At 59.9% G+C, this 57,671-nt stretch carries 40 protein-coding genes, 2 tRNA genes, 4 rRNA genes and 1 pseudogene (2 of these 47 only partly in view); 16 read left to right on the top strand and 31 right to left on the bottom strand.

The window, feature by feature from the left end:
* The 7 genes and pseudogenes from DNK50_RS04145 to DNK50_RS04115 all read right to left on the bottom strand — a co-directional run.
* A pseudogene (locus DNK50_RS04145) lies at window positions 1-520 on the bottom strand (Fic family protein) (it extends 807 nt beyond the left edge of the window).
* Window positions 521-610: 90 nt separating this feature from the next.
* On the bottom strand, window positions 611-856 hold the full coding sequence (locus DNK50_RS04140; RefSeq protein WP_112192892.1) for a DUF2789 domain-containing protein: 246 nt from the start codon (window positions 854-856) through the stop codon (window positions 611-613).
* A gap of 9 nt (window positions 857-865) precedes the next feature.
* Window positions 866-1,477, bottom strand: coding sequence for an adenylyl-sulfate kinase (cysC, locus tag DNK50_RS04135; RefSeq protein WP_371929462.1), 612 nt, complete (start codon window positions 1,475-1,477; stop codon window positions 866-868).
* Complete coding sequence (locus DNK50_RS04130) at window positions 1,461-2,975, bottom strand: TolC family protein (RefSeq protein WP_099584326.1); 1,515 nt, start codon at window positions 2,973-2,975, stop codon at window positions 1,461-1,463. Before DNK50_RS04130 ends, cysC begins: the two co-directional genes overlap by 17 nt.
* Window positions 2,976-3,015: 40 nt before the next feature.
* Window positions 3,016-9,330, bottom strand: a complete 6,315-nt coding sequence (locus DNK50_RS04125) for an Ig-like domain-containing protein (RefSeq protein WP_112192891.1) — start codon at window positions 9,328-9,330, stop codon at window positions 3,016-3,018.
* Between the two features lie 53 nt (window positions 9,331-9,383).
* Complete coding sequence (locus DNK50_RS04120) at window positions 9,384-10,217, bottom strand: sulfotransferase (RefSeq protein ID WP_099584324.1); 834 nt, start codon at window positions 10,215-10,217, stop codon at window positions 9,384-9,386.
* Window positions 10,218-10,335: 118 nt separating this feature from the next.
* Complete coding sequence (locus DNK50_RS04115; RefSeq protein WP_099584323.1) at window positions 10,336-11,940, bottom strand: glycosyltransferase family 39 protein; 1,605 nt, start codon at window positions 11,938-11,940, stop codon at window positions 10,336-10,338.
* 197 nt (window positions 11,941-12,137) lie between these two features.
* Here DNK50_RS04115 and DNK50_RS04110 point away from each other — a divergent pair, with 197 nt between their 5' ends.
* Both DNK50_RS04110 and DNK50_RS04105 read left to right on the top strand, forming a co-directional pair.
* Window positions 12,138-12,725: a phage tail protein gene (locus tag DNK50_RS04110; RefSeq protein WP_099584322.1), complete on the top strand. Its 588-nt coding sequence runs from the start codon at window positions 12,138-12,140 to the stop codon at window positions 12,723-12,725.
* Window positions 12,726-12,782: 57 nt separating this feature from the next.
* Window positions 12,783-13,091: a hypothetical protein gene (locus DNK50_RS04105; protein ID WP_099584321.1), complete on the top strand. Its 309-nt coding sequence runs from the start codon at window positions 12,783-12,785 to the stop codon at window positions 13,089-13,091.
* On the opposite strand, the gene DNK50_RS04100 is transcribed toward DNK50_RS04105, so the two are convergent.
* From DNK50_RS04100 to DNK50_RS04085, 4 genes are read right to left on the bottom strand one after another with little or no spacing between them, the layout of a single operon-like run.
* Complete coding sequence (locus tag DNK50_RS04100; RefSeq protein WP_112192890.1) at window positions 13,067-13,582, bottom strand: GNAT family N-acetyltransferase; 516 nt, start codon at window positions 13,580-13,582, stop codon at window positions 13,067-13,069. The two genes, DNK50_RS04105 and DNK50_RS04100, sit on opposite strands and share 25 nt — an antisense overlap.
* 15 nt (window positions 13,583-13,597) lie before the next feature.
* The gene (locus DNK50_RS04095) at window positions 13,598-15,694 is read right to left on the bottom strand and encodes a biotin/lipoyl-binding protein (RefSeq protein ID WP_112192889.1); all 2,097 of its coding nucleotides are present in this window, start codon (window positions 15,692-15,694) and stop codon (window positions 13,598-13,600) included.
* Entirely contained in the window at window positions 15,694-17,013 is a 1,320-nt protein-coding gene (locus DNK50_RS04090; protein WP_099584318.1) for an efflux RND transporter periplasmic adaptor subunit, read from the bottom strand. Before DNK50_RS04090 ends, DNK50_RS04095 begins: the two co-directional genes overlap by 1 nt.
* Complete coding sequence (locus tag DNK50_RS04085) at window positions 17,010-17,741, bottom strand: efflux RND transporter periplasmic adaptor subunit (protein WP_371929513.1); 732 nt, start codon at window positions 17,739-17,741, stop codon at window positions 17,010-17,012. Before DNK50_RS04085 ends, DNK50_RS04090 begins: the two co-directional genes overlap by 4 nt.
* A 202-nt stretch (window positions 17,742-17,943) precedes the next feature.
* Between DNK50_RS04085 and DNK50_RS04080 the strand changes: the two genes are divergently transcribed.
* The 5 genes from DNK50_RS04080 (at window position 17,944) to DNK50_RS04060 (ending at window position 22,949) form a co-directional block, all read left to right on the top strand.
* Window positions 17,944-20,103, top strand: a complete 2,160-nt coding sequence (locus DNK50_RS04080; RefSeq protein WP_112192888.1) for an outer membrane assembly lipoprotein YfiO — start codon at window positions 17,944-17,946, stop codon at window positions 20,101-20,103.
* On the top strand, window positions 20,100-20,804 hold the full coding sequence (locus DNK50_RS04075) for a DUF3142 domain-containing protein (protein ID WP_112192887.1): 705 nt from the start codon (window positions 20,100-20,102) through the stop codon (window positions 20,802-20,804). Before DNK50_RS04080 ends, DNK50_RS04075 begins: the two co-directional genes overlap by 4 nt.
* A gap of 80 nt (window positions 20,805-20,884) precedes the next feature.
* Window positions 20,885-21,580 carry a hypothetical protein gene (locus tag DNK50_RS04070; protein WP_099584314.1) on the top strand — a complete coding sequence of 232 codons (696 nt, stop codon included), beginning with the start codon at window positions 20,885-20,887 and terminating at the stop codon, window positions 21,578-21,580.
* 14 nt (window positions 21,581-21,594) lie between these two features.
* Window positions 21,595-22,281, top strand: coding sequence for a hypothetical protein (locus tag DNK50_RS04065; protein WP_099584445.1), 687 nt, complete (start codon window positions 21,595-21,597; stop codon window positions 22,279-22,281).
* Window positions 22,278-22,949 (top strand): protein phosphatase 2C domain-containing protein, encoded by a 672-nt coding sequence (locus tag DNK50_RS04060; protein WP_112192886.1) that lies wholly within the window; start codon window positions 22,278-22,280, stop codon window positions 22,947-22,949. Before DNK50_RS04065 ends, DNK50_RS04060 begins: the two co-directional genes overlap by 4 nt.
* Before the next feature lie 5 nt (window positions 22,950-22,954).
* On the opposite strand, the gene DNK50_RS04055 is transcribed toward DNK50_RS04060, so the two are convergent.
* The 11 genes from DNK50_RS04055 to DNK50_RS04005 all read right to left on the bottom strand — a co-directional run bounded on the left by DNK50_RS04055 (window position 22,955) and on the right by DNK50_RS04005 (window position 35,861).
* Window positions 22,955-25,408, bottom strand: coding sequence for a TonB-dependent siderophore receptor (locus DNK50_RS04055; RefSeq protein WP_112192885.1), 2,454 nt, complete (start codon window positions 25,406-25,408; stop codon window positions 22,955-22,957).
* A 92-nt stretch (window positions 25,409-25,500) separates the two neighbouring features.
* Window positions 25,501-26,451 (bottom strand): FecR domain-containing protein, encoded by a 951-nt coding sequence (locus tag DNK50_RS04050; protein ID WP_099584311.1) that lies wholly within the window; start codon window positions 26,449-26,451, stop codon window positions 25,501-25,503.
* Entirely contained in the window at window positions 26,448-26,957 is a 510-nt protein-coding gene (locus DNK50_RS04045; protein ID WP_099584310.1) for a sigma-70 family RNA polymerase sigma factor, read from the bottom strand. Before DNK50_RS04045 ends, DNK50_RS04050 begins: the two co-directional genes overlap by 4 nt.
* A 73-nt stretch (window positions 26,958-27,030) precedes the next feature.
* A complete protein-coding gene (locus tag DNK50_RS04040) occupies window positions 27,031-28,476 on the bottom strand; it encodes an efflux transporter outer membrane subunit (RefSeq protein WP_112192884.1) in 1,446 nt (481 codons plus the stop codon).
* On the bottom strand, window positions 28,473-29,531 hold the full coding sequence (locus tag DNK50_RS04035) for an HlyD family secretion protein (protein WP_112192883.1): 1,059 nt from the start codon (window positions 29,529-29,531) through the stop codon (window positions 28,473-28,475). Before DNK50_RS04035 ends, DNK50_RS04040 begins: the two co-directional genes overlap by 4 nt.
* Window positions 29,532-29,546: 15 nt before the next feature.
* Window positions 29,547-31,082 carry an MFS transporter gene (locus DNK50_RS04030; RefSeq protein ID WP_099584444.1) on the bottom strand — a complete coding sequence of 512 codons (1,536 nt, stop codon included), beginning with the start codon at window positions 31,080-31,082 and terminating at the stop codon, window positions 29,547-29,549.
* A gap of 151 nt (window positions 31,083-31,233) precedes the next feature.
* The gene (locus DNK50_RS04025; protein ID WP_099584307.1) at window positions 31,234-32,154 is read right to left on the bottom strand and encodes a LysR family transcriptional regulator; all 921 of its coding nucleotides are present in this window, start codon (window positions 32,152-32,154) and stop codon (window positions 31,234-31,236) included.
* A gap of 60 nt (window positions 32,155-32,214) precedes the next feature.
* Entirely contained in the window at window positions 32,215-33,063 is an 849-nt protein-coding gene (locus DNK50_RS04020) for an ABC transporter permease (protein WP_099584306.1), read from the bottom strand.
* An 11-nt stretch (window positions 33,064-33,074) separates the two neighbouring features.
* Complete coding sequence (locus DNK50_RS04015; RefSeq protein ID WP_099584305.1) at window positions 33,075-33,926, bottom strand: ABC transporter ATP-binding protein; 852 nt, start codon at window positions 33,924-33,926, stop codon at window positions 33,075-33,077.
* 1 nt (window position 33,927) lies between these two features.
* The gene (locus tag DNK50_RS04010; protein WP_112192882.1) at window positions 33,928-34,953 is read right to left on the bottom strand and encodes an ABC transporter substrate-binding protein; all 1,026 of its coding nucleotides are present in this window, start codon (window positions 34,951-34,953) and stop codon (window positions 33,928-33,930) included.
* 14 nt (window positions 34,954-34,967) lie between these two features.
* The gene (locus DNK50_RS04005; protein WP_112192881.1) at window positions 34,968-35,861 is read right to left on the bottom strand and encodes a TauD/TfdA family dioxygenase; all 894 of its coding nucleotides are present in this window, start codon (window positions 35,859-35,861) and stop codon (window positions 34,968-34,970) included.
* A gap of 266 nt (window positions 35,862-36,127) precedes the next feature.
* Between DNK50_RS04005 and DNK50_RS04000 the strand changes: the two genes are divergently transcribed.
* The 5 genes from DNK50_RS04000 to DNK50_RS03980 all read left to right on the top strand — a co-directional run bounded on the left by DNK50_RS04000 (window position 36,128) and on the right by DNK50_RS03980 (window position 42,724).
* Entirely contained in the window at window positions 36,128-36,826 is a 699-nt protein-coding gene (locus DNK50_RS04000) for a GntR family transcriptional regulator (protein ID WP_099584302.1), read from the top strand.
* Window positions 36,827-37,163: 337 nt separating this feature from the next.
* A complete protein-coding gene (locus DNK50_RS03995) occupies window positions 37,164-37,922 on the top strand; it encodes a DUF3050 domain-containing protein (protein ID WP_112192880.1) in 759 nt (252 codons plus the stop codon).
* A complete protein-coding gene (locus DNK50_RS03990) occupies window positions 37,919-38,866 on the top strand; it encodes a diiron oxygenase (protein ID WP_112192879.1) in 948 nt (315 codons plus the stop codon). The genes DNK50_RS03995 and DNK50_RS03990 overlap by 4 nt, the downstream gene beginning before the upstream one ends.
* Window positions 38,863-42,240: an amino acid adenylation domain-containing protein gene (locus tag DNK50_RS03985; protein WP_112192878.1), complete on the top strand. Its 3,378-nt coding sequence runs from the start codon at window positions 38,863-38,865 to the stop codon at window positions 42,238-42,240. The genes DNK50_RS03990 and DNK50_RS03985 overlap by 4 nt, the downstream gene beginning before the upstream one ends.
* A gap of 19 nt (window positions 42,241-42,259) precedes the next feature.
* Window positions 42,260-42,724, top strand: coding sequence for an SRPBCC family protein (locus tag DNK50_RS03980; protein ID WP_112192877.1), 465 nt, complete (start codon window positions 42,260-42,262; stop codon window positions 42,722-42,724).
* A 37-nt stretch (window positions 42,725-42,761) separates the two neighbouring features.
* Here the strand turns inward: DNK50_RS03980 and DNK50_RS03975 are convergent, their stop codons facing one another.
* The gene (locus DNK50_RS03975; protein ID WP_099584297.1) at window positions 42,762-44,642 is read right to left on the bottom strand and encodes a methyl-accepting chemotaxis protein; all 1,881 of its coding nucleotides are present in this window, start codon (window positions 44,640-44,642) and stop codon (window positions 42,762-42,764) included.
* A 280-nt stretch (window positions 44,643-44,922) separates the two neighbouring features.
* On the opposite strand from DNK50_RS03975, the gene DNK50_RS03970 reads away from it, so the two are divergent.
* The 3 genes from DNK50_RS03970 (at window position 44,923) to DNK50_RS03960 (ending at window position 49,001) form a co-directional block, all read left to right on the top strand.
* The gene (locus DNK50_RS03970; protein ID WP_099584296.1) at window positions 44,923-45,447 is read left to right on the top strand and encodes a sigma-70 family RNA polymerase sigma factor; all 525 of its coding nucleotides are present in this window, start codon (window positions 44,923-44,925) and stop codon (window positions 45,445-45,447) included.
* Window positions 45,431-46,414 carry a FecR domain-containing protein gene (locus tag DNK50_RS03965; protein WP_112192876.1) on the top strand — a complete coding sequence of 328 codons (984 nt, stop codon included), beginning with the start codon at window positions 45,431-45,433 and terminating at the stop codon, window positions 46,412-46,414. Before DNK50_RS03970 ends, DNK50_RS03965 begins: the two co-directional genes overlap by 17 nt.
* A gap of 91 nt (window positions 46,415-46,505) precedes the next feature.
* Window positions 46,506-49,001 (top strand): TonB-dependent siderophore receptor, encoded by a 2,496-nt coding sequence (locus DNK50_RS03960; RefSeq protein WP_099584294.1) that lies wholly within the window; start codon window positions 46,506-46,508, stop codon window positions 48,999-49,001.
* Between the two features lie 83 nt (window positions 49,002-49,084).
* On the opposite strand, the gene rrf (DNK50_RS03955) is transcribed toward DNK50_RS03960, so the two are convergent.
* From rrf (DNK50_RS03955) to DNK50_RS03915, 8 genes are all read right to left on the bottom strand, one after another.
* A 5S ribosomal RNA gene (rrf, locus tag DNK50_RS03955) occupies window positions 49,085-49,200 on the bottom strand.
* Between the two features lie 108 nt (window positions 49,201-49,308).
* Window positions 49,309-49,424: ribosomal RNA gene (gene rrf / locus DNK50_RS03950) — 5S ribosomal RNA — on the bottom strand.
* A gap of 151 nt (window positions 49,425-49,575) precedes the next feature.
* Window positions 49,576-52,467 (bottom strand): 23S ribosomal RNA (locus DNK50_RS03945).
* Window positions 52,468-52,714: 247 nt separating this feature from the next.
* Window positions 52,715-52,790 (bottom strand) — tRNA-Ala (locus DNK50_RS03940).
* A gap of 30 nt (window positions 52,791-52,820) precedes the next feature.
* Window positions 52,821-52,897 (bottom strand) — tRNA-Ile (locus tag DNK50_RS03935).
* 83 nt (window positions 52,898-52,980) lie between these two features.
* Window positions 52,981-54,517 (bottom strand): 16S ribosomal RNA (locus DNK50_RS03930).
* The 16S, 23S and 5S rRNA genes sit together here with 2 tRNA genes alongside, the layout of an rRNA operon.
* Before the next feature lie 563 nt (window positions 54,518-55,080).
* Window positions 55,081-56,301 (bottom strand): CaiB/BaiF CoA-transferase family protein, encoded by a 1,221-nt coding sequence (locus DNK50_RS03920; RefSeq protein WP_112192875.1) that lies wholly within the window; start codon window positions 56,299-56,301, stop codon window positions 55,081-55,083.
* Window positions 56,302-56,313: 12 nt separating this feature from the next.
* On the bottom strand, window positions 56,314-57,495 hold the full coding sequence (locus DNK50_RS03915) for an acyl-CoA dehydrogenase (RefSeq protein WP_099586233.1): 1,182 nt from the start codon (window positions 57,493-57,495) through the stop codon (window positions 56,314-56,316).
* A gap of 157 nt (window positions 57,496-57,652) precedes the next feature.
* On the opposite strand from DNK50_RS03915, the gene DNK50_RS03910 reads away from it, so the two are divergent.
* Window positions 57,653-57,671 carry the 5' end (the start) of a LysR family transcriptional regulator gene (locus tag DNK50_RS03910; protein WP_112192874.1) on the top strand. Its footprint extends 881 nt past the window's final position, so 19 of the gene's 900 nt are visible here — the first part of the coding sequence; the start codon lies at window positions 57,653-57,655; its stop codon lies beyond the right edge, outside the window.

Genomic DNA, 57,671 nt, shown 5'->3' with positions numbered 1-57,671 from the left:
GAGGATATCGAAGCTCAGAAGCGCTTCTATCTCTGGTGTTCGCTCCACGGTCGCGCAATAAGCCAAAGAACCCAAGCCATTGAAGTCGATGCGCCAACGGGAGTTACGCGTAGACGGCCCCGTCACGTAACACTGCGGGTCAAACAGAGGAGAAACCCGGCTGTTGATCGGTTTGTTGTAATCCAAGCGTTGACGGGGTCAAGCCCTCCCATAGGTAGCAAACCTTTCGGATAAAAAGACCGTTGGGCGCTTTTTCCAGCTCACGTAGCAGTGAGTCAGCGCTAACGACTTCAAGGGCCTGGGCCAGAATGCCGAGGTTGATGCCTTCATGCTTGAGAGCGAAAAGAATGTGCTCAAGCACCGAGTCAACAGCGAGGGCGACGGCGTGAGGAACGGCCTGGCAATCACCAATCATCGAAATGCGTGTGACGGGCTTGATCATGGCAGCACGGGCAGGCGCAATGGCTTTCAACCCGAGGGACTGATGGAGATGGGCATATCCATCAAAGTCATCGCACAGACTCAGAAAAAATTCACTGACGCGATTAAAGCTTAGATTTTTTCAACCAGCCTCGTTTTTTTTCAAGTGATCAACCTTTTGCTAGGTTTTTTACACACCTCGCCCATCCCGCAACATCAGATTCAACTCATCCACCACCACCGCCCAATCCGCGTCATCCAAAATTTCCTCACGCAACAAAGCGCTCTGGCTGTCGGTCCAGAAAAACGCATCCGCCAATTTCAGATCCGGTTTGAGCGGTGAATGACTGGCCAAGAATTGATCAATGCTCTTCGGGTCATCCGGCAAACCCAACTGTTTGAACAATGACGGCAAGCTATGCACTGGCGATTCCATGGCGGGCTCCTAAGAAGGTGATTCTCCAGAGTCTAGTCCAGGCGCCAGCCAGGCCAGCAAACCTTCGACGCACTGCTGCGCCGGTAACACGCCGGTATCCAGCACCAACGCAGTATCCCTCGGCGGCTCATAGGGTGAACCCACGCCGGTAAATCCTGGCAATTCGCCCCGTCGCGCCCGGGCGTAGTGCCCTTTGGGATCGCGCCCTTCGCACACCGCCAAGGATGCGCTGCACCACACTTCCAGGTAATCCGCGCCCAGGCGTCCGGCAAACACCGCCCGCAATTCGGTCAGCGGCGCGATCATCGCGAGGATCACGATCTGCCCGTTGTCCACCAGCAGCGCCGCCAGTTCGCTGGCACGGCGGATGTTTTCCTCGCGGTCGCCGTCGGCAAAACCCAAGTCTTTATTAAGGCCGCCGCGCAAGGCATCGCCGTCGAGCACGATGCTTTGCCGACCCTGTTCGAAAAGCGCAGCTTGCAGCCCCTGGGCCAGGGTCGACTTGCCCGATGCGGGCAAACCGGTGAGCAGGATCGCCATACCGCGATGCCCATTACGCGCCTCGCGCTGACGGCGCGTGATGCTCGCCGTCGGCGCCACCAGGTTACTGGGCAACAGCACGCGGCACCGGTGCAGCGATGTTGCCGGCAGCCCAGGCCGATTCACGGCTGGCCAGCGCGGTGGCGATGGTCTGCACGCGGTCAGAGTCCAATTGCTCGGGCAACGGGTCGAGTCCGGCGCTGGCGAAGATCTGGCCGTAGGCATTACGCAGGTCGGCATAGGCCAGGTCACGGCGCAGGTCGGCTTGCAGGGTGTTGAGTTCGCCCTGGATCAGGTCCAGTTCGCCCAAGCCGGCTGCTTCATGCCGGTTGCGCAGTTGGGTGAGGATTTGCCCGTCGATGTTCGCCAGTTGTTCGTTGGTCTTGAACTGGCGCACGGCGTCCTGGTAATTGGCGTTGGCCACATAGACTTGTGCCAGCACCGCGATCGACATGGCCTGGCGCCGTGCGGTGGCAACTTCTTCGCCAGCCTTGGCCACGTCGATGGCCGCCGGGGCGGAGATCACGTTGAACAGGTTCCAGGTGATCTTGGCGCCATAGTCAGCCCAACGATTGTCTACCAGGAACGAGTTGCTGTCGTAGTGCCCGCCAGCGGAAAACTCCAGGCCCGGCAGCAGGCGCAGCATGGCTTTGCGGGTTTCCGCAGCGCTGATGCGGGTCTGGTAATCCTGCTCACGCAGTTCCGGGCGATTGGCCAGGGCTTCCTGTTCCAGGCTGCTCAGATTGACCTTGAGTTGAGGCACCGTGTACTCGTCCGGCGTGGCCAGCTTCAGGTCGGTGCCCATGGGCAGGTTGATCAGGGTGGCCAGTTCAGTCTTGGCCAGGGACAGGGCGCGGCGCTGCTCCTGCAATTGGCGTGTGGCTTCGATCAGCGAACGCTGGTAACCGAGGGCCTGGACCGGGTCGCCGATGCGCTGCTCGCTCATGTTTTGGCTGTTGGCCTGTGCTTGATCGACCCGTGCCATCAGGCTGTCGATCTGGGTCAGCAGACGCTCGGCGGCCACCGCGCGCCAGTAGGCAGAGCGCACGTCCTGAACGATGGTGTTGATCACCTTGCGTCGACGTTCCTGGATGATCAGGCGCTGGTCGCCCTGCTGCTTGGCGCTGATGTAGCTGACGCCGAAGTCGAGCACGTTCCACACCATGGTCAGGTCCGCCACACGGCGGTCGCGATCCTGGGAGGTGGACGGCTCCAGGGACTGCGTACCGGTGAGCACGCTCTGGCTGCTGGAGGCGTTGGTGTTATTGCGCCCGGCGTAGCCTGCGGACAGGGCCATGCGCGGCAGCATGTCGAAACTGGACAGGTCCGATTGGCGCTTGGCCAAGGCTTCTTCCATCACCTTCAAGCGACCTTCGAGGTTGTATTTCACCGCACGGGCCATGGCCTGGTGCAGGGTCAAGGGGCCGCTGAGGGGCTCTTGATCCTTGTACATGCCGTGTAGATCGCTGCGGGCTCGCTGCTCACTGACACTGCGCTCAATCGGTTCGCTGGTGACCGCGCAACCGCTGATCGCCAGCACCAGCAGGCTGGCGCCGAACAACTTTTGACCTGTCTTCATCCCTGTACTGCCCCTGTTCCTGCGCAAAATTGGAGTGTGTTCAAGCCTGCATTTCGCTGATGCCGACCTGTTGCAGCGCGGCCGCCAGGTCCATCACCTGACGATGCTCGGTGTCGTTGATCTGTTGCAGTTGCTGGCCAAGAGTCGGCGCGCCAAATACGCCACGCAGGCCCTGGGCCGCGTCGCCGCTGCCCTTGATCGACTTGTTGTCGAACGCCTTGAAGCCACTGTCGTCGCCGCTGTTCTCGCGGTTGAACAGCCCCGAGAGGGTGCTTGAACCAAACACCCCGCCATCGCCGCCACCAAACCCGAGGAAGCCCTGGCCACTGCCGTCCCCACTGCTATCGGTGCTGAACACCTGGGCGATGAAACTGGGCGACGAAGCGCCGTTGTTGATGAAAATACTGCCGATGGGCGGCAAGCCCCCGCCCATTTCACGTTGCTCGAACAGCGGCGGGAAGCCGATAGGCGAACCCAGCTCGCCCCCCGGCCGGCCGAAGATGATCGGCTGCAACGGCTGGTTCGGTGCGTCCACAGGCGCCGTCGGCGTGGTAACACGGAACAGGGGGTCGCCCGTCAGCGCGATGGTGTTGATCGCAAAGTTGTTGGAGTTGGCAAAACCGCTGCCGGCGTTGCCCGCGAGGTCCGCCACCAGGCTGGAATCCAGCGTGATGAAGTTGCTCGGGTCGTTGATATTGGCCGTCGGTGTCAGGGTCGCGGTCCAGGTCTTGCCGCCGTCGTTGGTGGCCAGGTTGGACAAGGTGCCATTGGCCACGCTGAGGTCATCCAGCTCGAAACCGCTGACCTTCTCGCTGAAGGTGAAGGTCACCGTGGTGGTCTGCCCGACCGTCAGGTTGGAGTTGGCCACGCTGATGGTCGCGGTAGGCCGCTCACCATCAATGGCAAAGTTGTTGGAAATCACGATGCCGCTGCCGACGTTACCCGCCGCATCATTCACCAGACCGGTGTCCAGTACGATCAGGTTGGTGGCATCGCTGATCGCCGCCGTCGGCGTCAAGGTAGCCGTCCAGGTCTTGCCGCCATCGCTGCTGGCCAGGTTGGACAGCACACCGTTGGCCACGCTCAGGTCCGACAAATCGAAACCGCTGACCGCTTCGCTGAAGCCGATGGTCACTGTGGTGGTCTGGCCGATGCCCAGGTTGTTGTCCGCCACGGAGATCGTCGCCGTAGGACGCTGGGTGTCGACCGCGTAGTTGTTGGAGTCGGTGGTGCCCACGCCGGCATTGCCCGCGCCGTTGATCAGGCCAGTATTGTCCAGGGTGATGACGTTGCTGGTATCGGCAATGCTCGCGCTCGGCGTGAACGTGGCCGTCCAGGTGACGCCACCGTCGGTGGACGACAGATTACTCAGCGTGCCATTGCTGACGCTCAGGTCGCTGTTGTCAAAACCGCTCACCGCCTCGTTGAACGTGATGGTCACCAACGAGGTTTCACCGATGTTCAGCGCCGTATCGGCGACCACGATGGTGGCCGTCGGCACCTGGGTATCGATGCTGTAGTTGGCCGAGTTGCTGGTACCCGTTCCGCTGTTGCCCGCCGCGTCACTCACGCCGGTGTTGTCCAGGACGATCAGGTTGGTCGTGTCGCGCACGCCGAGGGCCGGGGTGAAGACGGCGGTCCAGGTCAGGCCGCCGTCGCTGCTGCTCACCGCGCTCAGGGTGCCGTTGGCGACGCTCAGGTCATCATTGCTGAACCCGGTGACGGCCTCGCTGAAGGTGATGGTCACCAACGAGGTTTCGCCGACACTGAGGCTGGAATCAGCCAGCACAATCGTTGCGGTTGGACGCTCGGTGTCCAGCGCATAGTTGTTGGAGTCGGTGCTGCCGACATTGGCGTTGCCGGCCAGGTCGACGACGCCGCCACTGTTGAGTGTGATGAGGTTGCTGCTGTCCGTGACCCCGTTGGTCGGCGTGAGCGTCGCGGTCCAGGTGATGCCGCCGTCGCTGCTGCTCAACCCCGAGAGTAGGCCGTTGGCCACCGTCAGGTCGGCGCTGGTGAACGCCGTCACGGCCTCGCCGAAGGTGATGGTCACCAGTGAGGTCTCGCCGGCGGCAATGGCGGTGTCCGCCACAACGATGCTCGCGGTGGGGCGCACTGTGTCGACCGCGTAGTTGTTGGAGTCGGTGGTGCCCACGCCGGCATTGCCCGCGCCGTTGATCAGGCCAGTATTGTCCAGGGTGATGACGTTGCTGGTATCGGCAATGCTGGCGCTCGGCGTGAACGTGGCCGTCCAGGTGACGCCACCGTCGGTGCTGCTCATGGTGCTGAGTGTGCCGTTGCTGACGGTCAGGTCCGAATTGTCGAACCCGCTGACCGCCGAGTTGAAGGTCACGGTGACCAACGAGGTCTCGCCGATACTCAATGTGGTGTCGGCAATCACAATGGTCGCCGTCGGCACGTTGGTGTCGACCTGGTAGTTGTTGGAGTTGGTGGTGCCGGTACCGCTGTTGCCCGCCGCATCGCTGACGCCGGTGTTGTTCAGGATGATGAGGTTGGACGTGTCGCTGACCCCGAGGGCCGGCGTGAACGTGGCGATCCAGGTGATGCCGCCATCGCTGCTGCTGACCGCGCTCAATGTGCCGTTGGCCACGCTCAGGTCCGAATTGTCGAAACCACTGACCGCTTCCGAGAACGTAATGGTCACCAGCGAGGTTTCGCCGACGCTCAGCGCGGTATCGGCGACAACGATGGTGGCGGTCGGGCGCAGTGTGTCGACGGCATAGTTGTTGGAATCGGTGGTGCCGCTGCCGGTATTACCTGCCCCGTCGACAATCCCGGTGTTATTGAGGGTGATCAGGTTGGTGGTATCGCTGACGCCCGCCGATGGCGTGAAGGTTGCGGTGTAGATGATGTTGTCGCTGGTGCTCAGGCCGCTCAGGCTGCCATTGGTGACACTCAGGTCAGCCAGGGTGAAACCGGTCACCGCCTCGCTGAAGGTGATTGTCACCACGGAGGTTTCGCCAATAGCAACGGCCGTGTCGGCGACCACGAGGGTGGCGGTGGGGCGCTGGGTATCGATGGCGTAGTTGTTGGAGTCGGTGGTGCCGCTGCCGGCGTTGCCCGCCGCGTCAGTCACACCGGTGTTGTCCAGGGTGATGAGGTTGCTGGTGTCGCTGAGACTGGCGCCGGGGGTGAATGTCCCGGTCCAGGTAATACCGCCGTCGCCACTGCTCAGGCCGGTGACAGTGCCGTTGGCGACCGTCAGATCGGCGGCGGTAAAACCTGTTACCGCTTCGCTGAACGTGATGGTGACCAGCGATGTTTCGCCGACGCTCAACGCGGTGTCGGCCACCACGATGCTGGCGGTGGGACGTTGAGTGTCAACCGCAAAGTTGTTGGAGCTGGTGGTGCCGCTGCCCGCGTTACCGGCCGCGTCCGTCACGCCGGTGTTGGCCAGGACGATCAGGTTGGTGGCATCGGTGGTGCTGGCGCTCGGCGTGAGCGTGGCGGTCCAGGTAATACCGCCGTCACCGCTGCTCAGCCCGCTCAAGGCGCCGTTGGCGACGGTCATATCGGCCAGGGTGAAATCAGTGACGGCCTCGCTGAAGGTGATGGTGACCAGCGACGTCTCACCGATGTTCAGTGCGCTATCGGCCACCACGATGCTGGCGGTCGGACGCAGGGTATCGACGGCATAGTTGTTCGAGTCGGTGGTGCCGCTGCCGACGTTGCCGGCCAGGTCGGCAATACCGCTGTTGGTCAGGGTGATCAGGTTGGTGGTGTCACTGATGCTGGCCGTCGGGGTGAGCGTTGCAGTCCAGGTGATACCCCCGTCGCTGCTGCTCAGTACGCTCAAGCTGCCATTGGCAGCGCTCAGGTCGGCCAGGGTGAAACCACTCACGGCCTCGGTGAATGTAATGGTCACCACGGAGGTTTCGCCGATACGCAACGCGGTGTCGGCCACCACGATGGTGGCGGTTGGGCGTTGCGTATCGATCGCGTAGTTGTTCGAGTTGGTGGTGCCCACGCCAGCGTTGCCGTTGAGATCCGCCACGCCGCTGTTGTTCAGGACAATCAGATTGGAGGTGTCGGTGACCGTCGCATCCGGCGTCAGCGTGGCGGTCCAGGTGATGCCACCGTCACTGGTGCTCAGACCGCTGATCGAGCCGTTGGCGACGGTCAGGTCAGCGCTGGTGAAACCGCTCACTGCTTCGCTGAAGGTGATGGTCACTGCGCTCGTTTCGCCGATCCTGAGGGCGGTGTCGCTGACCACGATGGACGCCGTGGGCGCCACGGTATCGTTGACGATGTAGTTGTCGGAGTTGGTCGTGCCCACGCCGGCGTTGCCGGCCAGGTCGGCTACACCGGCGTTGTTCAGGGTGATGACGTTGGTGGTGTCGGTGATGTTGCTGGCCGCAGTCAACGTGCCGGTCCAGGTGATGCCGCCATCGCCACTGGTCAAGGTGCCGACGGTGCCGTTCTGCACCGTCAGGTCCGCCGCAGTGAGGCCCGTCACGGCTTCGGAGAAGGTGATGGTCACCGTCGAGGTGCCGCCGGAGTTCAGGTTGGTATTGGCCACCACGACGGTCGCGGTGGGCGGCGTCTCGTCCGGCACATAGTTGGTGTTGATGGTGCCGCCATCGCCGTAGACGTTGGCCACCGAGGACGGCGAAACACCCGCGGTACCCGCGCTGGTCCCTCCCACGCCACTGCCGCCAACGTTGCCGGCCAGTGCCGCGAAGTTGGCGGCGGTGATCAGGATCGAGCCTTTGTTCCAGATGGCGCCGACCCCGACACCGCCCGCGCCGCCTGCCTGGAGATAGCTGCCGCCGGCGCCACCACCGCCACCGCCACCGCCCGCGCCGACGTTGTTGGAGAGGGTCGAGTTACCGATGATCCGCAGGGTCGCGCCGGTGTCGTTGTAGATCCCGCCCACCGCGCCGCCACCGTCGCCACCGAAGTTGTCGTACCCGTCACCGCCGCCGCCACCGCCGATGGACAATCCGCCGCTGCTGGCCGTACCACCGGCCGAGCCGGTGCTATAACCCGGATACGCCGCACCGCCGGCGCCACCTGTGGTGGAGCCGCCACGCCCGCCGATGTTGAAGAAACCGCCGCCCGCGCCGCCCTGCCCCGCGGTGCCATTGCTGCCCGTGGCGTTGAGGCTGTCGCCGCCCTTGCCACCGGTACCCCCGCTGATCGCGCCGCCGCCACCACCGCCACCACCGGCGTATATCGGCGTTACACCGCCGCCGCCGCCGCCACCGGAAGCGGCGTTGGCGGTCACGGTGACGTTCTTCAGGGTCAAGGTACCGGCGTTGTAGATACCACCGCCCTGAGACACCAACGCATCGTCACCGCCATTACCACCATTGCCGGCCGTCATGCCCCGAGTAATCACCAGGCCATCGAGGGTAGCCGTGGTGCCGGATGTCACTTGCAGGATCTGGGTGCGGTACTGGCCGTCGAGCGTCACGTCGGCCACGTTGTCGTTATTGAGGTCACCGTCGATGGTGACGTTTTTGTTGACCAACAGCACCTGGGTCAGGGCAACGGTCATGGAGCTACTGAACGTGACAATGTCGCCGTTCTGCGCGGACGACAGCGCCGCACGCAAGGAACCGACGCCGGAGTTGAGGTTGTTGGTGGCGGTCCAGGTGGCCAGGCCCCATTGGTATTCACTCATGGCGCTGGCGGACAGCACGTTGGCGCTTTCGATGTTGCCGGTAGCGATTTCCAGGTCCCAGTCGCCGCCCAGGCCGGTGCGGTCGTTGGATGCGGCCACGTCGCGGCCGGTCAATTGCGCCAATGAATCGACCAGACTCAGGCCACGCTCGCCTTCGGCGGTGTAGCAGCCATAAATCAGGATATCGCCGCCCACGTTCATGTCCTGGCCGATCTGCGCCAATATCTCGCTGCGGGCCTGGACGTTATCCGCCGACAGGTAACTGTTACCCAGCCACAGATCGCCGGCATTGCCGTGGGCGATGATCTGCACCGAACTCACGCCCTGGTGGCTGTCGAGGTAATCGGCGATCTGCTGCAAACCGTCCTTGTTCGCCTCCAGTTGCACCACCTGGGTACCGGGCGCCACACCTTCGAGCAGGCTCGCGGAATCCTTGACCCGGGAATCGACGAACAACACGCTCTTGCCCGGCACCGCCGCCTGGGTCGCATCGACCTGGCCCTGGGGCGCGTGCGTGTCTGCCGGCTGGTCGGCGGTGGAAGGCTTGGCCGCCTCGGCCGTGGGATGGGCATCCGGCTGCGCGGCATCGGCCACGGTGGCCGCCACCGCGCCGTCGAACAGCATTCGCGGCTCCAGGCACATAATCATTGGCGATGCCAGGGCTTGCGCGCCCTCGGTTACCCGCGATTTGCCTTTGCTCCACCACATGACGATCACCCGGACTCGAACGACTTGAATACGCAAAAAAGGAAAAGCCGCAATCAACTGATCGCGGCGTCGGTTTTCATACGAATGACATTGGCCGCACTGGCAGACCCATCGCGCCAGAACGACAACGCGGCATACTTCTCAAACAAGTCCGGCGGCAACAGCGTGCGCCGTGCCTGTGGCGCGACCTTGGGCTTGACCTTGTGCAGGCCGGCCAGTCCCAGGGCCTGGTCGAAGAGCGGCGCGTCGTAGGTCAGGTGGTTGAAGTCATGTTCGAACCAGGGCTCGCCGATGAAGTCGTACACCAGCCGCATCACCCGCTCCGGGGCCTGGCTCAACAAGTCGTAATCGACGACCAGCAACGATTCGGCGTTCTCGCCGTAATACGCCTCTTTGAGCGCGGTCCAGGCAAAGCCCACCAGGCGATTGCGCTGGGCCAGGGTTTCGCAGCGGCTGTAGACGGTGTTGCGCTCGTCATCGTCGTTGAACAGTTTGGTGTTCTCGAACGGGTTGGCGCGGTACAGGCGTTCAAGGCTGTCCAGCACCCAGGCCACGTTGCGCACACAGGCGATCACTTTGGCCTGGGGGAACAGGTCATGCAGCGCGGGCATGCGCGCGCACCATTGGCGGTTGGTATCGAACACCACGGGGGTGGAGGCCTTGTCGGCGTAATAGGCATCGAACAACCCGCGCAGCAGACGGCGGCGGGTGCCGGCGTCGATCACCGAGCCGAACTCGCTGCCCGCACTGCATTGCGCCAGCACCCCGTTGAACAAGGGGCTCACTGGGCTGCTCATGCCGGCGTGAAAACGCGGGTTCTGCAGGAGAATCGCAGAGAGCAGGGTCGAACCGGAACGCGGCAGTCCGGAGATAAAGTGATACTGCATCCATTCACCACTTTGTAGGACAAAAATCCGTTTTGTGGTGCAAGCGTAGCTGAGGATTGCAATCTCAACTAGTGGTCATTTGCCACTATTTTGCTAGGCCGTTAATGCCAAACGGATATTAGTCACAGCCCGCACGCTGCGATGCGTCTGGCCCGCGGCACAGCAGATAGAGACGCGCCCTCGCGCCGCCGCCGTCTTGCTGGCTGATCAAGCGCCAGCCGTCGGGCACGGGCGCAAATTCGTCCGGCCCATCGTTGCTGCTGATCAGCCAGACGCGCCGGGTATCGGCGGGTAATGCCGACAAACGGTCGAGGTAAATGCGCCCGCCGTCCTGGTCCACCAAGGTGCCGAAGCCATAGGCATTCGGTCGGGTCGGCGTGCCGTCGGGTTTGGACGGGGTATAGAGCTGCAGCTGCGCGTCGGTCTGGTCGTAATACACGTAGCTGAGGTACCACATCATGTCGCTGAGGACGATGCGGTCGTCTTCCTGGTAGTTGCGATTGACGAACTCCACCGGCACGTTGAACTGGTCGTGCTCATCCACTGCGAAATTATTCTTCAGCCCCACCAGTTCCACACCGACCAACAGCACGAACAACGCCGCCCCGAGCCACACCCGGCGCGAGGGCAGACGATCGATTGCCACCGCCACCAGCATCGGTAATGCCAGGGCGTATACGGTGAGGTAGCGCTCGATAAATACTGGCGAGATAAACGACACCCCATACACCAGCAACAGCGGCAGCAGAAAAAACAGCGCCAATAGCACTGCTGGGCGATCAGGCTCGCGGTCACGCCAGGCGGTAACGCCCACCATCGCTATCAACAGCAATGGGAACAGCCAGAACAGCGGCCGCCAGAGGTCCAGGCCTTCGTCCTGGAGCATAAACTGCCAGATCATCGACGGTACGGAGAACAGGTCGACCGGCGCTTCCCAGCCAATATCGCCGCCGACCTTGAGTTGATCGACATGCTGCACCAGGTCCAGCAGGTTCGGCAGCCAGGGCAGGTAAAGCAGCACGATGGCGACGTTAGCCAGCCACCAGCTGCGGCGTAAGATCAGGCGTTGGCCCGCTGGTTGCGACGTGCACAACACGCCCAGCCAGGCCCAGTGCACCAGTACGCACAGGGCGGTGAAGTAGTGGGTGTAGAAACCGGCAGTCATCAGCAACACATAGGCGACCAGATAACGCGCACGTTCCGGACGGCGCACCCAGTACACCAAGGCCAGGGTGGCACCGAGCAGCCATACACCGAGCAGGGCATACATGCGCACTTCCTGGCTGTAACGCACCGCCGTGGGCATCAATGCCAGCAATAGGCCTGCGAGGACGGCCGCACGTTGGGTCGACAGCTGCCGGGTGAGCCAAATACCCAGGCCCACGACCGCCACGCCAGGGATCGCGCTTATGCTGCGGATCGACCAGATGCCGTCGCCAAACAACTCGATCCAGCCGCGCAGCATGAAAAAATAAAGCGGTGGGTGAACATCGTGGGCGGCGTGAAACCACAGGTCGTCCAAGGCGTATTCGCTGAGCAATAAGCTGGAGCCCTCGTCGCCCCAGATCGCCGCAGCGGTCAGGCCGTAAAAGCGCAGGGCCATGGCCAGCCCCAGGATCGGCAACCACCACAAGCGGCTGAGCCAGCCGGCGCCCGTAAAGGCACCGTCGAACGCGGCAAAGGCGCCGATCTTCTCGTTTTGTCCTACCCACCTTCGCACCACAAATCCCTCAGTACTGCCCGTTTCCAGGGAAAAACATGCATGTGCATAAACCAGCACCACTGTAAGCCAAACGGCCCCTATTCGCTCACTGTTTCGAAAGCGTCGGGCAGCCGGCGAAACCTGCGTCTACGCTCTGCGATGACGCCCCTTCAAGGGTCGTCCCCCCCCTATAGAGCCTCTACAAGGATGAACGATCCATGGAAGTATTCATCGGCACTATCCAACCCTTTGCGTTTAATTTTGCTCCTCGGGAATGGGCCTTGTGCGCCGGTCAAACCCTCTCCCTCAGCCAAAACCAGGCGCTGTTCGCCCTGATCGGCGTCACCTACGGCGGCAACGGCTCGACGACTTTCATGCTGCCCAATCTGCAAGGTCGCCTGCCCGTCTGCCAAGGTAACGGCCCAGGCTTGACGCCGCGTGTTATCGGCGAAGTCTCCGGCACCGAGAGCATCACTGCCACACTGGCCAACCTGCCCGCCCACACCCATGGCAGCACAGCGCTCAAGGCCAGCACCTCGGTGCAACTGGCCAACGCTGCCAGCAACCCGGCCAACGCGCCCACCGCCACCAACTCGTTTATCGGCGCATCCGGTACCGGGCCAGGCAATGCCACCATTTACTCGGACCAACAGGGCGCCAACCCGGTGCCGCTCCAAGGCGTGAGCACCACCTTGACCGGCACCATTGACCCTGCCGGCCAAGGCCAGCCCATGGGGAGCATGAACCCCTTCCTGGTCATCAACTTCAGCATTGCCCTGAACGGCATCTTTCCGTCACGCGAGTGATGCCACCCCTTTGCCGAGGCTTGAATGCCTCGGCGCTTTTGAAGCGGAGCCATGCTTATGTTGAACCTGGTCACCTCTGAACATTTTCGCCCGTTGCTGGCGGGCAGCAGCACGCTTTACTTGCCGGACGGCTCGGCGCTGCCGATTCAGATCGAACGTGTACGCGAGACGCCCCAAGCGACCTTGCCGCACAACCCACGCGGGGCTTTCAGCGTGTTGTTCAGCAGCCTCGGCCCCACCGATTTCGTGGACGGTCTATGCTGCCTGCCGCTGCCGGACGTGTGCCTGGAACAGGTGTTTGTGTCCCGCGAGCCGGCCATGGGCCGAAATGCCGAACGCGGCTATTTCTGCATCGTGTTCAACTGAGACGGGTACCACACCAGCCGTTGCGCGGCGGGTGTCTCTTCCTCCACCCGAAACCCCAGCGCCAGGTAATGCTGGCGCGCGTGGGGGTTGCTCGCCCATACCACCGTGGTCACCGGGCAAAACACCTGGCTGGCGGCCTGCTGCACACCTTGCAACACCGCTCGGCCAAACCCCTGGCCGCGAGCGGCCGGAATAAACGCCAGGTACAGCACGCGGATCTCGTTAGGCCCGAAGTCGGCACTCAACGCGCCGATGGGCGTGCCCAGTTTCTCGACCACGTAATGCAGCGCGCCGGGAAAGTGCTCATCCATGCCCTTTTCCTGGATCTGGAACTGCTGGGCAATCACCTCCTCCACCAACGCCTGTTCGCCATCGATCCATTGCAGATCGGCCCGCGCCGAGCGGTAAAGCCCCTGTAGGAACGGCCCATCGGTACTGCGCGACGGGCGCACCACCAGGCCGTGCGCCAGAGCGCCATCCTTGTTCAGCATCGTGTTCAACTCCTGTCAAAAACCGCTTTCGCGCACGCCCAAGGCTGCCACTCGTCGCCAAGCCACACCCAGCACTGATTCGCTGCGCCCTTGCAACACCACCACCCCGCGCAACGGCTGATGGGGCGTAGGGATTGATTGCACCGTCGTGAACCGAGCGCCGTATTGCGCCTGGACCGGTGCCGGGCGCTGGTTTGCATCGCGGCGCACGGCGATCGGTCCGTGGTGATCGGAGGTCAGGGCTTCTTGATCGAGATAAGCCACGCCGTTGGCATCGATGTCCGTCAACGCCACGGCAATCGCCGCGTGCATCGGGTCATCGGCGATAAATCGCCCGGTGGCTCCCGGCTGCACGCGCCACAATTCAGCTTCCGCCAGGTAACCGCGCAGGCGCGCGCCGTCCTCGACCACTTGCGCCAGCGCGTCCTTGGGCGACAACCAGCGACCTGTGCTCAGTTGCGGCAGCACATCACGCACGGTCCCGGCATGGGGCGCGCGCAACAACAGGCGCTCGCGCTGGGCGGCCAAGCCTCGGTATTCGGCCAGGGCCTGGGACAATCGCTGGTCATTGATGCCGGCGTCCGCCGCCGTTTCGCTGCGCCCGGCCTGGCGACGCATCTGCAGCTGCAGGATCTCGACTTCGCGGCGCACGATGCTCTGCCGGGCGTCCAGGTCAGGGGACTCCAGTTCGACCAACACCTGGCCCTGGATCACCACTTGCCCGTCCGCCACGTTCAATGCCTTGACGCGTGCCGCCACCGGCGCATGCAACGCACTGGCGCGCCCCGCTTCGAGCATCGTCGGCAGCTCCACCGCACTGCGCCAGGGCACCACCAGCGCCAGCACTATCAGCAGCAACCCGAGGCCCGTCAGCACCACCCTCGGCGTATGGGCACGGCTGCGTCGGCTCCACCATTCGCGCCACTCCTTGAACACCGGCAGGAAGATGAACCACACCAACTCCACCAGCATCAGAAAGATCCCGAGCAGTTTGAAAAACAAGTGATACACCGCCAACGCGATCCCCAGGAACAGCGCCGCGCGCCACAGCCACGCCAGGTAACCCCACCACAGGAGACGTCGTTGCATTGTCGGCGACCAGGTTTCCGGCGCCGGTTCGCCATAGCCGAACAACCACTCGCGCAAGCGCCAGCGGCAGAGGGCGAAGGCACGGCCTTGCAGGTTATCCACGCCCCACAGATCGCTGATCAAAAAGTAACCATCAAAGCGCATGAACGGGTTCAGGTTGATCGCCAGGGTGGTCAACCACGTGGCGCTGGCCAGCATGAACGCCGCGGTACGTGCCGGGCCGTCCGGCAACAGCGACCAGGCCAGCAGCGCAACGCACGCGAGCAGCAGTTCAGCCATTACGCCGCCGGCGCCAATCATCAGCCGCGAGCGGCGGTCATTCACTCGCCAGGCGTCGCTGACATCGGTGTAGAACATTGGCAGCAACACCATGAACGCCACCCCCATGCTCTGCACCCGGCACCCGGCCCGCTTGGCCATAAAGGCATGACCGAACTCATGGCACAGCTTGGCGAAAAACAGCGCGACCCCGAACGCCAAGGCTCCCCCCAGGCTGAACAGATGTGGAAAGGTCGCCAAAAAACGCTGCCAGTCCCGCGCGACCAGAAACACCCCCAGGCCCAGAATCATGGGCAACCCGTAGCGCAACAAACCCGGCCCAAACCGCGCCAGCCATGGCCAGGCCCGGTTGAGGAAAGCATCTGGGCGCCACAGCGGAATGCGAAAGAACAGGTATTGGTGCAGCAGCACTTGCCATAGGCTTTGCTTCTGGGCGGCGGCTTTATACAGGTAGCTGGCCCGTTGTTCCGGGTCCAGCGCGGCAATCAGGTCGTGGGTGCGTAGAAAACTCAACAGCTCATCCACTTCGCTGTCGCCCAGCGGCAAGCCCGGCTCGCGGTTGGCAGCCTGCAGGACTTTTTGCGCATCGCCCAACGACCAGTGGCGCAACAGCCGAATGGCGGTGGCGCCAAGTTTGAAGTAACGCCCGCGCACCGGGTCGGCCAGGGTCCAGCGCGGCGAACCGTCCAGGGCGACACCGGCGCTGGAGAGTTGCAGGTCGTCGCGCAATCTGGGCAGGCCCATTAAAGCCCCACGCTCTGGCGCAGGCCCGCCAGCGGTCGACGCAACAGGTACAGCGCCAACGGTGCACGCTCGCCAAAGATCTTCGCAGTACCGCGCAGGCCGATACGCGGCGGCGCGTCATCGAACTGCGCGTCCAGGCGATAGGCCAATTGCCCCCCCGGCGTGGGTTGGGCCTCGTAGGCGGCGCGTTGCAGGGTGGCGAGGTGGCGTTGTAACGGGTCGCTGTCAAGAAAGAGTGCGACTTGGGCGTTCGGCTCCAGGGCAATCGCATCGCCCACCGCCAGTTCGATGCGCAGCTCAGCCTGGCCGGGGTCGGCGATCTGCAACAGGCGCTCGCCGGTCTGCACCGGTTTGCCGAGCCAGCGCTCGGGATCGGCGAAGACGGCGATACCGTCGCGTTCGGCGCGTACTTCGCTGCGCTTGAGCAGCTCACGGGCGTAATCGCGTTCGGCGCGTTTTTGCTCGACGCGCGCGGCCAGCAAGTCGATGCGCGAATTGGATTCGGCGTCGGCAAACGCCCGCTGGGCATTGGCCTTGAGCTCGGCTTCGGCCACGCCCAACGCGCGCCCAGCCACGTCGGCCTGGGCGGTGAGGGTGGTGCTTTCAAAGCGCAGCAGCACGTCACCGCGCTTGACGGGTTGGTTGGGTTTGACCAGAAACTGCGCAATCACGCCGTCCAACGGTGCCGCCACCACTTGCCCGGCCAGCGGCACCACCTCGGCAGGCGCCAGCACCGACTGGCGCACGGGGATCAACAGCAACAGCAGCAACGCGATCACCACCAGGGCCTGCCGCTTACGGGTCAGGCGCAACCGCCAAGGCTGGCGGGGTTGCAGCGCGAGCCAGGCATGACTGTAAGTGTCACCCAGTTGCGCCAGCAGCACCTGCTCTGCGGGGTTCCACGGAGTATCCCGTGCCAGCCACAAACCGCCGAATACTCGGCCTTGAGGGCCGATGAACGGCAACCAGAACACATGCCCGGCAGACAAACTCAGCCAGTCGGCCTGCACCTGTGCGCTCATTAGCTCGACAGGCACCACACGGGCGGTCTCGCCCAGCGCCTGCTTGTGCAGTTGCGCCACGGCCTGCTCGACGAACGCCACAAACGGCGCGTTCGGATCGACGCTGCTCACAGCGGTCACCGCCTGCACCTTGCCAGCAATCAACAGCGCCGCGTGGCGGTAGCCAAACAGCGGCTGACCATCATTGACCAGGCTGTAGGCCAGTTGCTCGGTGCTGCGCGCGGCGCGGGTCTGACGTTCAAGCTCGAGAAACTGGGCAAACACCCGCTCGGTACTGCCTGGCATCGGTGCGTTCATTGCAGTTGCGCGAAGTGGGCGGTGCCGCTCATGCCGGCCATCAGCCCGGTTGCGTTGGACACCGTGGCCACCAACAACAGCGTCTGGCTGCCCTCGTCAATGCGTGCGCCCAGGCGTTTGACGGTGGCGCTGAACGCTTGGCCGGTTTCATCGGGGGTGAAGTTGAACGTCTGCCCAGTCTTGAGCTTGCCCATCCAGCGCGACGGCACCAGCAAGTGGATCTCCAGGCTGCGGTTGTCGACGATTTCCAACAACGGCGAGCCGGCCGAGACACTTTCATAGCGTCGCACTTTGCGCTGCACCACTTGGCCGTCATACGGCGCCAGCACGCTGCAACGCTTGACCTGCACCTGATAGACCTGGGACTGGGCCTGGGTTTCGGTGAGTTTGGCTTCGGCGCGTGCCACTTCGAAGCGACCGACGGAATTGAGCGCCGCCAGTTGCTTATTGTGGGCCAGTTCTTCACCGGCGCCGCGACTGGCCGCCGACGCTGCATTGAGTTGGGCCTGATAGGCCGAACAGTCGAAACGCGCCAGTGTGTCGCCCTTCTTGAATGACTCACCCTCGCTGAACGGCAGATCGACAATGCGCCCGGACAACTCACTGGCCAGCATCGCCTGGTCGCGAGCGCGCAACACACCACGCGCCTCGCTGCCGGTGCTCACGGCAGCCGTAGCCGGAGGATCCAGTAACGGGTCATCCGCCATCACCATCGGCACTGAGCCCATCAGGCAGGAAAAACTCAATACCCATCCATGCAACGGCTTCATACAAATCTCTCCCTGATCATCAGCGCAGTCTAGGGCAGCGAGGTTAAATTGCCACCACCCAAAGCGGACAAATCTGTGATTTGTGTAGGCCTTCACCATAGCCAACATCGGATCAGGCTACTATTGGCGCCCTCCAAGGACTCAGGATCAAGGACACGTCATGCGCATCGGTTTTCTGTCACCCCTGGCACTGGCCCTGCTGGCCGGTATTTCCCTACCGGCCCAGGCCAGTTCCGATGACTCGTGCTACCCGGATTGGCGGGTGTCGCGTGACCGCCTCGACGCCTGCAGCAACCTTCCCTTTCTCAACCCAGGCAACGACAGTCGGGTCAACCTGCGCCTGTTGCTGGCTGACAAAAAAGCCGAACCGCTGACGCCGAAGGCTTTGACCGAAGACGATCTGAGCCAGGGTTTCGGCCCGGTGCCGTTTCCGGTGTATCGCCTCGCTGCCGCTTCCAGCGCAGAAACTGAAGCCGATTCGGACGACTCGCCCACCGCCGAGCTCGACACCCTGCTGACCTCTCTGGGCATTAAGCGAAACGAGTACACGACTGCCGGCGAGGCCTACCTCGAAGGCGAGGGCAGCCGCTGTCGCAGCAACGACGATGACAGCGCCACTGCGTTTATCAGCCAGGTGGTGCAAGCCGACATGCCAACCGCAGAACGCCAGCTGCTGGCGAAGGCCCGGTTGGAACTGCTCATCACCTGCACCTGGGACGGCCCGGTGATCGCCGAACCGATCGAGTCATCCAATGGCCGCATGCTGCGCACGTATCTGCAAGCGGCCGCCGACTTTTACAGCGGACGTTTCAGCGAGGCCGAGCGCGGTTTTGCCGCCGCCAGCGGCAGCGAACTGCCCTGGTTGAAGGAAACCGCGCAGTACATGAGCGCCCGCACCTTGCTGAACCAGGCGCAGGCCGAAGCATTCGACGAATACGGGATGCCGCAGCTTGCGCGTGTGGACAAGTCTGCACTGGGCCAGGCCAAAGATGGCTTTGTTGGCTATCTGGAGACTTATCCACAGGGTCGTTACGTTGCCTCCGCCCGAGGCCTGCTGCGCCGCGTGTACTGGCTGGCGGACGACAACATCCAGCTCGCCGACGCGTATGCCTGGGCGATGACACAGGCGTCGGATGCACAGCGCAATGTATCGGTGGATGAACTGATCGAAGAGGCCGACCTCAAGCTGTTGATGGTCAACAGCGAGACGGTCGCGACGCCGATGATCCAGTTGGTCAGCGACCTGATGGTGATGCGCGGCGAAGATCAGCCGGCGCTCTCCCGAACAGACCTGGAGAAACAGAAAGTCGCTTTTGCCAGCGCCCCAGAGCTGTACGACTACTTGCTGGCCGTGAGTGCCCTGTACATCGAGCATCAACCAGACACCGCCTTGAAGCACTTGCCTCAGGACATTCCGTCGAACCTGAATTACTTCGCCTTCAGCCAGCAGACCCTGCGCGGCTTGGCGCTGGAAGACAAACAGGACTGGAAAGGCGCCGAAGCCCTGTGGCTGAAACTGCTCGACCAGGCCAAATTGCCGCTGCAACGCGACCAACTGGAACTGGCCCTGGCGATGAACTACGAGCGCAGCGGCCAACTGGCCAAGGTGTTCGCCAGCGACTCGCCGATCAGCGCCAAGCCGGTGCGTTACATCCTGCTGCGCAACGTCGCCGGGCCTGAGTTGCTGCGCCAACAGATCGCCCAGGCCAGCGACCCGCTGGAGCGCCAGACCGCGCAGTTCGTGCTGCTTTATAAAGACCTGCTGCGCAGCCAGTACGCCACGTTCGCCGAGGACCTCAAGCAACTGCCGGCTTCGCCCCCGGAAGACAAATTGGGCACCAGCCTTGGCTACGTCTATAGCGGCGGCCAGAGCTTGAAGCTGTTCCAGTGGAACGGCGACAAGGCCGAATCCGGCTATGCCTGCCCGAGCATCGCGCAGACCGCTGCGACCTTGCAGACCGATGCGAAAAACCCACAAGCGCTGAACTGCTTCGGCGAATTCATCCTGCGTAACGGCCTGGACGGCATGCCGCTGGAACAGGCCCGCGCCGCCGGCAGCCTGGGCAGCACCGCGTCGGACTTCAAGGGCGAAACCTTCTCGCGCCTCGACGGTTACAAGCAGGTGATCGCCGATGCCAAGGCGCCAAAGAACGACAAGGCCTACGCGCTGTTCCGCGCCATCAACTGCTACGCGCCGGCCGGCTATAACAGCTGCGGCGGCCAGGACGTTGAACCGGCGGTGCGCAAAGCCTGGTTCCGCCAACTCAAGTCCGGCTTTGGCGACACCCAGTGGGGCAAATCCCTGCAGTACTACTGGTGAAATACCTGTGGCTAGGCTTGCTGCTGCTGGCAAGCCCGGCCTTCGCGGCCGTCGACGCTCGCGACTATGACGCCTTCTGGCTGTGGAGCGGCGTCACGCCCCAGCCGGTACTCAAACAGGCCAAGACCCTGTACATCCTCCAGGGCCAGATCAACTCAACCCGCCGCGCGCCCCAACGCGGCGTGCAATTTATCGCCCAGGGCATCAGCGTGCCGCGCATTACCCAAGGCGAAGTCTGGGTGGTCTACCGCGCCCACACCCTGCACTGGCCGGAACGCGTCTACACCCAACTGCTCGGCCAGGTGCAACGCTGGCGCGACGCGGGCAACCCGGTGGTCGGCATCCAGATCGACTTCGACGCCCGCACCCAATACCTGCACGAATACGCCGCCTTTCTGCGCGACCTGCGCCAGCGCCTGCCCGCCGACCTACGCCTGAGCATCACCGGCCTGATGGACTGGAGCAGCAACGCAGACCCAGCCGCCATCGCCCAGCTCAAGGGCGTGGTGGATGAAGTGGTGGTGCAAACGTATCAAGGCCGCCACAGCATCCCGGATTACGCGGCGTATTTGCCACGTATGAATCGGCTGGGGCTGCCGTTCAAGGTCGGATTGATCCAGGGTGGGGACTGGGAGGAACCGGGGTATTTGCCGGGGAGTGAATGGTTTCGGGGGTATGTGGTGTTTTTGCAGAATCGCTGATCATCCTTGACATCGGTATTGAAGCCGTGCAAGAAAGTGTCCTCTGTCCGCGGACAGAGGACACTTAAGTTTGGAGCCCCATGAAAAGTCAAGACGTACTTATCTTGTTCAAACTCATAAGCCTGGAATTGCAGGCCAGGGGGGAGCGCGTGAAAAAACGCGAGTTCTCCGTGATGCAAGATTCGGAAGGGGCGGTCATCTCGACCATCAAGCAATTTTTTGAAAATGAAAACGACATACAAGCCGTTCAGCTTTCTGATCTCGAAGACTGGCGCGGCTGGGACGAGAGCGAGCCTGCCGAACAGGACAATCAACAAAGCTACTCTGTAAGAGCCCTCGCATCGGCATTGGGGCTGAGCAAGACAGAGGTATCTTCATCTTTAAGCCGATGCCGCGAAATTGGGTTGGTGTTTACGGACAATAACGACGGTTCGCCTCTCGTCAGAAAAAAAGCACTGCTTGATCTCGTCACTTACAGCATTCGTTATATTTTTCCGGTGAAGCCAGGCCCCATCGTTCGGGGCATTCCGACCGCCTTCGCGGCCCCCATCCTGGCGGGAAAGGTCATCAGCGGCGGCGAATTCATCCCCGTTTGGCCGGACGCCTACGGCAAAAGCAAAGGCCAGGAAATCACGCCCTTGTACAAGACGGTGCCGGGAGCGGTAAAAAAGGATGAGCTTCTTTACCATTTCCTGGCCCTCGTTGATGCCATCCGCATAGGAGGCCCCCGCGAAGCCAAAGTAGCCGACGCCATGCTGAGGGAGTGGATTCTGTGAACTCCGCCCGGGAAATGATGCTGCAAATGCTTGAGGAAGTCGCCGACGCGCTGGGGGCCGAGCTGCGGCGGCAAGTGGCTTTTGTGGGTGGATGCACGACAGTCCTGCTGATCACCGACGAATACACTCAGGAGTCCATTCGTGGCACCGATGACGTGGACTTGGTCATCCACCTGACAAGCACCGCAGCCTGGTACCGACTGGAGGAAACTCTCAAGATCAAGGGATTCAAAAACACAGGCCAGGATACGGTTACATGCCGCTTGCGCTTGGGTGAACTGAAAGTCGACTTCATGCCCACCGATGAGAAAGTACTGGGTTTCTCTAATACTTGGTTTGTCGGTGGACTGGAACATGCCATTGATTACGCGTTGCCCAATGGCACCCGCATCAAAGTCTTTGCCGCCCCCTGGTTTCTCGCCGCAAAACTGCAGGCGTATCAAGGAAGAGGTAACGGCGACGTCCTGATGTCCAACGACATTGAAGACATCATTGCTTTACTGGACGGCCGGGAGGAACTGACAGCAGAAGTAAAACAAGCCCCTGTCGACCTGCGACGCTTCGTGAGCGATCAACTGTCGGCGCTGCTCAAGTTGACGGCGTTTCAAGACGTAATCCAAAGCACAGCCCAAGACCCCGATCGCGAGGCCTTGATTTACAGCCGTCTCGCTGCATTGATTGATGCAGGAGCGAGCGTTTGACCCTGCGCCTGAGACTTAGCCGCAAAGGTACTCATAGAGCAGAAAACCGTGACTTCAGCGGCTGGGCGCACAATGCTGGCGCCCAGCTCTATGTCATCGCCGATGGGACGTCTAAACCCGGAAGCGGTCAACTGGCGAAAGCCATGATTCAACATGTGCTCGGTGCGTTCGCCCACGCACAGCCAACTGAAGTACGTTCGCTCGATGAGGCGCTGAAGCTGACGCTCACTTCATTCAACGACGTGCACTCAAACCTGTGCCCCGACTTCCCATTCGCTTCCGCCAGCTACCTTGCCTTGCTGGTTCTTGGCCAAACCGCAATCACCATTCATGCTGGCGATTGCTGCCTGGGGCATCTGGAAAAAAATCAGCCCGTGAACTGGCTCAGTTCGCCACACTGCGGCCCCAACTGGAAAGGCGATCTGGGCCACGCGCTCATTGCCAACAGCCCGGCCCGTAAACAACTGCTCAACTGCATGAGTCATCGCAGGAGCCACGAGCCCCGCGTTCAATCGTTGCCAGTAACCCCGGATACATTATGGGTTCTGGCAACAGACGGTTTCTGGGCAGAGCTCTCACCCGAAAGCCAATTAGCCGTCATTGCGGCGCAATCTCTCCACGCCCACCCGACTGAAGACGATGTGACCTGTTTGCTGATACACACCTGAAAGGCTCACCAGTCGTAGGTCAAACTCGACACCACTGTGCGCCCTTCCCCGTAGTAACAATCCAAATCACTGGTGCATTGCGACACATAGGTCTTGTTGGTGAGGTTTTGCACGTTCATCGCCAGCTTCACGCCCTTGAGTTTCAGCGGCGAACTGCCCAGGTCGTAGCTCAGGCTGGCGTCATAGACACTGTAGGACGGCACGGTGAAAGCGCCTGCGTAATAGTCACCCAGGCTCTGACGGGCATAGCGCACGCCCAGGCCTGCGCCGAGGCCAGCCAAAGGGGTGTCGCCGAGCACGGTGTAGTTGACCCACATCGAGGCGGTGAGCGGTGAGATGCCGGCCGGGTGGCGACCTTCGCGGCCGTCGTTGTCCTTGGTGTATTTGACGTCGTTGCGCGAGGCCGAGGCCACCACGTCCCATGCATCGCTGAGGGAGGCCTTGGCTTCCAGCTCGACACCCCGCGAACGCATCGCGCCACTTTGGGTGCTGTAGGTGGTATCTACCGGGTTGGTGGTCAGCACGTTTTCCTGGTCCAGTTGGTAGACCGAGACCTGTACGAAACTCTTCTGGCCGGGCGGTTGGTACTTCACGCCCACTTCGAATTGGTTGCCGGTGGACGGCTCGAACGGTTTTTTATCGATACTGGTGCCGGCCAGCGGCAGGAACGATTCGGTGTAGCTGACGAAGGGCGCCACACCGTTATCGAACAGGTAAACCAACCCGGCACGACCGGTGAAGGCCTGGTCCTTGCTGGCGAAGCGGCTGTCCTGAATCGGTTCCTTGTTCACCACATTGGCCCAGTCGTAACGACCGCCGAGCACAAACGCCCATTTATCCAGTTTGATCTGGTCCTGCACGTACAGGCCGGTCTGGGTAATGGTGCGGTCCCAGCGATAGGGCTGGCCGAAGTTCATACGCTGACCGTAGACCGGCTTGAACAGGTCGATGATCGGCGGATTTCGGTCGTACAGGCCGAGGAACTGGGAGTTGGAGTGGTAGTAATCCAGGCCGACGATCAGGGTGTGGTCCAGCACGCCGGTAGCGAATTCGGCCTGGGCGATGCTGTCCACGCCGAACACTTTGTTGGTTTGCGACCAGTCCACGCCGAAGCGTTGCAGGTAGCGCTGATCCTGCACGCCGGTGGCCGGGTTGGCGACGAAGCGGTAGCCGTGCAGCGGCGCGGTGTAGCGATCGTCGACCTCGGCGTAGCGCGCATTTTGCTTGAGGGTCCAGGTGTCGTTGAGGCGATGGGAAAGCTCGTAGCCCAGCACGTACTGCTCGCGGTTGTACTGGTTGACGCCCGGCTCACCGATAAACAGATCGCGCTTGATCTTGCCGTTGGGGTTGGCCCAGAGGGTGCCGGACGCCGGCAGGCCTTGGGCTTCGGGCACGCCTTTGTCTTTCTGGTACTGGGCGAAGACGGTCAGGCGGGTGTCGTCGTTGGGCTGCCAGGTGAGGCTGGGGGCGATGAACTGGCGTTTGTTTTCGACGTAGTTGATTTCGTCCTGCCCATCATTGGCCAGGCCGGTCAGGCGGTAGAGAAATTGCCCCTGCTCATCCAACGGACCACTGAGGTCGATGGCGGCACTTTTGTGTTCGTACGTACCCGCTTCCAGCACCAACTGATGCACGGGGGTTTCGCTGGGCCGCTTGCTCACCATGTTGACGATACCGCCCGGCTGGTTCTGCCCGTACAGCACCGACGCCGGGCCCTTGAGCACTTCGATACGCTCCAGGGAGTAGGGTTCGATCTGCAATGCGCCGCCGGTGCTGCCGCCGCCGTAAGGCAGGTGCAAACCGTCGAGGTACAGCGGCGTGGGCGAGAAACCCCGCGAGGTGGGTTCGTCAAACAATTTGACCCGGTCAGCGAAGCCGCCGGCGCTCATGCCAGGGGTGTAGAGCAGCGCCTGGGTCACGCTCTGGGCGCCACGGGCCTTGATCTCTGTGGCAGTGATCACGTTGATCGTCTGCGGGATTTCCACCAGTGCCGAATCAGTCTTGCTGCCGGACGCACTGCGCTTGGCGACAATCCCGTCCACCGGGCCCCAGGCGCTTTCCTGCTCCTGCTGACCATTGATCTGCGTGGCGCCCAACTGCAACGGGCCGCCCGCAGAACTCGCCTGCAACGACCAACTGCCCTGGGATTGCACGGCGACCAAACCGCTGCCTGCCAGCAACTGCTCCAACCCCACCCCTACCGCATAACGGCCCTGCAGACCCGCCGTGCGCTTGCCTTCGGTGAGCGTGGCGTCGACCGACAGCAAAATGCCCGACGCGCTGGCAAAGCGATTCAGTGCCTGGTCGAGGCTACCCGCCGGAATGTTATAGGCGTGCTGCGCTTCGGCGCTTTCTTGCGCTTGAACAAAGCTCGGCGCCACAGGCACCGTCGCCAAAAGGCTGACAAACAAGCCACGGCGCAGCGCGCGGGCCAAGGGTTGGACTGGGTGGTGCGGCATTGCAGGACTCCCCGTGAGATCGCTTCTTGATTGGCTTTCAAGAGGTATCCCGAGCGGGCAGCCGAAACCGACAAGCAGTGATGAAAATATTTTCAGACCCGCGCCTTGATCGTCACCCAGTAGCGCGTCACCGCCTGCACCTGCACCGGCAGTGAGCGCTCTAGGGCCGCGAGGATCGCGTCGGTGTTATCCAGCGGAAATACGCCGGTGAGCAACAGCCCCGCCACCGCCTGATCACAGCGCAGCAGCCCAGGCCGATAGCGACTCAATTGCGCGACAAACTCGCCCAGCGGCTGGCGCTCGGCGATCAGGCGATGCTCGGTCCAACTGCTGGTATTGGCACTCAACCCAGGCAACGCGCAGCTTTGGCCCGCGTTGAACCACAGGCTCTCACCGGCCTGCATCTGCACGGCGGTGCCGTGCAACGGGCTGACCCGCACGCGGCCTTCGTAAAGGTCGACGCGACTGCCGTCGGGCAACTCGCGCACGGCAAAACGGGTGCCCAACGCTTGCACATCACCGGCTGGGGTTTCGACGATCAGCGGGCGGGAAGGGTCCTGGCCGCTGGTCAACAGGATCTCGCCACGCACCAGACGGACACGCCGTTCGCTAGCACTGAAGCGCAGGTCCACGGCGCTGTCGCTGTTAAGGTCCAGGCGCGTGCCGTCACTGAGGGTGACGTGGCGGATCTCGCCCGTGCGCGTGCGGTACTCGGCAAACGCCGCTTGCCAGGGTTCGCTGCGCTGCACCAGAACCCCGCTGCCACCGGCCGCCAGCAGCAAGCCGAGCAGCTTGAGCGCGGCGCGGCGCTGGGTGTCCGGGGTGTCGCGCAACACCGCTCGGGCACTGTGAGTGGGTACGCCGCCGAGGGTGTGCTGCAACTGCTGCAAGCGCTGCCAGGCACGCCGGTGCTCCGGGTCTGCGGCCTGCCACTGGGCAAACGCCTGGCGTTGATCGCCTTGCAACTCACCCCCCCATTGCAGCATCAACCACTCACTGGCTTGCTCGACGATGGCCGGCGCGATAGGCGCGTCGTGTTTCATTCTTCGTAGACCACCTGATAGCAGGCGACGATGGCACGGGTCATGTACTTCTGCACCGAACTGACAGAAACGCCCAGACGCTCGGCGATCTGCGTGTAGCTCAGCCCTTCGAACTGCGACAACAGGAAGGCACGGCGCACGTTGTCGGGCATGCGGTCGAGCATGGCGTCGATCTGCATCAAGGTTTCGAGGATCAGCGCACGGGTCTCCAGGGACGGAGATACAGGCTCGGGCAGGTGCGCGATGCTTTCCAGGTAGGCGCGCTCAATGCGCAGCCGTCGCCAATGATCGATCACCAGGTTACGTGCGATTTGCGCCAGGTAGCTGCGGCTTTCCTTGTCGCCGGGGAAGCGACCGGACACCAGCAGGCGCAGGAACGTGTCCTGAGCCACGTCCGCCGCATGCTCACGGTCACCCAGGCGCTTGCGCAACCAGCCTTGCAGCCAACCGTGGTGGTCGCGGTACAGGAGGTGAAGCTGTTGCTGGCCGTCAGTCGCGATGCCCATGAAACGCTCAGATAAGTTATTGAGAGCAATTATCATTACATCTTATTTCGCGACTGACAAAACTCTTTATTGCTCAGCGCTCGGCGGTGTACAGCGGATACACCGACTCCCAGCCCCCACCCAACGCCTTGTACAACCCGACCATGGCCAACGACACGCCGGTAGAACTCTCCACCCACTGCTCCTGCGTCGCCAGCAATGCGCTCTGCACGGTGAGCACGTTGACGAAGTCCGCTACGCCTTCCACGTACTGATGCTGCGCGGTTGTCAGGGCGATCTGGTTCTGGCGCACGGCTTCGGCGAGGCTGTCGCGGCGCAGTTGGCTGGCGTTGTAGCGGGTCAGTTGGTCGTCGATTTCATGCCAGGCGCGCAGCACGGTTTGCTGGTAGGCCAGGGCCGCTTCCTGTTGCTGGGCTTCGCGCAGATTCACCATGCCTTGCAAGCGCCCGCCATTGAACAGCGGCAGGCTGAACTGAGGGCCGAAGGCGAAGGCTCGTGAGCCCCAGGAGCCAAGACCCGACAGCTGCATGGCCTGGGAGCCGAGGCTGCCGGACAGGGTGATACGCGGGTAGAAATCACCTTTGGCCACACCGATGTTGGCGGTGGCCGCGTGCAAACGGGCTTCGGCCTGACGGATATCCGGGCGGCGTTCGGCAAGCTGCGACGGCAGGCCGATAGCAACTTGGCGCTGGGTCTGCGGTACGGCGGCGTCCTTGGACAACTGCGCGTGCAGGGCTTGTGGCGGCTCGCCCATCAGCAGGCTCAGGGCGTTGATCAACTGGTCCTGGCGTTGCTGCAAATCCGGCAAGCGCGCTTCGATGGCGGCGACTTGGGCAGCGGCTTCGGCCACGTCCAGATCAGTCGCTACGCCGTCGGCCAGGCGCAGTTGCGAGAGCTTGAGGCTGTGGCGCGCAACGTCGAGGTTTTGCTCGGTGACGGCACGGGTGTTTTGCACGCCGCGCAGTTGGATGTAGTCCTGGGCGGTCTCGGCCAGCACCGACAACAGCACGGCGCGACGGTCGTTTTCGGCGACTTGCAGGGTGGCGTCGGCGGCTTCGGTTTCGCGTTTGACGCGGCCCCAGAAGTCCAGCTCCCAGGACGCGGAGAAGCCCGCGTCCCACTGGTTGAAGGCGGAACGCCCGTTTTCGCCGGATGGGTCGCTCAAGCCTTTGCCGCTGTTGCGTTTGCGCTGGTAAGCACCTGAGGCTTCGACATTGGGATAGCGCTCGGCGGTCGTCACTTGGCGCACGGCGCGGCTTTGTTCCAGGCGGCTGCTGGCCAGTTTCAGGTCGAGGTTATCGGTGAGGGCGCGGCGCGTGAGGGCCGAGAGTTGTGCGTCGTGGAACACGTCCCACCAGCGCTCCTGGAGTGGGTCGCTGATGGCGCGGCTGTCGGCTTGGCGGCCTTGGGGCTCGTTCCATTGCGCCACTTGAGGGCTTTGCGGGCGCTGGAAATCCGGGCCGACGGTGCAGGCGCTCAGGCTGATCAGACTCAGGGTGAGCCAGGCAAGGCGTTTCATTGCTGCGCCACCTCACGTTGAACGGCAACAGGTTGGGTGTCGACGCTCGCCTCCACGGACATACCGACGCGCAGGCGCTCGGTCAGCGGCTGGTTGGGTTCCAGCACAATTTTGACCGGAATGCGCTGCACCACCTTGGTGAAGTTGCCCGTGGCGTTGTCCGGTTTGACCGAGGCGAAGGTCACCCCAGTCGCCGGGGCGAGGCTCTCCAGATGACCGTTGAGCAACTCGCCGTCGAGGCTGTCGACCCGCACCTGCACGGCTTGGCCGGCATGCATGTGAGAGAGCTGGGTTTCCTGGAAGTTGGCCACCACGTAGGCCTCGGCCAACGGCACCACGGCGAGGATCTTGCTGCCCGGCGTCACATAGGCGCCGACGCGCACCGCGCGCTCGCCGACCATGCCATCGACCGGCGCCACGATGCGCGTGTAGGACAGCTGATAGCTGGCCATTTCCAGCGCGGCCTGGGCGCGCTTGAGCCCGCCTTCGGCGGCATCGCGCTGGGCGGTGAGAATCTCCACCTGCTTGCGCTCGGCTGCCAGCACTGCTGTGGCATTGGCCAGGCGTGCGGTGGCCTGGTCGATGCGGGTCTTGGCTTGCTGGGCGTTTTGCACCGTGCCGGCGCCCACGCCGGCGAGGTGGTTGTAGCGGTTCAGTTCGTGTTCGGCGAAGGCCACTTCGGCGCGGTCCGCGGCGACTGTGGCCTGGGCTTGGGCGATCACCGAGCTTTGCCGTTCCAGGGTCGCGGTGGCGTTTTTCAGTTGAGCCTGGGCGACCAAGGTGTCGGCATCAGCGGCCTGGGCGGCGGCGCGAAAATCCCGGTCGTCGATCAGCGCCAGCAGTTGTCCGGCCTTGACCCGCTGGTTGTCCTCCACCAGCACTTCCTTGATAAAACCCGCCACGCGCGGGGCGACCAAGGTGAAGTCAGCGGCGACGAACGCGTCGTTGGTGCTTTGGTGCTTACTGCCCAACAAGCCAGGCGCGACCAGGTACACCAGCACACCGACGGCAAATACGGTGATGACGGAGACGGCCACTTTGTCTTTGCGTTTCATGAAAATTCCTTTTGGCTAGGTCGGTGCGCGAGGCGGAAAGATCCGCGTGGGCATCCAGAAAATCAGCAGGATCAACGCCACGGCGACGCCGCCCATGACGTAATAAAGATCCGAAGACGTGAGCACTACGGCCTGCTCGTGCAACCGATGGGCGAGGCCCGGCGCGTTGCCGTCGGCCAGGGGCGAATTGCCCAGGCGGTCCACCAGCATGGTCGAGTGAAAGTGCAGGCGCTGGGTGGTCAACGTGTCCAACACGCCGGTGGCAACCACGGCGGAAAGGCCTTTGACGGTGTTGAACCAGGCCGAGGCGAACGGGCCGTCCTGTGGCTGAATACTGCCGGTGGACAGCATCAGCAGCGGCAACACAGCCATGGGCTGTCCGAAGATTTGCAGCAGGTACAGGCCGTAGAAATCGTCGCGAATCCATTGCGAGGTGAGGTGTGCGCTGCCGATGCAACACAGCACCAGCATGCTCAGGCCGATCCCCAGCACCCAGCGGCAATCGACCCAGCGCAGGTTGCACAGTGCAGCCACCAGCGGCAGCGCGATCAACTGCGGCAGTGCCATCAGCAGCATCACCGGCGCGGTTTGCAGCGGTCGATAGCCTTGGACCTGGGCGAGGAAACTCGACGGGATGATGATCACCGAGGTCAGCACCATCAGCACGCCCGCCAGTACGATCAGGGCAAACGACAAATTGCGCAGACCGAGCATCTGCAACTTGAAAAACGGCATCGGGTGCGACCACTCATTGAGCATGAACAGCACCAGCAACACGCTGCCGCCACTCAGCAAACAGGTGATCAGGCCCGACTCGAACCAGTCCAGGCGATTGCCTTGCAGGATGCCGATCACCAGCATGCAGATCGCCGGGAAGCCCAGCAGCAGGCCGCGCCAGTTGAACTGCTTGAAGCGCTCCAGGCGCAGCGGGTCCTGGGGTAAGCCGTAGGCCACGGCGGCCATCGCCAGCAGGCACGGCGCGACGATCTGCCAGAACGCCCACTGCCAGCCGACGTATTCGGTCCACAGCGCCGCCAGTGGTGTGCCGAGGCTCGGGCCGAAGGTGGCGGTGAGTGCATAGCCGGCCAAACCATACAGCTTGACGTTGGCCGGCAGGAAACGCAGCGCCACGGTCATCAGCATCGGCGGCAACGCGCCACCGGCCAGGCCTTGCACGGTGCGCAGCAGCAATAGGCTTTCGTAGTTCGGTGCGAACGGGCACAGGATGCCAAGCACGGTGAACAGGCCAATGGCGCACAGGGTGAAACGGCGCAGGGAAAACGTCACCGCGCACCAGGGCGCAAAGGCCATCGCCGCGACCGAGGTGGCGGTGTAGGCCGCGACCAGCCAGGTGCCTTCGTCAAACCCGATGTACAGCGCACCACGGATATCGGCGAGGGCCACCTTGGTGACCATCTCGTTGAGGCCGGACACAAGCACCGCCAGCAACACCCCGACCAGGCCGATGATGATGCGCGCGCCGAACACGGGCGGGGTGAGGGCGCTGGGTTTGGCTGCGGCCGCGAGGGTGGGGGCAGCGAGGGAAGTCATGAACAGGTAACTCGGCATGGTAAATACCCGAGCAGTTTAATCAGGCAAAACCATGACAAAAAGTTACTTATCGGCAGCTTATAAGTGCGTCAGGCGCAATCCTTGATTTACTACAGAACCCTCCCACATTTGCCCTGTGTACGCTTGAGATTCAGGTCGGTTGGGCTTCCAGCCACGTGGCGTGGCAGCTCTCGCGCATGGTTTCGCGCAGCCATTTGTGCGCCGGGTCCTTGTCGAAACGCGGGTGCCAGGATTGGGCCAACACCAGAGTCGGCAAGGAGATCGGCAGCGGGAAGGCGCGCAGGGGCAGCTTCAGGCGGTTGGCGCTGTAGAGCGCTTCCTTGGGCACCGGCAGGATCAGGTCGGAGTCGGGCAGCATGAACATCGCGCCGTGAAACCCTGGGGCGATCATCGCCACGCGGCGCTCCAGGCCCTGGGCATTCAGCGCGGTATCGATCGGCCCCCGGGCGATGCCGCGCCGCGAGATGCTGATATGGGAGTAGCTGGCGAAACGTGCCGCGGTGATCTCCTCGTCGAACAACGGGTGGTCCTGCCGCGCCAGGCCGACGAAGGTGGTGGAGAACAGGTTCTGCACCTTGACCTCAGGGCTTGCCGGCTGGGTGTTGCTCACGCGCAAATCCAGGCGCCCTTCGCGCAGGGCTTCGTCGTCGGTGTCGCCTTCGGGCACGAAACACAGCTCGCACAATGGGGCCACGCGCTCCATGGTGTCGAACAGACGACCGCCATACACACCGATGAAAAAGTCATTGGCGCGCACGCTGAAGCGGCGGCGCAGGGTGCTCAGGTCTACCTGGTCAGCCGAGCGAAACAGCAGCGCGGCCTGCTCCACCACGTTGCGCACCTGGCCCTGTAACTGCAATGCCTTGGGCGTTGGCACCAGGCCGCGCCCGGCACGCACCAGGATCGGGTCGCCCACAGCTTCGCGAATGCGTGTGAGGGTGCGGCTCATGGCCGCCGGGCTGAGGTTCATCCGCCGGGCGGCGCCGACCACACTGCCCTCGTCGAGCAAGGCGTCGAGGGCGACCAGCAGGTTCATGTCCGGTAGTTGCATGCCAAGCACTCATGATCAGAGGGGAGTGAACTGGGCGCAATCGTAGCAGGGATAGGTGGATCAGCGCTGCATGCCCCAACGCTTCACGGTGAGCCGCTCGAAGGTGTCAAACACCAGGTTCTCCACCAGCAGGCCGATCAGGATCACCACCGCTAACCCGGCAAACACCTTGTCGGTGTACAGCTCGTTGCGGTTCTGGAAGATGTACCAACCCAGCCCGCCCTTGCCGCTGGTGGCGCCGAACACCAACTCGGCGGCGATCAGCGTGCGCCAGGCAAATGCCCAGCCGATTTTCAGGCCGGCGAGGATCGACGGCAGCGCGGCCGGGATCAGGATAAACAGCACAAAGCGCATGCCCTTCAGACCATAGTTGCGACCGGCCATGCGCAACGTCTCGGACACGCCGAGAAACCCTGAATAGGTGTTGAGCGCCAGCGCCCACAACACCGAATGCACCAGCACGAAAATCAGGCTGTTCTGGCCCAGGCCGAACCACAGCAGCGCCAGCGGCAATAACGCAATGGCTGGCAGCGGGTTGAACATCGAGGTCAGGGTGCTCAACAGGTCGCGGCCCAATTGGGTCGACACGGCCAAGGTGGTCAGGGCAAACGCCAGCACAATGCCGATCAGGTAACCCTTGATCAGCACCACCAGCGAGATGCTCACCTTGCTCAGCAATTCGCCGCTGAGCAGGCCGTCGTACAACGCGGCGGACGTCTGCAGAAAGCTCGGCAGCAGCAGGTCGTTGTTCTGGTAGCGCGCCACGGCTTCCCAGAGGATCGCGAGCACAATCAGGATCAGGCCCTTGCGCAGCCAGCCTTGTTGCCACAGGCGTTGGCGCAGGGGCAATTCGCGCTCCACGGGGACACTGAGCAGCGGTTCGAGGGTGACTTCATATTCCTGGCGCATGGGTTGCCCTCTTAGTAAGCGATGCGGATGTCGGCAAAACCCAACTCGGGTTCCGCGGCGCTGGTTTCATCGAACAGCAAGCGATGAATCCGTCGCGCCGACGCCTGGAAGTCAACACCGCCCAGGCTGTGCAGGTCGTATTGATGGCTGTGGATTTCTGCGCGTACGCGCCCCGGATGGGGGGACAGCAACAGGATGCGATTACCCACCACCAGTGCTTCTTCGATGGAGTGGGTGACGAACAACAGGGTGAAGCGCACCTCTGCCCAGAGCAGCAGCAATTCTTCCTGCATCTTGCGCCGGGTGAGGGCATCGAGGGCGGCGAAGGGCTCGTCCATCAACAGGATTTTCGGCTGCATGGCCAGGGCACGGGCGATGGCCACGCGGGCCTTCATGCCGCCGGATAATGTGTGGGGGTAGGCGTCGGCGAAGGCACTCAGGCCGACTTTGTCGAGGTAATGCAGGGCGCGTTCTTCAGCTTCGCGGCGCTTGAGGGTCTTGGACGCCAGCAGCGGGAACATTACGTTTTGCTTGACGGTTTTCCACGGCGGCAGTTGGTCGAATTCCTGAAACACCACGATGCGGTCCGGGCCCGGTTGCTCGACCTTTTGCCCCAGCAAACGAATCTCGCCCTCGCAAGGTTTGATAAACCCGGCGATGGACTTGAGCAAGGTGGATTTGCCGCAGCCCGAAGGGCCGAGCAGCACGTAGCGGTCAGCCGGGTCGATCTCGAAACTGACCTGATGGGTGGCCCGCACCACGCGCTCGGGGGTGCGGTATTCGAGGCTGACGTTATCCACCGCCAGCAACGGCTCGGCGGTGTGCAGGTTGCTGGCCGTGTGGCCTTGCAGGGGCGCGTTCATCTCAGCTTCCTTGCAGGGGTTTGGCGTCCTGGAAGAAGTAGTCCTTCCACGATTCAGGCTTGTTTTTAATGGCGCCGACGCGGTAGAGGAATTCCGCCAGCGGGTAAGTATTTTTCGGCGTGACGCTGAATTCGAACTGCGGGTTGTCGATGATCTTGAGCAGCTCGGCGCGGTCGATCTTGGCCTTGGTCACGCGGATGTAGGTGTCGGCGGCGGCGCCTTTGTCGTTCTGGGCAAATTGTGCGGCTTCGGTCAATGCCTCGACAAACGCCTTGTAGGTTTTCGGGTTGTCATTGCGGAATTTCTCGGTGGCGAACAACACCGTCGGTGAGTTGGGGCCGAGCAGGTCATAGGTGTTCAACACCACATGCACATTGGGGTTGGCCAGGGCCTGATCCTGGAATGGCGGGTTGGAAAAGTGCCCGGTCAGCTCGGTACCGCCAGCGATCAACGCGGCGGTGGCGTCAGGGTGCGGGACGGCGACGGTGTACTTGTCGAGGCGATTGAATTCCTTATCGCCCCACTGCTTGGCGGCGGCATATTGCAGGAAGCGCGACTGCACCGAAACGCCCACCGCAGGCACGGCGATGCGGTCCTGGTCGGTGAAGTCGGCAATGGTCTTGACCTTGGGATTGTTGCTGACCAGGTAGTACGGGAAGTTGCCCAGTGACGCTACGGCCTTGACGTTCTGCTTGCCGTGGGTGCGATCCCAGATGGTCAGCAGTGGGCCGACGCCGGCACCGGCGATGTCGATGGAGCCGGAAAGCAGCGCATCGTTGACTGCCGCGCCACCGGAGAGCTGGGTCCAGTCGACCTTGATGTCGATACCTTCCTGCTTGCCGTATTTCTCGATGAGATTCTGGTCGCGCACTACATTGAGCAGCAGGTAAACGATGCCGAATTGTTCGGCGATGCGGATCTCTCCTTCCGCCTGGGCAACCGCCGGGGCTACTAGGCTGCCGGCCAGCAGGCTGATACCCAGCCCAACGGTGGCGGCCAATCGTGCAAATGGAATGTTCCTGGACATGGTCATGCTCCGAATCAGAAAGGCGCGTCGCCCTGGATGGTGGTGCGAAACAGCTTGCGGCGCAGATGGCTCGGGCAACCGGCGGCGAGGTGGATCAACGAGCGGTTGTCCCAGAACACCAGGTCGTGGGGCTGCCATTGGTGGCGATAGATGTTCTGCGCCAGCACGCTGTGGGCGTAGAGCTGGGTGAGCAGGTCGCGGCTTTCGTCTTCGGGCAGGCCGACGATGCGGGTGGTGAAGCCTTCACTGACGAACAGCGCCTTGCGACCGTTTTCAGGGTGAGTGCGCACAATCGGGTGCACCACTTCTGCGACCTGCGCCAACTGCTCGGGGGTGAGCGTGGGGCGCCAGTTGCCTTCGAATTTGGTCTCGCTGTAGCGCGCGGTGTAGGAGTGGGCGGCGCTGCGCCCATCCACCGCATTGCGCAGGTGATCGGGCAGTTGGTCCCAGGCTTTGTGCATGTCGGCGAATAAGGTGTCGCCGCCTTCGCAGGGCAGCTCCTGGGCATGCAGCATCGAGCCAAGGCTCGGCAGTTCTTTATAAGACAGGTCCGAATGCCAGAATTTTCCCGCGTCGCCCAGGCCGATGGATTGGCCGTTTTCGATGATGTTGGAGACGATCAGGATTTCCGGGTGGTTGGCCAGCAGGAACTGTTTGAGCACGTGGATCTGCAACACGCCAAAGCGACGGCTGAAGGCAATCTGTTGTTCGGGGGTGATACGTTGGTCGCGAAAGACCACCACATGGTGATCCAGGTGCGCACGGTGGATACGGGCGAAATCCTGGTCATTGACTGGCCGGGACAGGTCCAGGCCAATAACTTCGGCGCCGACGCTGCCGGGCAGCGGGCGAATCTCGAACGTTTGGGCGGTAGGGATCGCTGTTGGAACAGTAGAGGTGGCAGACATGAGTTCACTCCCGGTCAGACAGGAGAGTGACTTTATAGATATAAGAACGGCAATTTAAATACCGTTAGAGAATATCTATATGCGGGAATGTCGCAGCATGCCAATGCCGTGTAAGACCCCGCAAGACCCAGACGTGGGCCGTCTGAACAGCATGTTGAAACGCTTACAAGCCGAAACCGTGGCCGTTTGACAAGCCTATGGGCAGCCTCTAGTGTGCATTGGATCCAATTAGCCACCACTTTTCCAATAAGGAGGATAGCGTAACCGTGACGCAGAAGCCGAACCCTTTGAACAGCATCAAGATCAGCGGGCCTATTCCCGCCCATCTTGCTCGCTCCGTGATTGAAGAAACCCTGCGCAATGCCATCCTGGACGGCCGATTGCCCTGCGGGACCGCCATGCGCCAGCAAGAGCTGGCCAGCCTGTTCGGGGTCAGCCGCATGCCGGTGCGTGAAGCCTTGCGCCAGCTGGAGGCGCAGTCACTGTTGCATGTGGTCACCCACAAAGGCGCCGTGGTTGCACCGCTGATCGAAGACAATTCAGCTGAGACCTATGAGCTGCGTATGTTGCTGGAGTCTGAGGCGCTGCGCCTGTCGATTCCCTTGCTGACCGAAGCTGATATCGCCGAGGCAGACACCTTCATCTGTGCCTTAGAACAGGAAAAAGACTACGCCGAGATTGGTCGCCTTAATCGCCTGTTTCACATGACGCTGTATGGCAAGGCGCCCAACCAGCGACTACTCAAATTGGTAGAGCACGGGCTGAATGAGGAAGAGCGCTTCCTGCGTTTCAACCTTGAAGCAATGGGGCTGGGGGAGACATCCCAGGAAGATCACCGTGAACTGCTGAACCTCGTGGCGCACAAACACGTCGCTGAAAGCATCCTGACGTTACGCAATCACTTGATGCGCGGGATGGAGGTGATCACTACCTACCTGAATGGCCTGGAAGCCGACGCCAGGTAAGTCATTCAGCAGAACCTCGCTCTCCCGCCTAGCCCATCAAGAGCTGCGGGTCACTGCCCATTGGACAGAGGCCCGCACTGAAGAAACTTCCGACTTCAATAACGCAACTAACTGACAGCACATATTATTTAGAAAAACTTCTAACATATTTGTATGCTCGCCAAATTGTTTAACCCGCCTATTATCTTTTATTACTAAACCAGGCCACTCACTCAGCGCCTCACGCGCGCGGGCGGCTTTCCTGGCCATGCCTGGTTTACATCTACTTATCTTTTTGCCAATCACAAAAGCCCATCGCTGTTTCTACAGCAGACGCAATAATTTATAGGCATCAACCATGCATCAACCGTTACTGGAACAAAAAAAACTGCAGTTATACAGCCATCCGTTATTTGCGGAAATAACTTCACTTAGCAAGTTACGACACTTTATGGAAGGCCATGTTTTCGCTGTTTGGGACTTCATGACACTCACCAAACGCCTGCAACAGGACCTGACCTGCACTCACTTGCCCTGGCTGCCACCCTGCGACCCGCAAGCTGCACGCCTGATCAATGAAATAGTGCTGAGCGAAGAGTCAGACACGCATCCCCGTGGAGGCCATTGCAGCCACTTCGAGCTGTACCTGGAAGCCATGGCCGAGGTCGGCGCCAGCACCTCTGCAATCAACCGTTTCGTTGCGCTCCTGCGTCAAGGCGCGACGGCAGATATGGCCTTGCACGAGGTTGCGCCGCCGGCCGGGGTGGCCCGTTTTGTCAGGGCAACGTTATGCGTCGCGGTAAACGCGCCCACGCACTGTGTGGCGGCTGCGTTTCTTTACGGCCGCGAGCATGTCATCCCCGCGATATTTGAGCGCATCCTGCAAGCGGATGCGTCGATCCTGCATCAGGCGCCTACCTTGTGCGGCTATCTCAAGCGCCACATCGAACTGGATACACAGGATCATGGCCCGGCGGCGGAGCAACTGCTCGAACGTCTGCTCAGTGCAGATCCAGCGTATGCCCAACAAGCCGGGGATACAGCCCTCGCCGCCATGCAAAGTCGCATCGACTTATGGGACGAGTTGCGGGTCTCGTTGCAAGGGGTACGCCCATGAACACTGCCAATTACCCCGCCATTGCCGAAGATTGGGAGCGCCGCGCAACCGTTCGCACACGCCCTCGCCGCCTGCTGGAAAACGATGACAAGTTGATCTACCCCTTGTGCCGCCAGCCATTGGTACTCAGCACAGCCCTTGTTCAACATTGCCCGCAGTGGCGCGACTTCGTGCTGGTGCAAAGCTTTTACAAGTTCATCAATGACGTGGTCATCTTCGAGACTGAAATCGTCGATAAAACTGCCCGCAGCATAGCCAAGAATCGCTTCTCGCTGCCCTTCCCCCTCGCCTGCCGCGTTGACGCGATGACCGTTGTGGTGGACGAGGACTATCACGCGCTGGTTGCACTGGATTTTCTGCAACAGACGGTGGCCATGACGGGCATACAACCGCTGGACCTGCCCGGGCAAATCGAGTTGAGCCGCGCGCTGCCGGCGGCACAAGCCCTGGCACCCGCTCACCTGAGCGATGCGGTGGAGTTGATTGGCGTGGCCATCGCCGAAAACACCGTCACCCAGGATGTAGCAGCGTTTTCCAAGGACAACAGTGTCAAAGCGTCGGTTCGCGGCTTGATGGCCGACCACTTGTTTGACGAAGGTCGCCACGCGCAATTCTGGACGCGGCTGGTGCGCATTTATTGGCAGGCCGCGAGTGCCGATGACCGCGACAGCATCGCTCAAGTGCTGCCGACGTTCCTGGCGCATTACCTGACCAACGACCTGCAGAAGAACTTCGACCTGCATCTGGTTGATCATCTGGACATCAATGACAAAGTACGCAATGCACTGCGCGATGAGGTCATGGCACTGGCGTTCCCCATCAGCCGCCATCACCCATTGATGGGCAATATCATGACCTTCCTTCAGCACAGCGGTTTATTGCAGACACCCAGTGTTGCGCAGGCGTTGAACGACTACCTGCCAGCGTCCGGGAGGCCCACATGAGGCGACTGAACATTGGCTGGAGCGGCGCCAGCAGCGCTTTGAACGATATCCGGCAAGTGCTTGAGCAATACGGGCATATCTCAAGCGACGACGCCCTCGACCTGTTGATTGACGATGGCAGCCAACCACCGCCGATCCACGCTGACCAAACCCCATGGATTCGCCTGCGCGTGGGCATTGGTCCGGTCGCCGACGGCGGGCTGCCCCAGCTGCAAGTGCGCGCTTATGCGCACGACTGGCGGACAGTTGCCGTACTGCACATCGCCGACGAGCCCAGTGGAAACGGTCACCGGCTGCGCCAGCAGGCGATGGGTGCGCTGGTCGAATGGGTCGTGCTGCACGTCAGTGGCTTCGCCCGCGATCCAGGGTACTTTTCTGCAACCGCAGTTGCCAATGAGTGGCCCGAGCAGGACTTGCGAGCCTTGGAGGCGCTGGCGTTTCTTCATCGATTCAACCGTACGGCAGACCTCACGTTGATGCAGGAAGCGCGGGTGTCGCCAATCGAACAACTGCAGGCCAGCCTGCACACCTTCGCCGAACGCCCAGCGCTGAACATCGCCGGCAGCCAGGTGACCTACCGTCAATTGCATCGCCACGCCCTGGCGATCCAGCAACGATTGCTGCCCTTGCTGGACACCGCAGACGCGCCGCCGGTGGTGGGTGTGTACCTGGAAAAATCCACTGAGCTATACGCCAGTATTCTCGCAGTGCTGGGCTGTGGCGCGGTGTACATGCCGCTCGGCACCGAGCAGCCCGCTCAACGCCATCACGTCATGCTCGAAAGCGCGGGGGCTCGCGTATTGCTGGACGCCGGTCAGCATCCATTGCGGGGGCGTTTTGTGTCAGTGGATGTGCGCAGTGTCGCTCCCCTCGACGCCGACATCACACGCCCGTTGATACGCCAACGCCCGCACCCAGATGCCCCCTGCATCGCGCTTTATACATCGGGCACCACCGGCCGGCCCAAGGGCGTGCTGCTCAGCCAATACAACCTGGCGCACTTCACGGCGTGGTTCAAGCGCTGCATGGGTTTGGACGCGCAGAGCCGCGTCCTGCAGTTCTCGCCGTTGAGCTTCGATTCGTCGCTGATCGATATTTTCCCTGCCTTGATAGCCGGTGCCGAGTTGGTCGTCCCAAGCGAAGAGCAACGGCGCGATCCTCACCAACTGCTTGAAATGCTCCACCAGCACTGTGTCACCCACGCCTTTCTGCCGCCCGCCCTGCTCAACATCCTGCCGCCCGACGCCTGGTTGGGGCTAACGCACCTGCTGACGGGAGGCGATGCGTGCGAGCCTCATGTGATCGAGCGACTGGCGGGGCAATGTCAGTTTCACAACCTCTACGGCCCTACAGAGGCGACGGTATTGGTCACCCATCGGGTGATGCAGGTCGGCGACAGCAACCGCAGCCTTGGCCTGCCCATTGCCAATAGCCAGGTGCTGATCCTTGATGCCGACCTGCAACCGGTGGATGAACAGGTGATGGGCGAGGTGTACATCATCGGCCCTGGGGTAAGCCTGGGATATGTGAACGAACCGCAACAAGCGGCCAGCGCTTTCGTCGAACTGACAGTGCCCGGTGGCCGGAACCTGCAGGCCTACCGCAGCGGCGACCTGGCCAAGTGGACCACCGAGGGCATTGTGCTGGGTGGGCGATGCGACGATCAGGTGAAGATCCGTGGCTTTCGGATTGAGCCTCAGGAAATTGAGCAATGCCTGCGCAACAGCCGGTTGTATCGCCAGGTGGCGGTAGTTATCGATGGTGAAAACAGAATCCGATGTTTTGTCGCCCAGCCTGAACCGGGTGCTACGGTGGCAGGCCTGCAGCAATATGTGCGGCTGTGGCTGCCGGATTACATGCAGCCCGACGGTTGGGTCGAGTTGGCGGGTATGCCGTACACCTGCAATGGAAAAGTCGACCGTAAAACCCTGTTGGCGCTACCGTTTGAGCCCCCTTTGCGGCCTTCTCCTTGCACTGCATGCACCCCGTTTCAAACGCGGTTAAGCAGCCTGTGGGGTGAGTTGCTGGCGTTGCCCGTTGATCGGCTGTCCATGGATGACAGCTTCTTCGATCTAGGCGGTCATTCAATGTTGCTGTCGATGCTGATGCTGCGTGTTCGCGAGCAATTCGGCGGTGGTTTCACGCTAGGTCACTTCCTGGAAGTACCGACGATCCGTACCCTCGCAACCCTGCTGGAGAAAGGTGAACGGCCCGATGCTCCCTTTGCTCAGGCGATTCGGGATGCCCAGCGGAAGTGGGTGATCAACACGCTGACACAAGACCGTGCGGGGGATCCCCGCAAAGTGATCGTGACGGGGGCCAACAGTTTCGTCGGCAGCCATATCGTCGAAGCCTTACTGGCCGGCGGTGCAACCCAGGTTGCCTGCCTGGTACGCGAGGAGCCGGGGAATACCGCGATGGCCCGGTTTACCGAGGCGTTGCGCGAGTACCGCCTGGCACACCTTGACCTGAGCCGGGTGCACGTCTTCGCGGCCGATATCAGCCAGCCGCAATTGGGCTTGAGCCGTGAGGTGTACGACGCCCTTGCAGAGGATTTCGGCGCACTGGTGCACAACGCGGCACGGGTCAACCACGTACTGGACTACCTCTCACTGGCGAGGGACAACGTCGACCCCATATTCGAATGCCTGCGTTTATGTGAAACACGCAGCAAAAAAGTCTTCAATTTTGTCTCGACACTGTCGGCCTCCAGCAGCATCAATTCGCGGGGACATGTGCTGGAAACACCTGCGGCGACCACATTGCCGCTGTACATCAAGAACGGCTACAACCTGTCCAAGTGGGTTGCCGAGCGGCAGCTGGGAGGCGCACTCGCCCAAGGTGCCTGGGTGAATATCTATCGTCCCGGGAATATCAGTTTCAACAGCCGCAACGGTGTCTGCCAGCCGCAAAAAAACCGCCTGATGTTGATGCTCAAGGGGTCTCTGCAACTGGGCTTGCTGCCGCATTTGGATTTGAACTTCGATTTGATGCCTGTGGATTTTCTGGCGCGCTTCATGGCGTTCCACTGCGGCCGCTTTGAGGCCGACAGAAACGTGTTCAACCTGCATAACCCACAACCCTTGAGTTGGGAGCGCTACCTGGATGCATTCAGCCAGGCAGGCCACCCCTTCGAACGAGTGAGCATTGCGCAATGGCAGCAGGCGTTACGAACGGTGGGACCGGACAACGCAATGTTTGGCGTACTTGGTTTCTACCTTGATCGCCTGGATGAGGACATCGGCGACACTTCGACGATTCGCCACGACAACGCGCGGCACGGTGTTCAGCAGATGGGGGAGTCCTACCCCGAAAAAGATTCGGTGCTGTTGAGCAAAGGCTGTAACTACCTCAAGGCCATCGGCTTTCTTTGAAACGCCTCAGGACAACCTCATGAAACCGCTGCAACCTGATACGTTAATCCGCAACCCGAACGGCGCGCCGATCGTCGCCTGCGTCGTGGTCGATTGCCCTGCCAGCCACCTCTGGAACGCGGTGGGTCAGTTCGGGGGCTTCGATGCATTCATTCCTGCCCTGACGCATATCGAAATGACCGGCGCCGGTGTGGGCGCGTTGCGCACGAAGTTTTTCCACGATGGCAACCTCGTGGTGGAACAGCTCAATAGCCGGGATGAGCATGCGATGCGCATGACCTGGACCACGATCTACAACACCCTGGGCGTGGCCAGGTTGTGGGCGGCAATCAACGTAGAAGCACTTGGAGAACAGTGCTCCAAGGTAACCTGGACCGTTATTGCCGAGCCCGAAGACAAGGGGCAGGAGGGATTTGAACAGTTTGTGCAGGGGTTCGTCGACAGCGCCCTGGAGAATGTCCGCCGCTTGCTGGCAAAGCGGTAGGAGCGAAATCGCTCGCTCCTACCACACACTCGGCAGATCAAATCTTGAAGCTATCGACCAGCTGCTTCAACCGATTGGCTTGTTGCGAGAGCGCATCGCAGTCCTTCAGGGTTTCGTTGAGATTGGTCACGCCCTGTTGGTTCAGCAGGTTGATCTGGTTGATGTCGACGTTGAGGGTTTCCACCACGGCAGTCTGTTCCTCGGTGGCCGCAGCGACGGACTGGTTCATGCCGTCGATCTCGACGATTCGCTGCGTAACGCTGACCAGGCGCTCGCCCGCCTGGTTGGCCACTTGAACGCTTTCTTCACTGGAGGTCTGACTGGCATTCATGGTGGTCACTGCCTCACGCGAACCCACTTGCAGCGAAGTGATCATTTTATGAATCTCTTCAGCCGACTCCTGGGTACGGTGAGCCAGGTTACGCACCTCATCAGCGACCACGGCAAATCCGCGTCCTGCTTCACCGGCACGAGCCGCTTCGATGGCCGCGTTCAATGCCAGCAGGTTGGTTTGCTGGGAAATACCTTTGATCACATCAAGGATGTGGCCGATGTTGTCAGTGCTGGCGTTCAGAGTTTCGATCTGGGTGCAAGACAGGCTGATCTTTTGCGACAGCTCCGACATTGCCAGGATGGTTTGCTCAACTACTTTGCGCCCATCGTCGGCCTGCTCGCTGGCACCACTGGCGTGCTGTGAAGCGTCGGCGGCGTTACGTGCGATTTCCTGGGTAGCGGCGCCCAGCTCGTTGATGGCTGCGGCCACGCTGTTGGTGCGTGCGCTCTGCTCGTCAGAGCCGATGATCGAGGCATTGGACGACGCCATCACACGCTGGGACAAGTCATGCACCTGGCGTGTGGCTGAGGACACTTCGGAAATCGAGGCGTGAATACGCTCCACGAACCGGTTGAACGCACTGCCCACTTCTCCGAACTCGTCTTTGCTGGTGACCGCCAGGCGGCGGGTCAGGTCGCCCTCGCCTTGGGCAATGTCCTGCATGGCAATACCCATGGTGGTCAGGGGCCGCAGCAGCACTTGGATCAGCAAGCTCAAGAGCACGGCAATCGCGACGACGGCGATCAGCATGGCAATCAATGCGGACGTACGGAATTTACCCAGCGGTGCGTAGGCTTTGTCTTTATCAATCGACAGACCGATATACCAATCAGCACCAGGCAAGCCACTGATAGGCGTGAACGACAGGATGCGATCCTGGCCTTTGAGGACGACCTCCTGGTTAAGTTTCTCGATGCGCAGGCTGATGCCAGGATAGATATCCTTGAGGTTTTTCATCACTTGGTCTTCGTCAGGGCTGACGATGACTTGGCCGTCACCGCTGACCAGGAACGCATGGCCGATACCGCCGAAATCCACCGAGTTGATGATCTTCACCAGGGTTTGCAGGCTCAGGTCTCCGCCGACCACGCCGAGCAACTCGCCATTCTTTTTCACCGGCATGGCGATCGTTACGATCTGCCCTCCCACTGCGGCCATATAGGGCGGCGTGAGCATGGGTTTATCGGCAGCCACCGCTTGTTTGTACCAAGGACGCTGACGAGGGTCGTAACCGTCAGGCATCTTTGCGTCCGGGCGCTGGGTGAACACCCCGTTAGTTTGGCCAACATAGGTGAACTGGAAGTTCGAAGTGAACGCTGGTTGATCGACCAACCCCGGGAGGTCAGCCCCACTGCCTTGGTGGGCAACGTTTTGCGTCAGGCTTTCGAGCACCAATATTCGACCGCTGAGCCAGTTCTGCACGCTGCTGGCGGTGAGCTCACCAGACTGCTGAATAGACGACTCCAGGTTCTGCTTGATGGTGCTGCGCTGCAGATAGTCGTTGTAAAGGGTAAATAACGCGAAGGCCAGAACCACAACGCCTGACGCGGCCAACAAAATTTTATGACTGAATTTGAGATTCATTTCATCGACTTCTTTTTGCCAAAGGGGGGTGAGCGGGCCGAATGGAGCATTCCATGTAACGGTGTCGGCAGCTTCTCAGGCCGCTCTATTTCGGTGCACACATGGCTTATCAGGCTTTCGGCCACGTCGAAGCAAAACTTAGGGGTTTGTGGGAAAGATCTTCTTTTTAAGTAGGAAACCGACCAGTGGTTGTCGTACAAGGACCAGAGTTGCAAATTTTTTCCGCCTATCAAACAATGCGACTAATTATCATTTGTGACGTCTGGCCGAGCTCGTTTACATGCCGCCCTCTGAGTACATCTCGTGTGAAGAAAACGTTGTGCAGGCGCTTTACTGCACCCACCACAACTGGCTGAACACTTGGCTGCGCAGCCGCCTGGGTAATGCAGCCGATGCTGCAGACCTGGCTCAAGACACCTTCGTACGCCTGCTGCAGAGAACCGAGCGTTTTGAACTCAAGGCGCCACGGGCATTTTTGCGCACAATTGCCCGAGGTTTAGTCATTGATCACTGGCGCCGCGAGGAGATCGAACGGGCCTATCTCGAATCAATCGCCCATCTGCCCGAAGCGTTGGCGCCGAGTGCTGAGGCGCGAGTATCGGTGCTGGAGTTGCTGGAGGACATCGCCCGGCTTTTGGAAGGCTTGAAACCCAAGGTGCGTAAGGCATTTCTGATGGCCCAGTGTGATGGGCTAACGTACAAACTGATCGCGCAGCAGATGGGTATCTCACTGAGGTCAGTTGAACGTTATGTCGCCGAGGCGCTTTATCACTGCTACGTCCTGCGTTATGGCACCCATGGATAACTCCACACGCTGCGGCCCAGATCCTAGGGTGGTCAAGCAGGCTATCAGTTGGATGCTGCGCTTGCGTAACAACAGCGCCAACACTCAGTTGCTCGTGCAATGTGAGCACTGGCGCGAAGCTCATCATGATCATGAACTGGCTTGGCAACGGGTTCAGGCGCTGCAGCAGGAGCTGAATAGCCAGCTGACCGCGATCCCCGAGACGCACAGGGCACTGGAAAACAGTGCTCAGGGCCTTGGGCGGCGGCAGGCACTGAAGCTATTGTCCGGAGCACTGTTGGTGGGTTCGGCGGTATGGGTAAGCCGGGATCTGAGCGGTTGGCAGCGCTGGACTTCTGACTTCGCAACAGCCACCGGCGAGCGCCGCAACATGCAACTGCCCGAGGGCACTCGCCTGCAACTCAACACAGACAGTGCGGTAGACCTGGATTTCAAAGCGCTGCAGCGTCTGATCACATTGGTGCGTGGGGAAATGCTGGTGACCTGCGGCGCTGCTTTGTCTGCCCCCTTGTTGGTTCAAACGCGCCATGGCTTGCTCGAAGGCATCGAAGGGCGCTTTACCGTTCGCCAGGACAACGACTGCACACGCTTGAATGTGGTCAGCGGTAATGTAGTGATTCACTCACCTCACAGACCTGATGGACTTTCGACGCGCGTTCGCGCGGGAGAGAGTTACCTCCTGCGTCAGACCGAAGCCATGCTTGTTCCTCCACCGGATATGGACGTTGCTGCGTGGGCGGATGGGCTGATTGTGACTCGAAATATGCGACTCGCCGATTTCCTTTCAGAAGTTGGGCGTTATCGCCCTGGCCATTTGGGCTGCTCGATGGATATTGCAGATTTACGGCTATCGGGTGTGTTCCGTCTGGAGGACACCGATAAGTTGCTGGCGATACTTGCGCGCACACTGCCGGTACACGTGCGCTATCGCACGCCTTGGTGGGTGAGCCTGGAGCGGAGGGTCTGATTTTTACTTTTTTTGGCGGCTTTTTTCCCAGAGTCCGGCTTAGTCAGTAAGCCAATCAATCTGCCCTTACCGGCCTCTACGGATCTTGATCATGCCTGTGTGTTTTCCCCGCAATACTTGCGACTCTTCCTACCCCCTATTGGGTCAAGCCATACGCGCAGCATTGCTATCGACGGCGCTGGGTATCAGTACGGTGCCGATCACTGTCTTGGCCACAGAAGGCAGCGCAGAGCTGGTTAATCAACACTACGAGATACCTGCAGGACCGCTGAGCGAGGTGCTCAATGAGTTCTCTCGACGGGCTGGCATTACTCTGTCCAGCACGCCTGCACAAACTCAGGGCCGGCAGTCGGTGGGGCTAAAAGGTGACTACTCTGCCGAGCAGGGTTTTACTCGTCTGCTAGAAGGCACAGGGTTGCAGGCAGTATCCGGAGACGGTGTCAGCTTTGTCTTGCAGGTGCTGCCGGAAAGCAACGCGCTGACTCTACCGACCACCGACATCAAGGGTTTCGCCTTGGGCAATGCCCTTGGGAGCATGGAAGGCTACAACGCGACTCACAGCCAGATCGCTACCAAGACTAGCACCGCCCTACTGGAGACCTCGCAATCGGTTTCGGTAGTGACGCGTGAGCAAATGGATGACCAAGGCTCCCAGACCGTTTCCCAAGCCATGCGTTACACACCTGGCGTGCTGACCAACCCCTATGGCGCAACGCATCGGTATGACTACGTGGCGATGCGCGGTTTCAATGATGGCTCGGTGGATAACATTTACCTTGATGGTTTGAAGTCCATGGGGGACAGCGGCACCTATAGCACGATGCAAGTTGATCCGTATTTCCTGGAGCGCGTGGACATTCTCAAGGGGCCTTCCTCGGTACTGTATGGGCGCAGCTCGCCCGGCGGCTTGGTGGCACTGACCAGCAAGAAGCCGCTGTTCGAGCCTTATCACCAGGTTCAAGCGACAGTGGGAAGCAACGGGCAACGGGGGATGGGATTTGACTTCAGCGGCCCAGTGGATGAAGACAAGCGCATCGCCTATCGACTGACAGGGCTGGCGGATAAATCCGACACCCAATTCGACTACGCCAAGGAGAAGCGCTACGCATTGGCGCCAACTCTGAGCATCGACTTTACCGACGATACTTCACTGACGTTACAGGCCTATCTTCAGCATGATCCTGATGGCGGCTATCACAGCGGGATGCCAGCGGATGGCACACTGCATCAGCGCAATGGGCAGCGAATCTCCAACCACTTCTTTGAAGGTGAGCCCGGAGTTGACGGCTACAAGCGAGACCAGCAGTCGTTCGGCTATCAGTTTGAGCATCGCTTCGATGATGTGTTAACCGCACGACAGAACTTTCGCTACCTGGATTCCAAGGTGCAATTGGATCAGGTGTACGCCTATGGCTGGACCACTCCGACCAGTAATGAGCTGAATCGCTATTACTCGGGCGGTGATGAGAAGCTGCATGCATTCATCATCGACAACATGTTGCAGGCTGAATTTTTTACTGGGGCGACCAAGCACACCACGCTGTTGGGTGCGGACTATCAACGGCGTAAAACAGTGGTGGATTGGACGAGTGGGTCGCTTGAGTCAATCAATGCGTTTAACCCCACCTACGGCAACTCCGCTATCAGCTATTACAGCCCTACCAGCTATCTACGACGGTTAGAGCAGACCGGGGTTTATCTGCAAGACCTGATCGAAATGGATAAATGGCGGTTTTCATTGGGGTTGCGTCAGGACTGGGTACAGACCTCTGACGAAAACCGCGTTGCAGAGACGAATCGGCCAGCGGGTACTGAGATCGGTGATAAGCGCACTAAACTCACTGGACGCGCAGGTGCGTTGTACCTGTTTGATAGTGGCCTGGCACCCTATGTCAGCTACTCCGAGTCGTTCAATCCCAACTCCTATTCCGACAGTACAGGCACTCCGCTGGCACCTACCGATGGGACACAGTGGGAAGTAGGGTTGAAGTATCAGCCGCCAGGCACCGAAAACTTGTTCACGGCATCGTGGTTTCGCATCGATCAGGAAAATCTGGCAACCAAGCTACCGCAGGAAAACTTCTATCGTGGTGTCGGCGCTGTGCGCTCGCAGGGGCTGGAATTGGAGGCGCACATGCAGCTAACCGATAACCTCAAGCTCTTGGGCAGCTATACCTTTACCGATATCGAGTACTCCAAGTCGATGGTGAGTACCTTGAGCACTGCTGACAATCTGATTGAGAACAAGGGTAACTCGCCGACGCAGGCACCTCGTCATATGGCGTCGATCTGGGCTGACTATAAGTTTGAGATTGGCGCACTGGATGGGTTGAGGCTTGGAGGTGGCGTGCGGTATGTAGGTTATAGCTGGGCAGATGCGGAGAATACGATGAAGGTGCCTTCCTATACGCTGTACGACGCGTCGGTAGGATATGACTTAGGTAAGGTCGGTTTGAAGGGCGTGGATGTGCGGCTTAATGCGAACAATTTGACCAATGAAACTTATGTAGCGTCCTGTGCCAGTCTGAACTTCTGCTATCTAGGAGAGAAACGTAACTTGAGCGCGACCGTCAGTTACCAGTTCTGATCCGTTAGTGGGGACCACACCCACCAGCGGCTCTAAACGACAAAACCCCTGTCTGTTTAACAGACAGGGGTTTCGGAATTTAATCTTGACGATGACCTACTCTCGCATGGGGAAACCCCACACTACCATCGGCGATGCATCGTTTCACTGCTGAGTTCGGGATGGGATCAGGTGGTTCCAATGCTCTATGGTCGTCAAGAAATTCTGTGTATCGGATCGTTGCGTTAGCATCGCTCCGATGAAATTCATGAGTTTCTACATAAAACAAAACCCCATCTGCTTTCGCAAATGGGGTTCTGGAATTTAATCTTGACGATGACCTACTCTCACATGGGGAAACCCCACACTACCATCGGCGATGCATCGTTTCACTACTGAGTTCGGGATGGGATCAGGTGGTTCCAATGCTCTATGGTCGTCAAGAAATTCGGGTACTGAGTCGTGACCTGTTGGCCTCGCTTCAGCAAATTGGGTATGTGATAGCTTTCGGTGTTTTGTGAGCGTCGAACTTTCGGTTCATCTCGTCTTCACACACCGCAATCTGGCCTTTCGACGCAAATTGCTTGGGTGTTATATGGTCAAGCCTCACGGGCAATTAGTATTGGTTAGCTCAACGCCTCACAGCGCTTACACACCCAACCTATCAACGTCGTAGTCTTCGACGGCCCTTCAGGGAACTCAAGGTTCCAGTGAGATCTCATCTTGAGGCTAGTTTCCCGCTTAGATGCTTTCAGCGGTTATCTATTCCGAACATAGCTACCCGGCAATGCCACTGGCGTGACAACCGGAACACCAGAGGTTCGTCCACTCCGGTCCTCTCGTACTAGGAGCAGCCCCTCTCAAATCTCAAACGTCCACGGCAGATAGGGACCGAACTGTCTCACGACGTTCTAAACCCAGCTCGCGTACCACTTTAAATGGCGAACAGCCATACCCTTGGGACCGGCTTCAGCCCCAGGATGTGATGAGCCGACATCGAGGTGCCAAACACCGCCGTCGATATGAACTCTTGGGCGGTATCAGCCTGTTATCCCCGGAGTACCTTTTATCCGTTGAGCGATGGCCCTTCCATACAGAACCACCGGATCACTAAGACCTACTTTCGTACCTGCTCGACGTGTCTGTCTCGCAGTCAAGCGCGCTTTTGCCTTTATACTCTACGACCGATTTCCGACCGGTCTGAGCGCACCTTCGTACTCCTCCGTTACTCTTTAGGAGGAGACCGCCCCAGTCAAACTACCCACCATACACTGTCCTCGATCCGGATAACGGACCTGAGTTAGAACCTCAAAGTTGCCAGGGTGGTATTTCAAGGTTGGCTCCACGCAGACTGGCGTCCACGCTTCAAAGCCTCCCACCTATCCTACACAAGCAAATTCAAAGTCCAGTGCAAAGCTATAGTAAAGGTTCACGGGGTCTTTCCGTCTAGCCGCGGATACACTGCATCTTCACAGCGATTTCAATTTCACTGAGTCTCGGGTGGAGACAGCGCCGCCATCGTTACGCCATTCGTGCAGGTCGGAACTTACCCGACAAGGAATTTCGCTACCTTAGGACCGTTATAGTTACGGCCGCCGTTTACCGGGGCTTCGATCAAGAGCTTCGCGTTAGCTAACCCCATCAATTAACCTTCCGGCACCGGGCAGGCGTCACACCCTATACGTCCACTTTCGTGTTTGCAGAGTGCTGTGTTTTTAATAAACAGTCGCAGCGGCCTGGTATCTTCGACCGGCATGAGCTTACGGAGCAAGTCCTTCACCCTCACCGGCGCACCTTCTCCCGAAGTTACGGTGCCATTTTGCCTAGTTCCTTCACCCGAGTTCTCTCAAGCGCCTTGGTATTCTCTACCCAACCACCTGTGTCGGTTTGGGGTACGGTTCCTGGTTACCTGAAGCTTAGAAGCTTTTCTTGGAAGCATGGCATCAACCACTTCGCTAACTAAAAGTTAGCTCGTCATCAGCTCTCGGCCTTAAGATCCCGGATTTACCTAAGATCTCAGCCTACCACCTTAAACTTGGACAACCAACGCCAAGCTGGCCTAGCCTTCTCCGTCCCTCCATCGCAATAACCAGAAGTACAGGAATATTAACCTGTTTTCCATCGACTACGCTTTTCAGCCTCGCCTTAGGGACCGACTAACCCTGCGTCGATTAACGTTGCGCAGGAAACCTTGGTCTTTCGGCGTGGGTGTTTTTCACACCCATTGTCGTTACTCATGTCAGCATTCGCACTTCTGATACCTCCAGCAAGCTTCTCAACTCACCTTCACAGGCTTACAGAACGCTCCTCTACCGCATCACTTACGTGATACCCGTAGCTTCGGTGTATGGTTTGAGCCCCGTTACATCTTCCGCGCAGGCCGACTCGACTAGTGAGCTATTACGCTTTCTTTAAAGGGTGGCTGCTTCTAAGCCAACCTCCTAGCTGTCTAAGCCTTCCCACATCGTTTCCCACTTAACCATAACTTTGGGACCTTAGCTGACGGTCTGGGTTGTTTCCCTTTTCACGACGGACGTTAGCACCCGCCGTGTGTCTCCCATGCTCGGCACTTGTAGGTATTCGGAGTTTGCATCGGTTTGGTAAGTCGGGATGACCCCCTAGCCGAAACAGTGCTCTACCCCCTACAGTGATACATGAGGCGCTACCTAAATAGCTTTCGAGGAGAACCAGCTATCTCCGAGCTTGATTAGCCTTTCACTCCGATCCACAGGTCATCCGCTAACTTTTCAACGGTAGTCGGTTCGGTCCTCCAGTTAGTGTTACCCAACCTTCAACCTGCCCATGGATAGATCGCCCGGTTTCGGGTCTATTCCCAGCGACTAGACGCCCTATTAAGACTCGCTTTCGCTACGCCTCCCCTATTCGGTTAAGCTCGCCACTGAAAATAAGTCGCTGACCCATTATACAAAAGGTACGCAGTCACCCAACAAAGTGGGCTCCCACTGCTTGTACGCATACGGTTTCAGGATCTATTTCACTCCCCTCTCCGGGGTTCTTTTCGCCTTTCCCTCACGGTACTAGTTCACTATCGGTCAGTCAGTAGTATTTAGCCTTGGAGGATGGTCCCCCCATATTCAGACAAAGTTTCTCGTGCTCCGTCCTACTCGATTTCATGACTAAGAGATTTTCGCGTACAGGGCTATCACCCACTATGGCCGCACTTTCCAGAGCGTTCCGCTAATCTCAAAGCCACTTAAGGGCTAGTCCCCGTTCGCTCGCCACTACTAAGGGAATCTCGGTTGATTTCTTTTCCTCAGGGTACTTAGATGTTTCAGTTCCCCTGGTTCGCCTCTTACGCCTATGTATTCAGCGTAAGATAACCATCTTATGATGGCTGGGTTCCCCCATTCAGACATCTCCGGATCAAAGTCTGTTTGCCGACTCCCCGAAGCTTTTCGCAGGCTACCACGTCTTTCATCGCCTCTGACTGCCAAGGCATCCACCGTATGCGCTTCTTCACTTGACCATATAACCCCAAGCAATCTGGTTATACTGTGAAGACAACATTCGCCGAAAATTCGAATTTCTCAATTAAGAGAACTCACAAATTTTACCTTAGCCTGATCCGTTACCAGTGAAAGTAACGTTCAGTCTATCTTTCTATCACATACCCAAATTTTTAAAGAACGATCTAATCAAAGACTAGAAATCAACATTCACCATCATCACAATGGAATGCTCATTTCTAAGCTTTCAACAAACAGAAGCAGTAGTGGTGGAGCCAAACGGGATCGAACCGTTGACCTCCTGCGTGCAAGGCAGGCGCTCTCCCAGCTGAGCTATGGCCCCGTATTTCTACAGGCGTTTCCCACACAAAATTGGTGGGTCTGGGCAGATTCGAACTGCCGACCTCACCCTTATCAGGGGTGCGCTCTAACCAACTGAGCTACAGACCCAATTTCGGGCTGCTTCTTTATCGTCTTCTTCAATGAATCAAGCAATTCGTGTGGGAACTTATGGAGCAGCTGATGTCGTCGATTAAGGAGGTGATCCAGCCGCAGGTTCCCCTACGGCTACCTTGTTACGACTTCACCCCAGTCATGAATCACACCGTGGTAACCGTCCTCCCGAAGGTTAGACTAGCTACTTCTGGTGCAACCCACTCCCATGGTGTGACGGGCGGTGTGTACAAGGCCCGGGAACGTATTCACCGCGACATTCTGATTCGCGATTACTAGCGATTCCGACTTCACGCAGTCGAGTTGCAGACTGCGATCCGGACTACGATCGGTTTTATGGGATTAGCTCCACCTCGCGGCTTGGCAACCCTCTGTACCGACCATTGTAGCACGTGTGTAGCCCAGGCCGTAAGGGCCATGATGACTTGACGTCATCCCCACCTTCCTCCGGTTTGTCACCGGCAGTCTCCTTAGAGTGCCCACCATTACGTGCTGGTAACTAAGGACAAGGGTTGCGCTCGTTACGGGACTTAACCCAACATCTCACGACACGAGCTGACGACAGCCATGCAGCACCTGTCTCAATGTTCCCGAAGGCACCAATCTATCTCTAGAAAGTTCATTGGATGTCAAGGCCTGGTAAGGTTCTTCGCGTTGCTTCGAATTAAACCACATGCTCCACCGCTTGTGCGGGCCCCCGTCAATTCATTTGAGTTTTAACCTTGCGGCCGTACTCCCCAGGCGGTCAACTTAATGCGTTAGCTGCGCCACTAAGAGCTCAAGGCTCCCAACGGCTAGTTGACATCGTTTACGGCGTGGACTACCAGGGTATCTAATCCTGTTTGCTCCCCACGCTTTCGCACCTCAGTGTCAGTATCAGTCCAGGTGGTCGCCTTCGCCACTGGTGTTCCTTCCTATATCTACGCATTTCACCGCTACACAGGAAATTCCACCACCCTCTACCATACTCTAGTCAGTCAGTTTTGAATGCAGTTCCCAGGTTGAGCCCGGGGATTTCACATCCAACTTAACAAACCACCTACGCGCGCTTTACGCCCAGTAATTCCGATTAACGCTTGCACCCTCTGTATTACCGCGGCTGCTGGCACAGAGTTAGCCGGTGCTTATTCTGTCGGTAACGTCAAAACAATCACGTATTAGGTAACTGCCCTTCCTCCCAACTTAAAGTGCTTTACAATCCGAAGACCTTCTTCACACACGCGGCATGGCTGGATCAGGCTTTCGCCCATTGTCCAATATTCCCCACTGCTGCCTCCCGTAGGAGTCTGGACCGTGTCTCAGTTCCAGTGTGACTGATCATCCTCTCAGACCAGTTACGGATCGTCGCCTTGGTGAGCCATTACCCCACCAACTAGCTAATCCGACCTAGGCTCATCTGATAGCGCAAGGCCCGAAGGTCCCCTGCTTTCTCCCGTAGGACGTATGCGGTATTAGCGTCCGTTTCCGAACGTTATCCCCCACTACCAGGCAGATTCCTAGGCATTACTCACCCGTCCGCCGCTCTCAAGAGAAGCAAGCTTCTCTCTACCGCTCGACTTGCATGTGTTAGGCCTGCCGCCAGCGTTCAATCTGAGCCATGATCAAACTCTTCAGTTCAAACATCTTTGGGCTTTTAAGAAACCCTAAACTTGGCTCAGCAATCGTTGGTTACATCTTTGATTTCTCGCGGAGTAACTTGTGATGCTGATAATCTTGTTGACTATCAGTCTGACTCCACAAGCACCCACACGAATTGCTTGATTCAGTTGTTAAAGAGCGGTTGGTTAAGATCTTTCGTCTCAACCGAGGCGCGCATTCTACAGCAGCCTCATTTGCTGTCAAGTGATTATTTTCAGAAGTTTTCAAGGAATCCTTAACAACTTCAACCACTTGCGCTTCAGATCTCTCATCAGCGGGAGGCGAATTCTACAGCGTTACACGCTGCTGTCAACACCTCTTTTTCAACTTCCTTTTGGCTTCGATAAACTGAAGCAACCTGCTGCCGAAAACTGCGTAACTCATTGTTTACCAAGGAGTTTTCCGTTTCGACTGCGCCGGAAGTGGGGCGAATTATAGGCTTCCTGAATCTGGCGTCAACCTTTAATTTCTTATCCCTATCAATTAGTTAGGCTTGATCAAAAAACCACCAACCCAAGGCCTCCTATATAGAAGCAGGGCATCTAGATCACACCCGCCTCCCTTAAAGAAGCCACATGCTCAGACTTCAGCCCCAACACACCCTGCAGCACCTGAGCGGTATGCTCGCCCAATAGAGGAGGCGCACTGCGATACTCCACAGGCGTCTTGGATAAGCGAATTGGGCTGGCAACCTGAGGCACCAGCCCCGCTAATACATGCGGCAGTTGCAGCGCCAACCCGCGCGCCTTTACCTGTGGATCATCAAACACCTGCGCCAAATCATTGATCGGCCCGCAAGGCACGCCCACACGCTCCAACTGTGACACCCACTCAGCCGTTGTCTTGAAAACCGTAGCCTGGCGAATCAGCGGAATCAGCTCAGCACGATTGGCCACCCGCACCTTATTAGTAGAAAACCGCGGATCATCCGCCCACTGCGGCTGCCCAGCCGCTTCGGCGAACTTGCGAAATTGCCCGTCATTACCAACCGTCAGAATGAAATCACCATCGGCTGTGGGGAAGTCCTGATAAGGCACGATATTAGGATGAGCGTTGCCCAGGCGCTTTGGCGACACGCCCGTGGTCAGGTAATTCATCGCCTGATTAGCCAGACAAGCCACCTGCACATCGAGCAATGCCATATCAATGTGCTGCCCTCCGCCGTCGTGATCTCGATGCGCCAGCGCAGCAAGGATTGCCACCGTGGAGTAGAGCCCCGTGAGTATGTCTGTCAGCGCCACTCCCACCTTCACCGGCCCGGCGCCTTCATCACCCTCAGGCCGGCCGGTAAGACTCATCAGCCCGCCCAACCCCTGAATCATGAAGTCATAGCCCGCACGCCCCGCATATGGCCCCGTCTGGCCAAACCCAGTGATCGAGCAATAGATCAACTCCGGGTTGAGCGCCTTGAGCGACTCATAGTCCAGCCCATACGCCGCCAGCCCACCGACCTTGAAGTTCTCGATCAGGATATCGGACTTAGCCGCCAGATCCCGCACCAGCTGTTGCCCCTCCGGCCGCGTAAAGTCGATAGTCACCGACTCTTTATTCCGATTGGCTGACAGGTAGTACGCTGCCTCACTGGTGTTCTCGCCATAAGAATCCTTAAGGAAGGGCGGCCCCCAGGCGCGCGTATCGTCACCGTTACCGGGACGCTCGACCTTAATCACCTCGGCCCCCAGGTCCGCAAGGATCTGTCCGGACCAAGGGCCCGCCAATACTCGCGACAAATCCAGTACCCGCAGATGCGACAGCGCGCCCATACCGCTCTCCTATTAATAGAACGCCTGAAGACCGGTCTGCGCGCGCCCCAGAATCAGAGCGTGCACGTCATGGGTACCTTCATAGGTGTTAACCACTTCAAGGTTCACCAGATGACGCGCCACCCCGAACTCGTCGGAAATACCATTGCCACCTAACATGTCCCGCGCCATACGCGCGATATCCAAAGACTTGCCGCACGAGTTGCGCTTCATGATCGACGTAATCTCAACCGCTGCCGTCCCCTCATCCTTCATTCGCCCCAGGCGTAAGCAACCTTGCAGTGCCAGGGTGATTTCGGTCTGCATATCCGCCAGCTTTTTTTGGATCAATTGAGTTGCGGCCAATGGACGACCGAACTGCTGACGATCCAACGTGTACTGGCGAGCGGTATGCCAGCAAGACTCGGCAGCACCCAACGCGCCCCAGGAGATGCCATAGCGCGCCGAGTTGAGGCAGGTGAAAGGGCCTTTCAAGCCACGCACATCCGGGAAAATGTTCTCTTCCGGCACAAAGACGTTATCCATCACGATTTCACCGGTAATGGAGGCGCGCAGGCCGACCTTGCCGTGAATGGCCGGCGCACTCAGGCCTTTCCAGCCTTTCTCCAAGACAAAACCTCGGATATCGCCTGCGTCGTCCTTGCCCCACACTACAAACACGTCCGCAATCGGGCTGTTGGTGATCCACATCTTGGCGCCTGTAAGGCTGTAGCCACCATCCACCTTGCGCGCACGTGTGATCATCGCACCAGGGTCAGAGCCGTGGTCAGGCTCGGTCAAACCAAAACAGCCAATCCATTCTCCCGAGGCCAGTTTCGGCAAGTACTTCTGCTTTTGCGCTTCGGTACCGAACTCATTGATAGGCACCATCACCAGTGACGACTGCACACTCATCATCGAGCGGTAACCAGAGTCAACACGCTCAACTTCACGCGCAATCAACCCGTAGCTGACGTAGTTCAAGCCACTGCCGCCGTACTGCTCAGGGATCATCGCCCCCAGCAAACCGGTTTCACCCATTTCACGGAAAATCGCCGGATCGGTCTTTTCATGGCGGAAGGCTTCCAGCACACGAGGCGCCAGCTTGTCCTGGGCGAAGCGCTCGGCACTGTCACGCACCATGCGCTCCTCTTCAGTGAGCTGTTGATCCAGCAGCAGCGGGTCGATCCAGTTAAAGCTTGCCTTGCCAGCCATGAATAAGTCCTCGCACAGAAATTCAGAAGTCGTGGATGGAGCCTAGGCCGCGCTTGCAGGGAGAGCAAACGAGGTTTCTGCATAGGCTTGTGCTAATTTGTCACTTCGTAATACTCAGTAGTGGCGCAGGCGCGCTTTAGATGTGAGCACAAGGTACATGCGCAGAAAAATCCCCA

The sequence above is a fragment of the Pseudomonas sp. LG1E9 genome (assembly GCF_003290225.1).
Lineage (GTDB): Bacteria > Pseudomonadota > Gammaproteobacteria > Pseudomonadales > Pseudomonadaceae > Aquipseudomonas > Aquipseudomonas cyclaminis.
Note: the sequence above shows the minus strand (reverse complement) of the source record. Positions and strands in the feature narration are given on the sequence as shown.

What these genes read in the sequence shown, in the direction of transcription:
- DNK50_RS04080 (WP_112192888.1), top strand. Translation starts at nt 17,944, where the DNA reads ATGCGCATCGGTTTTCTGTCACCCCTGGCACTGGCCCTGCTGGCCGGT.
- DNK50_RS04110 (WP_099584322.1), top strand. Translation starts at nt 12,138, where the DNA reads ATGGAAGTATTCATCGGCACTATCCAACCCTTTGCGTTTAATTTTGCT.
- DNK50_RS04025 (WP_099584307.1), bottom strand. Translation starts at nt 32,154, where the DNA reads ATGCAACTACCGGACATGAACCTGCTGGTCGCCCTCGACGCCTTGCTC.
- DNK50_RS03970 (WP_099584296.1), top strand. Translation starts at nt 44,923, where the DNA reads ATGCCGCCCTCTGAGTACATCTCGTGTGAAGAAAACGTTGTGCAGGCG.
- DNK50_RS03960 (WP_099584294.1), top strand. Translation starts at nt 46,506, where the DNA reads ATGCCTGTGTGTTTTCCCCGCAATACTTGCGACTCTTCCTACCCCCTA.
- DNK50_RS03985 (WP_112192878.1), top strand. Translation starts at nt 38,863, where the DNA reads ATGAGGCGACTGAACATTGGCTGGAGCGGCGCCAGCAGCGCTTTGAAC.
- DNK50_RS04105 (WP_099584321.1), top strand. Translation starts at nt 12,783, where the DNA reads ATGTTGAACCTGGTCACCTCTGAACATTTTCGCCCGTTGCTGGCGGGC.
- DNK50_RS04065 (WP_099584445.1), top strand. Translation starts at nt 21,595, where the DNA reads ATGATGCTGCAAATGCTTGAGGAAGTCGCCGACGCGCTGGGGGCCGAG.
- DNK50_RS04085 (WP_371929513.1), bottom strand. Translation starts at nt 17,741, where the DNA reads ATGGGCTCAGTGCCGATGGTGATGGCGGATGACCCGTTACTGGATCCT.
- DNK50_RS04140 (WP_112192892.1), bottom strand. Translation starts at nt 856, where the DNA reads ATGGAATCGCCAGTGCATAGCTTGCCGTCATTGTTCAAACAGTTGGGT.
- DNK50_RS03920 (WP_112192875.1), bottom strand. Translation starts at nt 56,301, where the DNA reads ATGGGCGCGCTGTCGCATCTGCGGGTACTGGATTTGTCGCGAGTATTG.
- DNK50_RS04045 (WP_099584310.1), bottom strand. Translation starts at nt 26,957, where the DNA reads ATGGGCATCGCGACTGACGGCCAGCAACAGCTTCACCTCCTGTACCGC.
- DNK50_RS04120 (WP_099584324.1), bottom strand. Translation starts at nt 10,217, where the DNA reads ATGCAGTATCACTTTATCTCCGGACTGCCGCGTTCCGGTTCGACCCTG.
- DNK50_RS04040 (WP_112192884.1), bottom strand. Translation starts at nt 28,476, where the DNA reads ATGAAACGCCTTGCCTGGCTCACCCTGAGTCTGATCAGCCTGAGCGCC.
- DNK50_RS04070 (WP_099584314.1), top strand. Translation starts at nt 20,885, where the DNA reads ATGAAAAGTCAAGACGTACTTATCTTGTTCAAACTCATAAGCCTGGAA.
- DNK50_RS04020 (WP_099584306.1), bottom strand. Translation starts at nt 33,063, where the DNA reads ATGCGCCAGGAATATGAAGTCACCCTCGAACCGCTGCTCAGTGTCCCC.
- DNK50_RS04005 (WP_112192881.1), bottom strand. Translation starts at nt 35,861, where the DNA reads ATGTCTGCCACCTCTACTGTTCCAACAGCGATCCCTACCGCCCAAACG.
- DNK50_RS04125 (WP_112192891.1), bottom strand. Translation starts at nt 9,330, where the DNA reads ATGTGGTGGAGCAAAGGCAAATCGCGGGTAACCGAGGGCGCGCAAGCC.
- DNK50_RS03995 (WP_112192880.1), top strand. Translation starts at nt 37,164, where the DNA reads ATGCATCAACCGTTACTGGAACAAAAAAAACTGCAGTTATACAGCCAT.
- DNK50_RS03990 (WP_112192879.1), top strand. Translation starts at nt 37,919, where the DNA reads ATGAACACTGCCAATTACCCCGCCATTGCCGAAGATTGGGAGCGCCGC.
- DNK50_RS04130 (WP_099584326.1), bottom strand. Translation starts at nt 2,975, where the DNA reads ATGAAGACAGGTCAAAAGTTGTTCGGCGCCAGCCTGCTGGTGCTGGCG.
- DNK50_RS04015 (WP_099584305.1), bottom strand. Translation starts at nt 33,926, where the DNA reads ATGAACGCGCCCCTGCAAGGCCACACGGCCAGCAACCTGCACACCGCC.
- DNK50_RS04035 (WP_112192883.1), bottom strand. Translation starts at nt 29,531, where the DNA reads ATGAAACGCAAAGACAAAGTGGCCGTCTCCGTCATCACCGTATTTGCC.
- DNK50_RS04100 (WP_112192890.1), bottom strand. Translation starts at nt 13,582, where the DNA reads ATGCTGAACAAGGATGGCGCTCTGGCGCACGGCCTGGTGGTGCGCCCG.
- DNK50_RS04030 (WP_099584444.1), bottom strand. Translation starts at nt 31,082, where the DNA reads ATGACTTCCCTCGCTGCCCCCACCCTCGCGGCCGCAGCCAAACCCAGC.
- DNK50_RS04055 (WP_112192885.1), bottom strand. Translation starts at nt 25,408, where the DNA reads ATGCCGCACCACCCAGTCCAACCCTTGGCCCGCGCGCTGCGCCGTGGC.
- DNK50_RS03915 (WP_099586233.1), bottom strand. Translation starts at nt 57,495, where the DNA reads ATGGCTGGCAAGGCAAGCTTTAACTGGATCGACCCGCTGCTGCTGGAT.
- DNK50_RS04050 (WP_099584311.1), bottom strand. Translation starts at nt 26,451, where the DNA reads ATGAAACACGACGCGCCTATCGCGCCGGCCATCGTCGAGCAAGCCAGT.
- DNK50_RS04010 (WP_112192882.1), bottom strand. Translation starts at nt 34,953, where the DNA reads ATGTCCAGGAACATTCCATTTGCACGATTGGCCGCCACCGTTGGGCTG.
- DNK50_RS04095 (WP_112192889.1), bottom strand. Translation starts at nt 15,694, where the DNA reads ATGGGCCTGCCCAGATTGCGCGACGACCTGCAACTCTCCAGCGCCGGT.
- DNK50_RS04090 (WP_099584318.1), bottom strand. Translation starts at nt 17,013, where the DNA reads ATGAACGCACCGATGCCAGGCAGTACCGAGCGGGTGTTTGCCCAGTTT.
- DNK50_RS03980 (WP_112192877.1), top strand. Translation starts at nt 42,260, where the DNA reads ATGAAACCGCTGCAACCTGATACGTTAATCCGCAACCCGAACGGCGCG.
- DNK50_RS03975 (WP_099584297.1), bottom strand. Translation starts at nt 44,642, where the DNA reads ATGAATCTCAAATTCAGTCATAAAATTTTGTTGGCCGCGTCAGGCGTT.
- DNK50_RS03965 (WP_112192876.1), top strand. Translation starts at nt 45,431, where the DNA reads ATGGCACCCATGGATAACTCCACACGCTGCGGCCCAGATCCTAGGGTG.